Origin of the sequence: Microcystis sp. CS-574 (genome assembly GCF_028329095.1) — a bacterium.
Lineage (GTDB): Bacteria > Cyanobacteriota > Cyanobacteriia > Cyanobacteriales > Microcystaceae > Microcystis > Microcystis ichthyoblabe_A.
Map to the genome: position 1 here is coordinate 1 of NZ_JAQMSY010000210.1, position 51,052 is coordinate 51,052.

Genomic DNA, 51,052 nt, shown 5'->3' on the forward strand with positions numbered 1-51,052 from the left:
CAGCAACGGTTGAAACCCTTGCCACACCTAGAAGGTGATCCTAATTAAGACAGGTAAATGAGTCAATTTCACCCACAACGATGATCTTTTTTTTGTGTAGTTTTATTGCAAAAAAAAAGTTTTTTTGACAAAAAGCACAAATTATGCTGCGGTCTAGCGGATTTCTAGCTGCGAGTAATTATGGGAGAGAAGGGAGCAAGGAGAGAAAGTTCGAGCATTTGTACTAAAAATTCTCATAGGCAGTTTAAATTCAGTACAACAAACCCTAATTATCTAAGAGCAAAGGTCGCAGAAAACCGCCATAATTCTCGTCATCCGTACCGATAAAGACTTCTATTTTCCCTCTCGGAGATTCTCTGGTGGTCACCGCTTCCACTTTCGAGCCGTCGATTTCTGCAATTTTTTGGGAATTAGGGGCAAGAATTAGGCTATTATCGGCTGTAACTTGACCGATACGGTAAACAGCACTTCTAAACACTCCCGCACTATCTGGATCGTAAGCAGAAGCTATGTAGATATTACCTTGCTTATCTACGGCTAAATCGGAGATGAGGCGAATATTTTTACCACTACCAAAAGGACTCCGAAAAGTTACCGACCGAAATTCCCCGAATTTTAAGGGATTGAACGAGATATCCGTCCAGCGAATTTTTGTACTCTCTTGACTATCGGCCCGTTCTGCGTAGATAAATAGATAACGATCGCCTTGCCGACTAACAGCGATCGCCTCTACATTGTCCACCGCGATCGGCCAATTTATTTGCTCAACTATCTTGACTTTTTGCTGGCTGTATGCTGCTAAAAACAGTCTTTGAAAAGGTTTTTTCTCGCCACTTTCAGCCAACAAAAATAAGTTAGTTTGAGGAATATGAGTAATACTTTCGAGATCGTTACTCAATCCCTCTGGATTTGGCCAATCTACCCTTAAAACCTGCCATAATAGCGGTTTTTCCTGCGTAGGTAGCTGTAAAAGACTGAGTCTTGCTTGAGATGGATCACTTTTTTTGCCCTTATTTTTGGCATCGTGAACCCCTAGAAAAATATCCGCTTCCACCCAAGCTAAACCACTGAGATCTGGGAGATAAGTCTCCAGTCGTCTCGATTCTTGAGCAAAAGAGACTTGCGCGGCCGAAAAAAAGAAAACTAGGACTAAAATACCCGAAAAAACAGTTTTTAATCGGCTATTCTTGCTAAAAAATGCTCTATTCTCTAACACCTATTCCCTAACCCCCAATATCACTGATTAACTCCTCCACCACCCGATTTAAACCGACGGAATGGGAAGCCTTGCATAAAATGCGATCGCCTGAATCAATCACTTCCTTTAAACGATTAATTAAATCTGCGTGAGTTTGAAAACATTCGCAAGCGACCCCAGTAGCGGCCTCAGCAATAAACTTAGCTTCGGGGTCGTCCACCAAGACAAACAAGCGATCTATGCCTAGTTTTTGCACCCTCTCACCGACTTGGCGATGTAATTGCTCCGAAAAAGACCCTAACTCCTTCATCGTGCCTAAAACAGCAAGATGACGCTGACCGGGGGTAGCTTTCAGTAAATCCAAGGCCGCTAACATTGATTCTAGACCGGCGTTATAGGTTTCATCGAGGAGTAGGATATCGGTTGCTAATTGGTAACGTTTGGCCCGACCACTGGGTAAATTAACTTTAATTCCCTGTTGCAAAGAAGTCCAATCGATGCCTAAAATTTTCGCTACAGCCAAGGCTGCCATAAAATTTAAAGCGTGATGACGACCAGATAAAGGTAAGTTAAAATCTAGTCCATTGACTCGTAAAGTAGTTAAATCCAGTAATTCCCCGACTATATCGCCGCCAGAGAAGCCATAGGTAATTGTTTCCCCCTGCCATACCCGTTTAGCTGTTTCCGTAAGTAAAGGGTGATCGTAGTTAAGAACAGCTATACTACCAGAAGGAGACTCGGACAATAACTCGCATTTAGCCTCTGCGATCGCCGATTCCGACCCTAAACGACCGATGTGAGCGGTTCCCACATTAGTAATCACTGCGATGGTCGGTTGGGCGATTTGAGCGAGCAGGGCAATTTCTCCTCGTCCCCGCATTCCCATCTCGATTACGGCACTGTCGTGAGTTTCATCCAGTTCGAGGAGAGTTTTCGGCACTCCGATCTCATTGTTATAATTAGCCAGGGTTTTGTGTACCTTTCCCCGGGTTGCTAATAGGGAGGCGATTAATTCTTTAGTGGTGGTTTTCCCCACCGATCCCGTAATAGCAATCACGGGTATAGTAAATTGATTCCGCCACCAGTGGCCTAATTGCTGATAGGTTTCTAGGGTGTTCTGGACTAGGAATACAGGAATATTTTTAGAAGAATTTACCGAAACTGGCTGATCAACAATCAAGGCCGCTGCTCCTCTTTCGATAGCCATATCGATAAAATCATGACCATTAAAATTATCACCTTTTAAAGCTAAAAATGCTTGTCCTGACTCAATACTGCGGCTATCGGTATTAATGCCAGATACTAAACTATCGGGACTAAAACTTATGTCAGCTTTATCTTGTAAGGATAATAATTGAGCTAGTTGATTCAGGGATAAATGACAGGGCATAGACAATAAAAATACTTAGGAGTAAATTCCGAATAATCTAGAAGATAGATTGATTTTTAACGGGGACTTAGATCAGATAAAATCGATTTTTCTTGGCTCTCTCAATCGCACCGGGTGCAATGTAAGGAGGCAACGCTTGCGCCCATAATCTAATATTGTGAATATTTTTGACCCCATGTCCGAGAGAGCCAACTCGATGGCGTAGAATGACCCAAAATAGGGACAGCCTAAGAAGGGAGCATCTACTATCTAATCACAATTGACTCCTTTACAGCAGTTAAGTAGGTAGGCGTTAAAAGTTGTCAGACACCCCCCTTATCAAGGGGGGCAGGGGGGATCGAACCTAAAATCCATTTTTAATTTAATTATAACCAGCTACTTATCTGATCACCTCCGTAGGACTAGGACTAGGGTTATTGCTCAACAGGTGGGGAGCGAGGATTAAAAAGTTAAGTAATCTCAACTTCTAGCCAATGGCACCCCAGAGCTAGGGGATAATTAAACCATCGTCATTTAGGCTGCGTCTATCCGTGAAAATTATCGTTATCGGCAGTGGTGGTCGAGAACACGCTCTAGCTTGGAAACTCCTACAATCGCCTCAAGTAGAACAAGTGTTCTGTATTCCAGGTAATGGGGGAACGGCAATTTTACCTCAATGTGAAAATATCCCCCTAGCAATGGAGGATTTTGCTGAAATTAGCCGTTTTGCCCAGGAAAATAGCGTCGATCTGGTGGTTGTCGGTCCAGAATATCCCCTCTCCCTCGGCATTACCGATTATCTTCTCGCCCAGGAAATTGCCGTTTTTGGCCCCACACAAACCGGGGCCTTAATTGAATCGAGCAAATCCTGGGCCAAAGAATTAATGAGCGAAGCCGGAGTTATCACCGCCACTTCCGAAACCTTTACCGATGCAGAATTAGCAAAAACTTATATCCGAGAGCAAGGAGCGCCAATTGTGGTGAAAGCCGACGGATTAGCCGCAGGAAAAGGGGTAATTGTCGCCGAAACCGTAGATATGGCCCTAGAAGCGATCGATGATCTTTTTACCAGTGGCTTTACTAAAGTCGTGGTGGAAGAATTCCTAGAAGGGGAAGAAGTGTCCATCCTCACCCTCACCGATGGGATCAGTTTTCGTTCCCTGCTACCCGCCCAAGATCACAAGCGCATCGGTGAAGGCGATACCGGCAAAAATACCGGCGGGATGGGAGTTTATGCCCCCGCACCCATAGCCACCGCCGCCATTATCGAAGCGGTGGACCGAGACATCCTCGCCCCCATCGTCGCCACCCTGCAAAAACGCGGCATTGACTATCGGGGAGTCCTCTACGCCGGTTTAATGATTTCCCCCGCCGGAGAGCCAAAAGTTCTCGAATTTAACTGTCGTTTTGGCGATCCCGAAACTCAAGCGGTTTTACCCCTACTGGAAACTGCCCTGGCACCCCTACTGCTGGCTTGCGCTCAACAAAAATTAACTGATTTCCCCTCTTTACAATGGCGATCTGGTAGTGCCGTTTGTGTGGTGGCTGCCTCTGCCGGTTATCCCGACCACTACGAAAAAGGCCAGTTAATCACGGGAATTAAGGCAGCTGAAACCGCAGGGGCGATCGTTTTCCACGCTGGCACGGTTTTAAAACACGGCGATATCTTCACCGATGGCGGCCGGGTTTTGGGTGTCACTGCTATGGGAGCTAATTTTAATCAGGCGATCGAACTTGCCTATCAATCGGTGAACAGGATACACTTTCAGGGCATCTATTATCGTCGCGATATCGGCCACCGGGTAAGGGAAAAATAAGGGTCAGTATTGAGGCAGGGGTAAGGGGGTTTTGAGGATTAATTTATTAGCCAATTTCCCCTTTTTTCCGCCTCTCTGACCGAATGCTCACCTCTTTCTAGGGTAATCCCTAACAAAGGCGCATCTGATTTGTCAAAAAACCAGCAACTATTGATAAAATCATGAAACTGAATCGCCTAACCAAATTGCCATCCCTATGCGAATTTTGCTCTATTCTTATAACTATTATCCTGAACCGATCGGCATTGCTCCCCTAATGACAGAATTGGCGGAGGGATTGGTTAAAAGAGGTCATCAAGTTAGGGTTTTAACCGCCTTTCCTTGGTATCCTAATAGTGAAATCGATCCCGAATACCGAGGAAAAATCTATCTGGAAGAAGAACGAAATGGTGTTAGAATTCAACGTTCCTACGTTTGGTCTCGCCCCCAAAGAAGTCTAAAAAATCGTATTTTATTTGAATTGAGCTTTGTTTTTTTGAGTTTCTTTCAGGCTCTCAAGGGTGAAAAACCTGATCTAATTTTCTTAACTGTCCCCGGATTACCCGTTTGCGTTCCCGCAGCTTTATTGAGTAAATTATATGGGGTGCCGATTATTCTAAATTTACAGGATATTCTGCCCGATGCGGCAGTTCATGTGGGATTATTAACTAATCGGAAAATGATTAAGGTTTTTAGTGGTCTCGAAAAATTTGCCTACAAAACTGCCAGCAAAATCTCGGTTATTGCCGATGGTTTTACCAAAAACCTTCTAACTAAAAATGTGCCGAGTCAGAAAATTATTGAAATTCCTAATTGGGTGGATGTGAGCTTTATTAAACCTCTGCCAAAAAACAATAATTATTTCCGCCAAGAAAATCATCTTGAGGGCAAGTTTATTGTTTTATATTCTGGCAATATTGCCCTAACTCAACCCTTAGAAACTCTGATCGATGCCGCAGTTCACTTAGTTAATATTCCTGAGATTCAAGTGGTAATTGTTGGTAAAAAAGAAGCACTTGATCGCCTAGAAAAGTATCGCCAAGAACAGGGGACCAGTAATGTGCTTTTATTACCCTTTCAACCCCGGGAAAAATTACCAGAAATGTTAGCCGCCGCTGATGTGGGTATGGTGATGCAAAAACATAACGTGATTTCCTTTAATATGCCGTCCAAAATTCAGGTATTATTAGCTAGTGGCCGTGCTATTATTGCTTCTGTTCCCGCCGCTGGAACTGCTGCTAGGGCGATCGAGCGCAGTGGTGGTGGTTTGGTGATTAATCCTGAAGATCCGGAGGCATTAGCTACAGCTATTTTAAAGCTATACAAAAACCCAGATTTAGCAACTATACTAGGAGAAAAAGGACGACAATACGCGGAAGAAAATTATGCCTTTGAAAAGACTTTGGATCAATACGAAAAGCTTTTTTCTCAAGTAATTAGTTAATAATTAGGGTAAGTAGTTATAATTAAATTGAAGATAGCTCCCCCCTTAATCCCCCCTTGATAAGGGTGGTATCTGACAATTTTTAATACCTACCTATAGGGAATAGGGGAATTTCAACTAAAACCCTAAAACCCTAAAACCCCATCAGCTAACCTCTAACTCCCACTTAACTATTTTCATGTTTGATAATTTCTCAAAAAAACTCCCCTGGCAAAGTCTCAAACAAGCGATCGCTTTTGTCTTAACAATTATTGCTTTAACTCCAGTGGTTACGGCTTTAATTTCTAGCGTTAATCAGCCCCAAATCCAATCGAATATTCAACTATATCAAACCAATCTCAACCTACAAGTCACGACTCTCAGCAGCGATGCTGACCCTAATAGCGAGGAATTTGCTAATCTTAAATTAATGCAAACTTCCCTGATCGGTGAAGATCCCTACAGCACTGCCGAGGAACAGTATTTATCAGCCCAGAAAAGTGCCAAAAAAACAATCACCGAACTAAAAAAATCAGCAGTTAATCCCGAACAAAAAAAATCTCTTGAGCGCGAAATCAATTCCTTAAAAGATTTAGAACTGAAATTAAGTCTCATTCAAGCTAGTCAAGGTGACTTGGATTCGGCACGGAAAATCTGGCAAGACATCAAGGAAAAATCAGCATTTGAGAACTATAAACCTGCTGTTTTACAAAATGCGCTGCTGTTAGAGGGATTGTACAGTGAACCCCCCGAAATTGCTGCCGATGCTGAAGCGAGAATCGAGCGCAATTTTCAAGGATGGTTTCGTTATACCATTCTGGAAAAATTATATAGTCTCGAAAATCGTCAAGAGGATTTACTCGCTTTAGAGGAAGAACAGAGTGAAGTGGCGGCTAATGCCTTAATTAAACTAATTTTAGTGGCTTTGTTGCCTCTTATCGGCGGTTTAATCGGTTTTGTGCTGTTGATATTTTTATTAGTGCAGTGGCTGCTCCGTAAACAGCGATCGCTGCTCTTTCTAGATGATAGTCTCGCTTGGCAAACTAAGTGGGGAGGAGAAACCCTCTGGTGGGGAATAATTATCGGTTTCTTTTTCGTCGGACAAATTGTTTTACCAGTAATTTTCGGGATTTTATCGAGTTTCTTGAGTCTCAATCCCGAACAATTTAACCTAGAAGCTAAAGCAATATACGTTGTAGTTAGTTATTTAGCCTTAACAGTGAGCAGTTTATCGGTTTTATACCTAGCGATCAAGCCTTTTCGCCCTTTACCTCCCGATTGGTTTCGTTTTAAACTCTTTAGTCCTTGGTTTCTCTGGGGATTAGCCGGCTATTTTGTCGCTTTACCCCTGGTTATTATCGTTTCTTTGCTCAATCAACTAATTTGGCAAGGACAAGGGGGTAGTAACCCGCTGCTGACTTTAGCCCTAGAATCCCAGAATACCTTCGCTTTGCTCTGTTTTGGCTTTACTGCTTCCCTTGCCGCTCCTTTTTTCGAGGAAATTGTCTTTCGCGGCTTTTTACTAGCTTCTTTGACTCGTTATCTACCCGTCTGGGGTGCGATTACCCTTAGTAGTTTGATTTTCGCCCTTGCTCACCAAAATTTGTCAGAAGTGCTGCCTTTAACCGTCCTAGGTTGTGTTCTTGGCTTTGTTTACACCCGCTCGAAAAATTTATTATCCTCGATGTTGGTTCATAGTCTCTGGAATGGTGGCACCCTGTTAAGTTTATTTTTATTGGGCAGCGGTGCGGGTTAGGTGAGGTCAAAAGTCTCTGGTTTTCGGGGTAGTCTAGGGATAATATCCAATACACTTGTACTTTATCTTGATGAGAGAAGGCTGTAATTTATAATTAAATATCAACCTAAGTGGGTGGGTGGAATTAAATATAAGATGAACGTAGGTTGGGTTGAAGCATGAAACCCAACGCCTGCATGGGTTACGCTACCGCTAACCCATCCTACAAATAATTGTGCCTCCCTACTTATCTCTGTTGGAAAACCATGACTATCGCTCAAAGCTTACCCCTAGTGGAGTCTCATGTAAACCCCGAGATAATCTTCCCAGAAGGCGAATTTTGGAGTGATGAACCACCCTTGGAAAGTAACCTATATCTACAACAAATTATTTTATTAATTCAGTGTTTAGAATGGTGGTGGCGCGAGCGAGAAGATTATTTTGCCGCCGGCAATTTAACCATTTATTACAGTCCCAACCAGAAAAAGCCAGAATTCTGTCGTGGTCCCGATTTTTTCGTGGTTTTGGGGACAAATCCCAATCCTAACCGCAGAAGTTGGGTAGTTTGGCGAGAAGAGGGTAAATATCCCAATTTAATTGTGGAAATTCTCTCCGATAGTACCGCCAAAGTTGACCGAGAGGAGAAAAAACAAATTTATCAGGATATATTTCGCACTCCCGATTATTTTTGGTTTGACCCAGAAAGCCGAGAATTTCAAGGATTTACCCTAATTAGCGGTCAATATCAACCGATTACCCCCAATGCTCAGGGACGGCTCTGGAGTCAACAATTAGGCTTATATTTGGGTTTATCTGCCAATAAATTGCGCTATTTTACCCCCGAAGGTGAATTAGTACCCACTCCCGCAGAAGCGGCACAACAGGCAGAAAACCAAGTTGAACAGGAAAGGCAGAAATCCGCAAAATTAGCGGCTAAACTGCGGGAATTGGGCATAAATCCCGATGAAAATCTCTAATCTTTCTCTGTCATCCCTTGCACTTAATTAGATAACCACATCGTTGCTCACCTTGATTGATCCAGTGAGTCCGTTCGATCGTACAATCGGGAAGCAGCATGGCAAACATTTCTAATTCATGGCCACAGATACTGGGATAGGAACCGGCGACCTCAGCAATAGCGCAATGATGCTCGGCCAGGATATAACTATTTTCTGCTTCCAGTGCCACTAATTCTGCCATATAACCCTCCTCTTGGCGAATTTCCAGCAATTTTCTCATTCTTTCCCCTAAAGACCCCTTGCCGAGGCGCAATTGATATTCTGCCGCTTTGCGTTGCCACTGTTTTTTGAGAATTTCCCCCACCTGTTGCTCTCCCACCGTCTCCACGAGAGTATTGAGGAAAGAAACAGCGAAATTATCGTAATTATGGGGAAAACGGCCACGACCTTGACGACTGAGACGATAAATATGCTGGGGTCGTCCTATCTTATTTTGTACCGCAAAATATTCGATCAGTCCTTCCCCCTCCAAATCCTTAAGATGGCGTCGCGTCGCTTGCGGACTAATGCTTAACTCCTCGGCCAAGTCTTGGGCAGTAGATTGACCGTTTTTGAGCAAATATTGTAGAATATCGTCTTTCGTCGAGGCGGGTTGAGTCGTGGTCATGATACCAAAAACAGAGGCTTTAGCGTACAATTGCTGAGGGTCAAGGAGCGGCCAATTACCCCTACAGAGTAACTTGAATAACAGAGGTTTATCAGCATCCTCTCAAATTTTCCGTGACTTTGACAACAGCTTTGTTGTTAATCTATTATATAATCAAGTTAAACAACAGGAAAGTTGTTTAACTGCCTCCCCTGCCTACCGCGTAGAGAGAACACTAACCCCCATGAGTGCAACCACCGTTAAAAACCTCGTTAACCAACCCTACAAGTACGGTTTCATCACCGATATCGAATCGGAAACCATCCCTCGCGGTTTGAATGAGGAGATTATTCGCCTAATTTCGGCGAAAAAGAAGGAACCAGAATTCATGCTCGATTTTCGTCTCCGGGCCTACCATCAATGGCAAAAGATGACCGAACCCAGTTGGCCACACGTTTCCTATCCTGCCATTGATTATCAAAATATTATCTACTACTCTGCACCCAAACAGAAAAAAGCAAAACTCAACAGTCTTGAAGAAGTTGACCCCACTTTAATCGAAACCTTTGAAAAATTAGGCATTCCCCTTTCGGAACAAAAACGCCTTTCTAACGTCGCCGTCGATGCTATCTTTGACAGCGTTTCTATCGCCACAACTTTTAAAGAAAAACTAGCAGAACAGGGGGTTATTTTCTGTTCTATTTCGGAAGCTTTACAGGAACATCCCGAATTAGTACAAAAATATCTCGGCAGTGTAGTCCCCGTGGGTGATAATTATTTTGCCGCTCTTAATTCTGCTGTTTTTAGCGATGGTTCCTTTGTTTTTATTCCCAAAGGTGTTGCCTGTCCGATGGAATTGTCCACCTATTTTCGGATTAATAACGGTGAGACAGGACAATTTGAAAGAACTTTAATTGTCGCTGAAGAAGGGGCATCGGTAAGTTATTTAGAAGGTTGCACCGCTCCGATGTACGATAGTAATCAACTTCATGCCGCCGTCGTGGAATTAGTCGCCCTCGATAATGCGGATATTAAATATTCGACCGTACAAAATTGGTACGCTGGCGATGCCAATGGTAAGGGAGGTATATACAATTTCGTCACTAAACGGGGTCTGTGTAAAGGAGTTAATTCTAAGATTTCTTGGACGCAGGTGGAAACTGGTTCGGCAATTACTTGGAAGTATCCCAGTTGTGTCTTAGTCGGCGATAATTCCGTCGGGGAATTCTACTCAATTGCCCTAACTAATAACAAACAACAGGCCGATACAGGTACGAAAATGATTCACATTGGCCGCAACACCAAGAGTACCATTATTTCTAAGGGGATTTCTGCGGGTAACTCCCAAAATAGCTATCGCGGGTTAGTGAAAATGGGACCGAAAGCCAAGGGAGCAAGAAATTACTCCCAGTGTGATTCTATGCTGATTGGAGATAATGCCGAAGCTAACACTTTTCCCTATATTCAGGTGGATAACAACAGTGCTAAAGTAGAACACGAAGCTTCTACTTCTAAAATCGGTGAAGACCAATTATTCTACTTCGCACAACGGGGCATTTCCGAAGAAGATGCTGTCTCTATGTTAGTCAGTGGTTTCTGTAAGGATGTCCTCAGTAAATTACCGATGGAATTCGCCGCCGAAGCTGATAAACTCCTCAGTCTCAAGCTAGAAGGAACCGTCGGATAACAGTTATCAGTTATCAGTTATCAGTTATCAGTGTTCGCTGAAATATAATTAGTTTCTAGAAATATTTGCAGTTGCCAACAAAAAAACATGAGTGAAGTAATTTTATCGGTAAAAAATCTGACCGCTAGTATTGATGGAAATCAGATTCTTAAAGGAGTTAACCTCGAAATTAAAGCAGGGGAAACCCACGCAATTATGGGACGCAATGGCTCAGGAAAAAGTACCTTTTCCAAAGTAATTGCTGGACATCCCGATTATGAAGTAACTGGGGGAGAAATAATTTATAAAGGTGAAAATCTTTTAGACAAAGAACCCGATGAACGAGCGCTTATGGGTATCTTTCTCGCTTTCCAATATCCCTTAGAAATCCCCGGCGTTAGTAACCTCGATTTTCTTCGCGTTGCCTATAATGCCAGACAAAAATATTTAGGCTCGGAAGAATTAGATAGTTTTGACTTTGAGGAATTAGTCGAGAAAAAACTAGAAGTTGTCCAGATGAATCCTAGCTTTCTTGGCAGAAGTTTAAACGAAGGTTTCTCCGGTGGTGAGAAAAAACGTAATGAAATCCTCCAAATGGCTTTATTAGAACCCACTTTAGGAATTCTCGATGAAATTGACTCCGGTTTAGACATCGATGCTTTGCGAATTGTTGCCCAGGGAGTCAATCACTTAGCTACTCCCGATAACGCTTTTTTACTTATCACTCACTATCAGCGTCTGCTCAACTACATTGAACCCGATGTTATTCATGTTATGTACGATGGGCGCATTGTCACCAGTGGCGGTAAAGAATTAGCTCTTGAATTAGAAAGAACTGGCTACGATTTCCTCGACGAACAATTATTAGCCGTTAAATAATCTAGCTATCAGTTATCAGTTATCAGTTATCAGTAGTCAGTCCCGATGAAAAAATTTTCACCCCCACAGATGAAAGAGGTTTCCTTCCCTACACCCTACACCCCACACCCCGCACCCCACACCCTACACCCCAACCCCCAACCCTCCAACCCCTCCTACCAATGACAGCCATAATCACGAAACCTGAACAATCAGGAGAATTATTGTTAAAATTGTCGCGAGAAACGGTTCCCACTATCGATAACGGTAAAATTCTCGAATTAAGAGAATCGGGAGCCAGTAAAGCTCAAGAATTAGCCATCCCGGGCAGAAAAGATGAAGAATGGCAATTCACCGATTTAAGTCAACTCTGGGCGATCGATTTTCGCGCTCCCCAAACCGTTACAATCAATAAAAATGCCCTAGCTGTTTTTTTACTGCCCGAAGCCAAAAACAGCCACCTAGTCTTCGTTAACGGCATTTATCAGCCTGAATTGTCCGATATCTCCGCTTTACCCCCCGGTGTCAGCGTCAGCAATCTCGCCAATGCACAAAAAGATGTTCTTGTCAACTATCTAGGGAAAGAAAAAACCCCCGAATTTTTTACCGCACTCAACCAAGCTGGACTAAGCGATGGGGCAGTAATTCACGTCACCGCTAACACCGTCGTCACAACCCCGATACATCTCCTATTTATCACCGTTGTGGAGGAAATTCCCCGCTTTTATCAGCCCCATAGCCTCATCGTGGCGGAAACGGGAGCCAGTGTCAATATTATCGAGAATTACGGAGCTTTAGCCGAACATTGCTCCGATTTACCTGTAAATTACTCTTATTTCACCAACGCTGTCACGGAAATTTACCTCGAAGCCAACGCCGAGGTTATCCATACCAGAGTACAACGGGAATCGGGAGATGGTTTTCACATCGGACGCACGATAATTGAACAAGCGCACGATAGCCGTTACACTCTCAACGAGATAAATCTAGGAGCTAAACTCTGCCGTCATAACCTCGATGTCCTGCAAAAAGGAGCACAAACCGAGACAAATCTGTACGGATTAGCCATGATTACCGGACAACAAACCGCCGATACCCACAGCGCTATCTATCTCAACCATCCCCACGGCATCGCCAACCAACTGCATAAATGTATCGTTGATGGTAGCGCTCACGCCATCTTTAATGGTAAAGTGTTTGTTCCCAAACCCGCCCAATTAACCAACGCCTCCCAGTTAAATCGGAATTTGTTAATTTCTAACAAGGCACGAGTCAACACCAAACCGGAATTACAAATTACCGCCGATAACGTCAAATGTTCCCACGGGGCAACCATTAGCCAACTGGAAGCAGATGATTTATTCTATCTGCAAAGCCGGGGCTTAAGTGCCGACACCGCCCGCAGTTTGTTAATTGATGCTTTCTCGGCCGAGATTTTAGCTAAAATTCCTCTAGAATCCCTCCGCCAAAGATTGGGGCAATGTGTCGCCTGTCGCAGTGTGGAATAACTCTGCCGGGGTGGGTGTCAACCTGCCCAAAGTACCCCTCTGACTCCTGACTAAAATGACAATTATCCAAGAAAAAACCCTCGCCCAAAAAGTCCGCGCCGATTTCCCTATCCTCCATCAAACCGTACACGATAAACCCCTTATCTATCTCGATAGTGCCGCCACTTCCCAAAAACCCATTCAAGTCTTAGAAACCCTGCGAAACTATTACGAAAAAGATAACGCCAATGTGCATCGGGGGGCGCATACTTTAAGTGTCCGGGCAACGGAAGCCTACGAAGGGGCCAGAGATAAGGTGGCTAGGTTTATTAATGCCGCTTCTCGTCAGGAAATTGTCTATACTCGCAACGCCACGGAAGCGATTAATTTAGTCGCCTACAGTTGGGCATTAAATACCCTGAAAGCAGGGGATGAAATTATTCTCTCGGTGATGGAACACCACAGTAATTTAATCCCCTGGCAAATTGTCTGCCAAAAGACGGGGGCGGTGATTAAATATGTGCCATTAACCAGCGACGAAAGCTTTGATTTAGAACAATATAAATCCTTGTTATCTGAGAAAACTAAATTAGTGGCTGTCCTCCATGTTTCCAATACATTAGGCTGTATTAATCCCGTTGCCGAAATAGTCAGCCTTGCCCATCAAGTCGGGGCGAAAGTATTAATTGATGCCTGTCAAAGTGTCCCCCATTTAGCCATTGATGTGCAGTCCATAGATTGTGATTGGTTGGTGGCTAGTGGTCATAAAATGTGCGCCCCCACCGGTATTGGATTTTTGTACGGCAAAGAGGCGATTTTAGAGGCAATGCCGCCCTTTTTTGGTGGTGGCGAAATGATTGCAGAAGTCTATTTAGACCATTTTACCTGTGCGGAACTGCCCCACAAATTTGAAGCGGGAACCCCCGCTATCGGCGAAGCGATTGCTCTCGGTGCTGCGGTAGAATATTTAATGGGTTTAGGTATGGATAATATTCATGCCTACGAAGAAGAGTTAACCGCCTGTTTGTTCAAAAAATTAGGAGAAATTGAGGGTTTAAGAATTTACGGACCATCACCTAGTTTAACAGGCCAAGGTCGGGCTAGTTTAGCCGCCTTTAATGTGGAAGGGATTCATGCTAGTGATTTAGCTACTTTATTAGACCACGAAGGAATCGCTATTCGTTCCGGTCATCACTGTACCCAACCTCTACACCGCCTTTTTGATGCTTCCGGCAGCGCGCGGGCAAGTCTATATTTTTATAATACCCGCGAAGAAATCGATCGCTTTATTGTCGCTTTACAGGAAACTATCGATTTCTTTGCCAACTGTTTTTCTTAGGGGTATCTCTGGCCCCTTTTCCTGTTCTTAAAGAGTGAAGGAAGTTACTTATTATTATCAAGGAATTTGTCCCGAAACGGGCGAGTTATTGCGCTTGCCCCGCACTCTTTTGGCTGAAAAAATTGCCCGAGATTTGATGACAACTATCACCAATCCTGAAGGTAAAATGTATGGCATTTTGTTAGGAGAAAATGCCGATGGCGAAATAGAAATTTTAAAAGCTTTTTCTGGACAGGGAGAAGCCACCGGCTGGGTTCCATCTCTAGTGGGGAGAGAAAAAATTGTGCTGGAAGAAAAGCGAGTTTTGCAACTTTTAGAAACAATTAAACAGAAAATTATCACCCTACAATCAATCCCAGAACATAATTTATATCGACTCAATCAAGCAAGTTTTGAACGTAAAATCCAAGCTTTACAGCAACAACATCAAAACCATAAACAGGAACGAGATAGACTAAGAAACTTAGGAAATTTAAACTCAGAAGAATTAGAAAAGTTAAATAATCTCAGTCGTCAGGAAAAAAGAGAAAGAAAGCAATTAAAACAGGAACAAAAACAAGTTTTAAAACCCTTAATTGAGAAAATAAACTTAGCCAATCAGAGAATTATTGAACTTAAGCAACAGCGTAGGAACCTCTCCAAACAGTTACAGGAATTGCTGTATCAATCCTACTGTTTAAACAACTTTTCTGGACAATCTCTCTCCTTAGCTAAATTGATGGGCAGTAATTTGTTACCGACGGGAACAGGGGAATGTTGCGCCCCGAAATTATTAAATTATGCCGCCATGAAAGGATTAAAACCTGTCGCCATGGCCGAATTTTGGTGGGGAGAATCGAATCGAGATAGAAAACAGGGAGAATTTTATGGTGCTTGTCAAGAAAGATGTCAACCTCTCATGGGTTTTTTACTCTCTGGTTTACGTTCGTCCCTAGAAATTATCTACGAAGACGAGGGAATAATTGTTATTAATAAACCTGCGGGATTATTATCGGTAGCAGGACGTTATCAAGATAGTCAAGATGCTGTGGTTAATCGGTTTCGTAGTCAGGGAAAAAATGTCATTCCCGTTCATCGTTTAGACCGAGAAACTTCTGGTATATTATTACTAGCTAAAAGTTTAGATATTTATCGTTGTTTATCCCAACAATTTCAACGGCGAGAAGTGGAGAAAATCTACGAAGCTATATTATCAGAAATTATTGAGCGAGAATCGGGTATAATTGACCTACCTCTCTGGGGAAATCCGCAAAATCGACCCTATCAAACTGTGGATTGGCAAAGGGGAAAAGCTAGTCAAACCTATTTTAAAGTTATCGGTAAAGAAGGCAATTATTCTCGCCTCGAATTTATTCCCTACACGGGAAGAACCCATCAAATTCGTGTTCATAGTCAAGCGGGATTAGGGATAGGAATTTTAGGCGATCTTTTGTATAATGGTAAGCAGTCCGACCGTTTGTACCTACACGCTAAACAATTATCTTTTCGTCATCCTCAGACCGAAAATAAACTTGATCTGATCATTCCCACTCCCTTTTGAGAGCTATAAAATCTCAACTTCTTGCGGAGCCAAAAATTTGCTGGCTCTCTTCGGTTTGGTGGGTAAAATGTATTCTAAGATGCAGTTATCCTGGCGAGCGAGTCGAACAAACCACAAAGACACAAAGGACACAAAGATCGCTCTCTCCTATATAAGTTAAACTGATCACACAAAGAATAAGAGAGCCATTTGCTGGCATTGACAATTATGAACTTGCTTTAGGCTATCATCAGGTGGCTGAATAAGACTTTTGCAGGATATCTCTTAAGATGCCTTCGCCCTAATTAAAGGCGGCCTTGATCGCTTTTTACGCTAGATTGTGCTATAATGAGAAGTTGGCATTTTTTAGGCAGAGAGCAGTTACAGGAGGTGAATTAGGTTAATGACCCAAGTGGTAGTTGGTCAGAACGAGGCGATCGAATCAGCCCTACGTCGTTTTAAGCGACAGGTAGCGAAAGCGGGAATTTATGCGGATATCAAAAAGCATCAATTTTTTGAAACCCCTCAAGAAAAGAGAAAGCGTAAAGCAGTAGCCCGAAGACGACAAAGAACCCGTCGTCGTTAAAATTCCGCCAGTCAGAAGCTGAACAAAGGCTTCTGGCTGTCTTTTATTTTGATCGGGTTTTGGGGGTTGGGAAACAGATTAGGGAGTAGGAGAGTAGGGATAAAACAACTGATGGCTGTCTCTTGCCAGAGTGCCTATCTCTACTGGGAAATTAATTCTGCACGACTACTTAAAACTCAACCCTTTGACCATAACTTAGGAGACTTTGTAGGGTTGCGAGGCGATTTTCCCAGACTTGTATTTGATAGGCAGATAAATCTTTTTGTCTGGACATCACAGATTTAAATTGATAGCTAAATCGCTTTAGAGCATTTTGAGTTAAAGTCAAATTGCGAGGGCTGGGATTATTAGCTAATTGCTCTAATAGATTAGCCATTTCGTCCACTTCTTGCCCCCAAGTTTTTAAGGTTCGCTCCTCCATTGCCCATAAATTATTAACTATTAAAAAACTCCACTCTTGACGCAGAGAATTAAACCGCGCTGCTGCCGTTTTAAAGGGTTGACGGTGGGGTAAAGGTTCAGCTTTTTTCGTAATTATCGATCCCTGAATGCGATTAAGAATTGTTTGCAGGTTGGGATTGAGATTTTCTGTGGCAAAAAGAGCGAATCCCGAAGTGGGAAGATTGCGAATAAATTGTAGTTGATCGATGGTGACTTGATCGGGTACTTTTAACAGACGGATACCGGGTATAATCAGAGCATTTCCTGCAATTTGGCGATCAAATAAAGACTGGGTTTTATCTTCTAAAGTCCCTGTATCGAGAGCATAAGTCATTAAAAATATTATATCTATCCATTGATTTTGTCCCCATTCTTCCCAGTTTTGCTGAATACGATATAACCGTTCTTTTTGTTCTAGGGGAAACACCGCCGCCGACATTTTTAATTGGGGGCGAATCTGTTTTAAACGAGTAGAAACCTGGGAGACAAAAGTATCAACCTGACGGATTTTAAAGCTAGTCCATTGTTCCCATAAAGCACCCCGGGGATTTAAAGTAATGGGATCAACTCCTGTCATTTGTTTAAATAACCAACGGCTGGATTTACCATAACCATAGGTTTGATTAGAATTTTGATTCTGGAAAGGATAACGAATATAATCTAACTGCAAGCCATCCACATCATAATTATTGACAATTTCCTCGTAAAGAGATAAAAGATAGTTCTGTACTTCGGGATTAGCAGGATCAAAAAAGGCCTTTTTCGTGCCTTGACTGTAATCAAAAGAACCACCACTTTTATTAGTTGCACCCCAATCGGAATTACGCGATAAAACTGGACCGAGATAATTTAATGGTTGCTCTAATACTTTATTATGAGCTTGATTAGCTGCCGCAAAAACCCACACCCAGGCGTGGATTTCCATATTGCGTTCATGGGCTAATTTAACGGCAACTTTGAGGGGATCCCAACCTCTAGTTAAAGGGTTTTGTTCGGGGGCAACTTGACTGGGATAAATAGTATAACTAGCATTAACTGTCTCGAAAAAGACCACATTAATACCCGCTGCCGCCATGCGATCGAATACTTTAGCTAAATCCTCCTCGTTTTTAGCTTGTACGATCGTGCCTCGATCTAACCACATTGCTCGTATTTCTGGTTGGGCAAATTGTCGATTAGTGGGATAATTATCCCAAAGATTTCGCCGCGCTTGTAACCAATATTCCCGCGCTTGGGTATAGTCCCCCTGAGCGATTAAATTCTGAAAATTATTTAAGGTTCCTTGGGCATTTTCTAGGGCTAAACGGAATCGTCTCGCCCCATCCGAGGTGGGGGAATTTTTTGCCCGATTATGAAATGCTTGTGCTAGGGATTTATCGGTAGTTAAAGTGTTATTATTACTGGCTTCTAAAGCTAAGAGAGTCGCCCCATAACGCCCGATTAATCCCTGCAATTCTGCCGTCATCTGGCTAATTTGTTGAGAAGTTAGGCTCGCTCTGGGGGGAATTGCCTCGGTACTCGGACTTAATCTCGCCGTTTCCCTGGGGGGATTTTCTGCAATCTGGGGTAGAGGGCGACGGGGTGCGGTCGCCATTGGTGTATTATTAATATTATTAACTATTGTTGATTGCCCTTGACAATAGGGCGCAATTGTGCTATGAGAAGAACTGCGATTAATGCCGTAGCGTTGCAGAGCGGTTTCCAGCCAAGCGCTATCGAGGGCGAGATTAGCCACGGCATCGCTGCCCCAGCGCCAACCGAGAAAGATCGAGTTATTATTGAGGACAACGGCAGGGGGATTATTGCGCGCTCCCCAGACGGCTACGGTTTGGCTATTAATTCCCGTGGGGATAACCACACCACCGAGGAGACTGCTGGCTAAAGGTTTTTGGTTTTTCAGTTCACCTAAATTAGTCGGTCGCAGGGTGTAAGCTTGAGGGTGGGGATAGGCCCAGTAAGCCCCAAATAGCGATCGCAGTTGCTCGCGCACCGCAGGTTCCGAAAGATTTCCCGCCGGACCGGTGACGATAATTTTACCACCGCGATTCAGCCAACGACTCAAGACACTAGCTTGTAAACCGGAAATAGTCTCGACGTTGGGGATGATTAGAACCTTAATTTTATTCAAATCCGCGTCGCTTTGCCACTGATTACTCTGGAGAATGCAGTAATTAACCCCGACATTTTGCAAACGATTGGTTATATCTGTCCATTGATTGGCATTTTCCTGACTTTTTAACACTGCCACTGGTGTCGCTAAAACTGGGATCGGTAGTAAGACAGCAACACAGGACAAGAGGCAGGTAATCAGGGGCTTGTTAAAAAGATGATCACGACGGAAGGACGATCCCAGCACGTTTTTTTCTCTTAATTTTTTTGGTTAACTCCTCCTGATCTTACCCAACTTAGCCAAAAAATAGTATCTTTGGCAACAAAAATTACGTCTTAGCCGTCCGCAACGGGGTTTTAGGGTTTTAGTTGAGTTTCCCCACTTCCCCATTCCCCCATCTCCCTACAACTGTAAGGACAATTGCCGAAAGTGATCGCCGCGATGTTCAAAACTTTGGTATTGGTCAAAACTAGCGCAAGCTGGGGATAATAACACCACTTTAGCCTCTTTTGCCAGTCCTAATTCAGCCGCACGTTGAACTGCCCTGTCCATCGTCTCTACACATTCATAATCTTGATAACCTGCTGACTGTAAACGACGGGCAAAATCGGCGGCAGCGTCACCAATCAGCAGCACAGTGGCGACTTTTGCCTTAATTTCAGCGATCCAAGCCCGATCATCCCCTGCTTTCGCTTCTCCTCCCGCGATTAAAATCGCTGGACTAGGGACTGATTGTAAACCCACTGCGGCGGCATCGTAGTTAGTTGCTTTACTATCATTAATAAAGTCTAGTCCTTTATAAGTACAAATGTACTCTAAGCGATGGGCAACCCCGGGAAAAGTGGCGATCGCTTCGGTAATGGCTTTTTTCTCGATTCCTGCCAATCTAGCGGCGGCCACAGCCATAAGCAAATTCTGCTGATTGTGACTACCCACCATTTTCAGGAGATTAACCGGGGCAATTAACTCCCCAAAAGCCACGATCCAGTTATCTTGCAGATAAACACCACGACTAGGATCGCCCAAAAGCGCCTCTTTGCCTTTCACAGAAGTCCAGTAAGCTTGTTGCCATTGACTAACACCGATTTGACGCAGATAGGGATCATCACCGTTGAGGATTTGGCGATCGCTTCTTTGCAGTAAAGAGGCTTTAATCTGATAATAATTTTCCAGGGTTTGATGACGACTGAGGTGATCGGGGGTAAAAGTTGTCCAGATGCCGATTTTCGGCGCTAAATCCCGACTGGACTCGATCTGATAACTACTAATCTCCGCAATAATCCAATCGTATTTATCGGCTTTTAAAGCCAATTCACAGGCAGCATAGCCGATATTACCGCAGGAAGGGGCATTTAACCCCGCTTTTTGAAAAATAGCGGCACAGAGGGCGGTGGTGGTGGTTTTACCGTTAGTTCCCGTAATCCCCAACCAAGGGGAAGATTGCAGATAACGCCAAGCTAATTCTAATTCTCCGATCGTCTCGATGCCTTTTTCTCTGGCAGTAATTAAAATCGGGGCATCCCAAGGCACGCCGGGGCTAACCACGATAAGATTAGGCAAGTCTGAAGCCTCTAGACTGAGATTTTGACCAAGATTGACCATAATTCCTTCTCTTTCCAGATTGGTTTGCAGTGCTTGTAAACTGGGAGAATCAGAGCGATCGCTTAATGTCACCTGCCAACCATCCCGTTTTAAGCATCTTGCCGCTGCTATTCCCGATCTTCCCAATCCAATAATCGCCGCTTTCGCCATCTTGTTGCCACTCTACTCAAGAGTCAATTTTTAGCAATCTCTATCCTACTGTGGATTGTTACCTTATTTCTGCCCCTAGATCAGCGATAATCTTAGTCTATTCTGTCTGCTCCTTGCAGTATAATAAAATGGAATGCTTATAATTTAGTCCTTGAACTAACAAAAATTAGTATGAATATTCAACTAAAACCAAATCAAGAAAAATTTATCGAAGAACAGTTAAAAAGTGGCAGATTTGATAATGTAGAGCAGCTCATAGATACCGCTTTACACTTGCTGTCCAACATCAATGAAGATTATTTAGAATGGCGAGAAGAAACCGGTCATCAAATTGATATTGCTGTAGCTGAATTAGACAATGGGGAAGGATTAGAGGTCGAAACAGTTATCAACAATATTTTAAAAAAATTTCAGAAAGAGCGTCAATCCTAATCATGAATCGTTATATTATTGCCCCATCAGCCAGTCAAGATTTAAACAAGATTGCTGATTATTTTTTAGCGGTAAACGTGGAAGCTGGGGAAAAACTATTGATAAAATTTTCCCAAAAGTGTCAACAATTAGCACAATTTCCCAATTGAGGACGTAGTTACAGTCATATTAGATCGTCCTTGAGAGGGTTGCCTTTAGATGGATATATTATTTTCTATCGAGTTACTGATGACACAGTAGAGATTTTAAGAATAGTTAGCGGTCGTCAAGACTTAGAAGCTTTATTCTCCGAGATAAAATAAATCCCTAGCAAAAATCCAGCAGAATTGAGCAGACTCCAAGACCTTTCAATTGGCCTGATTGCCTTTCCTAGCTGATGGCTGACGGCTGACGGCCGACGGCTGAATTATAAAACTATTTCCCCTAGGAAAACAAAATTCTCTGACTTGCGTCTAAATCGATAAAATAAATGCAAGTACGATCCCCATAACAAGGCTCCCTATTTATGAATCTAAAATCATCCCTAAAATTTACCCTACTGTTTTCACTTCTGGGGGGTTGTCTCCTGACGACACCCAGTCAAGCAACTCTCTTTGAACAACGAGAAGTTAATCAAGAGGATTTTATCGCTATTGCCCGTCCCTACGGTAACGGTAAATACGATTTGCTGATTTTGCAACAAATTCCCAGAAAACGCCAATGTTGGGCGGTAAATGGCAGAGAACCGACCATTGTTCAGCCTCTCCTCCTCGATTTCGATTTTACCGGCAGTTGTGAACGAGCCACCGACAGTAACGGTTATTCCCTTCGCATTCAGGGCAAAGATTACGGTTTAGAATACCTGCTGCGTATCGTACAACGCAACGGGGAATTAGTCCTCGTGGGAACTCCCCGCAATCCCAGACAATCAGAGGTAATTATTGGACGGACAAAAGGTTTAGGGACCGGTTTAATCCAAATTTATCTCATCGATGGCTGGCGCTTTACTAAACGCAGTCTAGCCGGTCAAAATCTCAGTCATATCTATCTAACTGCCGATAGTCCCAGTTTCAATCCTCCCCCGGAATTACTCGCGGGTAATAGTTATTCCCCCCCCAGAGAATCCGTCAAAGCAGAAACACCGGTTAATCCTTCCCCTAATCCCGAAGTGCGAGAATATACCTTTACCGCTGCAGAAACAGCAGTAGAGAGCAATCCTCAGCCAGTGGCCACTAATCCAGTACTAAAGCCAAATTTAACCCCACCGTCCCCAGTTACCCCTAATTTACCCCCCCTAACTCCTCCCAATTCCCAGAATACTAATGCAATTGTACCACCACCGCCGCCGCGCAACCTAGGCAATCAGAGAAGTTTATCGGATGTGATTACTTTTAATCGACCGGCTGCTAATCCCAGTAGTGGTAATATGAGCAATAGTGGCCGCCAAGGTTTTAAAGTAGTAATTGAAGCCAAAACCGAGAGCGATCGCAGCAAAGTTCGTTCTCTCTATCCCGACGCTTTCCCCACTTCCTACAAAGGTCGTTCCCTCTGGCAAATAGGCGCTTTTAGCAGTCGTGATAAGGCTGAAAACGCTTTACAAAGTCTTGCTCCCCTGCGCGGATCGATCGTACCATTTTAGCCGTTAAAAATTGTTAGATGCCCCCCTTATTAAGGGGGGATTAAGGGGGGATCGGCCCCCCGTTTATCAAGGGGGACGGGGGAGATCAAAGGCAAAATCTATCGTCTATTTAATTATAACCACTTACTTAACTGATAACATGGAAATATCGGAACTAAAAAAAGGTATCGAGATAGTAGGATCGCGCCTGGGTAAAACCCAGGACTATCTTTGACTTACCCACTTTAAAGGCCAAAATTAAAGACTTAGAACAGGTGGCAGCCGTCCCCACTTTTTGGGATAATCCCGATACTGCTCAAAAAACCCTGCAAGAACTAAATGAATGTAAATCTTCTTTAGAAACCTATCAGGGTTGGTGTGAACAATTAGAAGATACTAAGGCAATTATCGAGTTATTAGAATTAGAATCCGATCGAGCTTTACTAGAAGAAGCAACGGACAATTTAACTCATTTACAGCATGACCTCGATCGCTGGGAATTGCAACAGCTTTTAAATGGTCCCTACGACGCAAAAGGAGCGGTTTTAACGATTAATGCGGGGGCCGGGGGAACCGATGCCCAAGATTGGACAGAAATGCTCCTGAGAATGTATTCTCGCTGGGCCGAGAAACAGGGTTATAAAGTCACTTTAGCAGAAATATCAGAAGGAGATGAAGCGGGAATTAAATCGGTGACAATTGAAATTGCCGGAACTTATGCTTACGGTTATCTAAAAGGAGAAAAAGGCACCCATCGGTTAGTCAGAATTTCCCCTTTTAATGCTAATGGTAAACGTCAAACCAGTTTCGCTGGGGTGGAAGTGATGCCAATTTTGGGCGATGATGCGGTGAGGGTAGAAATTCCCGATAAAGATTTAGAAATTACTACCACTAGATCGGGGGGAAAAGGTGGACAAAATGTTAATAAAGTGGAAACTGCCGTGCGTGTAGTTCATCTTCCCACAGGTATCGCTGTACGTTGTACCCAAGAGCGATCGCAATTACAAAATAAAGAAAAAGCCCTAGCTTTATTAAAGGCGAAATTGTTAATTATCGCTCGGGAACAACAGGCTCAAGCGATCGCTGAAATTCGCGGCGATATGGTGGAGGCCGCTTGGGGCAATCAAATCCGTAACTATGTTTTTCATCCCTATCAATTGGTTAAGGATCTCCGTAGTAATGTGGAAACCACCGATGTTACTGGGGTAATGAATGGGGATTTAGATAGCTTTATTGAAGCCTATTTACGTTTGGGGGGTGCAGTTTAAAGAAATGTATCGCCGTTGTCGTCCACAAGTCCCACTCCCGTGTGGACGCGATGATAAAATCTCCTCTTGGAAAAATGTCGATTTGCGTTGAAGCACTTTTTTGCTCGCTGTATAAGGGTTTCGCCGATTTGACATCCCTAAAATGGATTTGCGTTGAAGCACTTTTTAGCATTTCCACACTTCGACTAAGCTCAGTGTACACTTCGCTCAAGGCTAGTCTAGGCCCAAAAGGGGAGATAACGAGCATAACGAGTTGATTTAGATTCAGATTCGTCAAGTTTAATCAGTCCTGCTTCTTTAGTTGCCCCAATCACTTGAGAAACAGTATTGTTTTTTGATTCATTTAAACAAAAGCGATTTCGTAAGGTTTGGTTAGACATCCGTTGATTATCGACATAGAGGAGACAACAGTGCTGATAACAAGCGCGAATACGGTCAGATTGACTCATTTTGCCAAAATCCTGATGAGCGAATAGGATAGAAGTTGTTCGGATCTCACCTACTCTAAAATCTGGTGCGGGAAGTTGAAATTTCTCGGCAGCGGAAATAACTTTATCAATACCACTGCCCTTTTCTTCACAAATGCCAAAACGACGCATTATGTCAGCTAATTGCTCATTACGGGAGCGATATTCGTCTATAAAGCGTTCTACTTTGATAAAAGGAATACCAGGGTTAGAGATTTCTACTCGATCATCATACATTTCAATCATCACCGAAGCGCCTGTAGCGAGAAAGTCCTGATGAATCAAAGCATTGGCGATCAGTTCTCGCAAAGCTTGTGGAGGAAACATTTTCACTTCTTCCCTAAGAACCTCCTCGATGACGCGATTTTGAGGGGCTAAATCGTGGACAAAATTAACTAAACCATCAAAACCCACAGCATATCCCTTAGTTCCTGTCTGTTCCAGTCGAGTTTTAATTTTACCTGTTCCCTCATAGATAATCACTCGTGGTGCTTTACGCGCTAAGGTAGGGGAAAAGCTCTCAAGTTGTCTGGCCAGAAGGATGGCAGATAAATTAGGAATTGTCCAACCTTTTGATGTTTTGTCAAGGAGTTGATCGCTTTGTAATCTTTCTAAAACAGCATCACGATGGCTAGGATAGGGAAGCTTGAGCAATTTAAAGTAGGTTTGGGTGTCGAGTAGGTCAATAACCTCATCTGGACTGGCATGAGAGCGAGCGGATTGACAAAACCAATCTTGTTGATCTTCAGCAAAGATGAGCTTAAGCCGATCAGGTGTCATGAATACTAAGTCTTCCCCTGCTCGCATTAGATAAGCACCTTCAAAGGCGATAGGTTGTCCTGTGGGACGGGTTGGCACTTCAAAAACCAAGACACGACCATCAGGGTGGGCCAATTCGGTGATTTCCACGCGCAAGCGAAGTTTTTGAACGATTAGCGATTTAATGCTGTTAATTTCTTCGGGTGTAGGAAAGGCTTGTGAACCAACAATTTTACGGGGACGTTTATCGGTAACACCTAAGATAAAATGGCCACCTCCTTCATTAGCAAGGGCGACGCAATATTTTAACAGTTTGATTGTATCAAATTGATTTTTAGCCTGTTTAAATTCTAGTCGCTCATTTTCCACTGGAGCATTTAACCAACCTTCTAGGGTCTCTAGGTTTATCATGCAGTAATCTCCTTCTGGGTGGGAATTTACGTTTGGGGGGGAACAGTGCAGGTTATACTGATTCCTAAGATGAGAGCAGCTCTATTTTCTCGCAAATTCTGTTCTTATGCTATTTGTCCTCTACTAAGAAGAAAAATCAATGGTTATTATCGAGATTACCAATGTGGAAGAAATATTGAGCGCAAAAATTGGCTCTTTCGCTGCTAAAATCGTCCAAGCTCTAGCAGATGATGAGGGGAAAGTGGAAGAGGTTCTCATCAAAGAATTACAGGCTAATTTTCAGGAAAGGGGGATTAAAGCTAATCTGTTTAGCGTCACTGGGTTAGATATGCTCGGCAATGGCAGGCTAGAAGTTAACGTTAATGTTCGTTCTGCGAATATGATGTCCTAAGAGATGAAATCGCCAATGGTTGGGTTAAATATAGTTAAACCCAACCTTATTTTGGTAGTTACCATCAAAAGCAATGGCAACGAAGCTTGAGGTTATAATAAACCAACAAAATGTAACGGTCCTTGACCGGTAATTAATTCGATAATAATTGCCAGAAAACCGATCATCGCTAATCGACCATTCCACACCTCGGCTGCCGTTGTCATCCCCCATTCCCAACGTTCCTGGGGATACATTTTCATATTCGCTTTCGGATGGGTAATTTGCTCGAAAGTGGTGGGTTTCTCGTCTAGGGATTTTACCACTAACTGGGAGAGAGATTCGATAAACATCGGGTGAGTGTTAAGAGCCGGTACTCGCTGAAAATGTTCAATTCCCGCTTCTTCCGCCACTTCTCGGTACTCTATATCGATTTCTTGCAGGGTTTCGATGTGTTCCGAGACAAAGCTAATCGGCACGACCAATAAATTCTTAATTCCCTGCTCTCCCAACCCTTTTAAAGCATCTTCAGTATAGGGTTTTAGCCATTCCACCGGACCGACGCGACTTTGATAGGCTAAAGTGTACTGATTGGGTCGGTTTAGAGTACGCATGATCGCCCTAGTACATTCTTCAATTTCCCTTTGATAGGGATCTCCCGCTTCCTCCACATAACTTTGGGGGACACCATGGGCGCTAAAAAAGATATGTACTTGGTCAGGATTAGCACACTGTTCTAACTCTCGCGCAATCAGATCGGCCATAGCACTCAGATAAGTGGGATGATCGTACCAAGAGGGGATGAGAGTATATTCCGTCAAACGCAGATAGGGATCCTGCTGCCACATTTCCTCCAGCACACGAAAACTGGAACCACTGGTGCTGATGGAAAATTGGGGATAAAGGGGAAGAATAACCAATTTTTTGATATGATCCCGTTTAATCCGCTCGATCGCTTCTTCGGTGAAGGGATTCCAGTAACGCATCCCGATATAAACGCTCACCTCGCGGCCCATTTCCGCGAGACGTTGTTGCAGTGCCGTGGCCTGTGCTTCCGTAATCTTGAGTAAAGGGGAGCCACCGCCGATCTGACGGTAATTTTCTTGGGATTTACTCGCTCTTAACGTCGATATTAACCAAGCTAACGGTTTTTGTAATCCTTTGATCGGTAAACGGATGATCTCTGGGTCAGAAAAAAGGTTAAATAGAAAAGGACGCACATCCTCTAACCGCTCCGGCCCACCCAAATTTAATAATAAAACGCCAACGCGACCCATAGTGTTAACAGATAATTTTTAAATTTTCAGATTCTTTACCAAGTTTAACAATATATCGGTGGAACCGTTAAAACAAATTACAGGCTACAGAGAACTTAATCAAATCTTGGAGGTTGATCTTGGCTACAATTTTACGTCCCCTCAGTTATCAATATCAATGGCTTTACGATGGTATCTCCCGTCTGGCTGCCCTAGCGGTGGGTGGGGAGTCTCGTTTTCGGCAATTGGCCCTAGAAGGTTTAAAAATCGCTAAAAATGACCCTATCCTCGATCTCTGTTGTGGTGCAGGTCAAACCACCCGTTATTTAGTCCCCCTATCCGATCACTGTACCGGTTTAGATGTCTCTCCTGTGGCTCTGGAGCGAGCTAGTTTAGCGGTGCCGCAAGCGCATTATGTGGAGGGATTAGCCGAAAAAATGCCCTTTAATGCCGGAGAATTCGCCTTTGTGCATACTAGCGCCGCTCTCCACGAAATGGAACCAGAGCAGTTAGAGGAAATTCTTAAAGAAGTGTATCGAGTTCTCAGACCGGGGGGAATTTTTGCCCTCGTGGATTTTCATCGACCCACTAACCCGCTTTTTTGGCCTTCTTTAGCCCTATTTTTGCAATTATTTGAAACCCATACCGCTTGGCAATTTATCGATAGGGATCTGATCCAATCTTTACAGGCGATCGGTTTTCGTGATTGTCAACAAAAATTATACGCTGGTGGCAGTTTACAGGTGATTCAAGCGGCCAAGTGAAGAGATAGGCCAGGCAAGATTTTCAGGGGCAGTCGGTCATTTATACTAAATAAGGCAACGGTTTTTTAATCAAGCTGAGTTCGATCGACTCGCTGCCAGTTATTTTTGAGAAGTTAATGACTAGAGCAAAAATTCTACAACCCGATTTAATTTTAGGGGATACGATTCTCGGTCTCACTCTGGAGATTTTGAGTCAGCATCAGATTAAGGGATTGATTCTCGATGTGGACGATACCCTTGTTCCCCTTCAGGAAACGACGGTTTCTGACGATTTACAGCGTTGGGTCGATTCCTTGCGTCTTTATCTACCGATTTGGTTGGTAAGCAATAATCTCAGTGAAAATCGCATCGGTGCGATCGCTGATAATTTACAACTTCCCTACCTTCTCGGTGCGGTGAAACCCTCTCGACGCAAACTCCGGCAAGCGATGGCAGCCATGGGACTCCCCCCCCAACAAATTGCTATGGTTGGCGATCGCTTGTTTACCGATGTTTTAGCGGGAAATCGTCTGGGAATGTTTACCATTCTGGTGAAACCAATGGTAAATCCCTTGACGGGGGGGGCAGCTTATCCAATCCACGATTTTGAGTTGTGGGTATCACAAATTCTCGGCGTTTCCCTGCATCCGCAGCATTACTTAATAAAACCTGACCAATCCTCACAAAAGTAAATATTAAAAAATACTTAACTATAGAGGTAAATGGCGAAAAGTAGGAAATACTATAGAGAATTTGAAATGAGGTCAGCCGAGATAAAGACCTTAACGAAAATATGGCACGGGAATTCCTCACCCTGAGCAAGCGCACTGGTGGGGATTCCCCGACCGCCTTGTTTACCTCCGATCAAAGCCTGTACTATAATAGACCTCTTGTAAAAATCAAAAATCTTCCCTTAGGTGAGGAGCCAGTAGTCAGTATTCAGGAGAATTAAGAATGAGAATTAATCAATTAAATGCTCTGTTTAGGGATTTTATGCAATTTTATGCCTATTTTTCTCATTTTTGAACTCTCAAAAATTAATTAGGCAAGAACTCTCATCTCAAAAGATTAGTCAAGTGATGGGAGCAGTCTGGTGGTGGGATTATCTCAGGTAGCTCTCAACCAGGTTTGACCAAAGCTCAAAAACGAAGAAAAAACAGCTTGGTTAGGAGAATGTTACTCGCAGGTTTTGCAGCCAACGACTATTTAGACATTGAGAATAAATAAACTTTACAGATAAAACTCCTTCTACCCTTTTGAGAAAAGGTGAAACAGGATTAAGTGTAAAACTTATTTATGCTTACTGCCTAACGATTAAGTAGTATGTAAAAGTCAACCCGATAATTGCTGAGGCAGCCTTTTTCAGTTATCAGTTCACTGATAACTCGCATCTGATAACTGGTAACTGATTACTGATTCAGGGCTGAGGACTAAAATAAGCGATCATCGAACTAGCTGAAGTATTGATCCCCGTGGTGTGGTACTGTCAATTCAGTGTATTTATCTGCACTGACTTAAGATTTGTCGCTGTTGTCATCCCCTTCTCCTGTCGATGTTTTTGAGGCTTTCTATGACCGACATTCCTTTCACCCTAGACCAACTGAGAATTCTCAAAGCGATCGCTGCTGAGGGAAGCTTTAAACGGGCGGCAGATACCCTGTATGTATCCCAGCCGGCGGTCAGTCTTCAGGTACAAAACCTCGAAAAACAGCTAAATGTGCCGTTATTTGACCGAGGCGGTCGGAAAGCTCAATTAACAGAAGCGGGACACCTACTCTTAAACTACGGCGAAAAAATTATCACTCTCTGTCAAGAAACCTGTCGGGCGATCGAAGATCTACAAAATCTGCAAGGGGGAACCCTAATCATCGGTGCTTCCCAAACCACGGGGACTTATCTTCTTCCCCGCATGATCGGACTGTTTCGGCAAAAATACCCAGAAGTATCCGTACAGCTACAAGTTCATTCCACCCGTCGCACCTCTTGGGGTGTTTTTAACGGTCAAGTGGATTTAGCCATTATCGGGGGAGAAGTTCCCGCCGAATTACAAGAAACCCTGCGGATTATCCCCTACGCAGACGATGAACTGGCTTTAGTCCTGCCTATTTTTCATCCTCTGTCTAAGGTAGAAATGATTCAAAAAGAGGATTTATATCGACTAAAATTCATCACCCTCGATTCCCAATCGACGATTCGCAAAGTCATTGATAAGGTTTTAACTCGTTGCGAGATCGATACCAAACGCTTAAAAGTGGAGATGGAACTGAACTCGATCGAGGCGATTAAAAATGCCGTACAATCCGGTTTAGGGGCGGCTTTTGTCTCGGTGACAGCGATCGAAAAAGAACTACAAATAGGCGTGATCCACGCTACCAGAATTAAAGATGTGGAGGTACGTCGCACTTTGTCGGTAATTATTAACCCGAATCGTTATCGCTCAAAAGCGGCCGAAGCTTTTACCCTAGAAATACTACCCCAATTCTCCACCTATCCAGAATATCTGGCTGACGACCACAACTTTGAACCGATTCCTAACTCACAAACCGCCGAAATTATTAGTAAATAAGTCGATCGAGATGGGCAAAATCTTCCTCGGAACATTGAAGCTATTTCTTGGGAAAATTACTGCCGGGATAAATTACTTTTTTATCGACTTTGATCCAATGGAGACTTTCTAAACGACTTCTAAGATTAGTAATAGTTACTCCCAACTCGTCGGCGATCGCATACAGATGTCCCCATTTAGTCAAGTCACGGCCCTTGATGGCTTTCTCTAACTCACTCATCGCCATTAGTAAACAACTGGCAAAATATTGGGCTTGCCATTCAATTCTTTGGCTAGAATCAACTGTCCGACATAGAAAAGGTTGAATTGTCTCTAGGGAATCTCCCTGATTGATTCGATCCAAAAAGTTAGAGACGGCTGTTTGATTAATATGAAGGACAAAATGACCAATTTCATGGGCTAAACTCGAATTTTTAAAACCTTCTTTTGCTAGGGATGAATTTTGAGAATCTCTTAAGAATTTTACATCTTCATTGAGAATAATTTTCTTTTCTGTGGGAATAATCATCGCGGCGATTTCTCCCTCTTGATCTGGCGTTATGTCCGTCCATTCAATAGCCAAATCAAAATAATCAGCCACTGCTTCCGCAATATCGCAATTGTTTAAGGGACGACGACGATTAGCTTTTACTTTCTTGAGAATATTGTCTGCCTGAGCTTCAATCACTGTTTTGGGAATAAAACTATAGGGTTTAATAATATCCAAGATATTTACTCCTCTGGTTCTAATTTTGTCGCCTCAGAAATAATTTTTTGGGCAAAATTGGGATTGTCTTTCATGCGACGCAATAAAATTGGCATTTGCTGGTATTTTTGAACTAACTCTTTGAAGACTTTTTGATCATCTGAACTCAGTCGTCCTGCTAATTCTCCTAGAGTTTGAGCATTTAATTTTAAATGAGTCGCTAAGGACTCAATAACCTGCTGACTAGGAGGATAACCCGCATGATCATTTTCTAGCTTCGATAGATAGGTATAGTCCACCCCAATCAACTTAGCTAGTTCTCTCTGACTATATTCCTCCTCTCGACGAGCTTTGCGGATAACCTGTCCAAATGTTTCTGACACTGCTTTTCTCCCAACCGCTCAAAAAAATTATATCAAGGGTTGACTATTTCAGTCAACATAGGCTAAAGTTAGTTCATTGGCGTTGATTATTTTAGTCAATGTCATCCTAGCATTATCCTGACCGAGGGAAAAAATCTTGTCCTGCCAGTCCCCCAAAAAGCCTTGGTATCCTCCGATGAGCTATAGTCTTTGGCGATCACTAAAACCAGCGATTGGCTATGAGAATTGGCATTGTCAGACAAAACGGGGGTTTGAAAAAGCGCGAAACAAAGAACCAGAAGTCCAAAGATTATTATCAGAAGATAATCAACCGCAAAAAATTGGTAAGTTGGCACAAAGGGGAGTTTTTGAGTTTCATCAAGAGCCAGTGAGATTATCAGGTTCCCATGGGGTGGAACAAGTGGCAGAAATCCTGCAATTAAATCAAGAATCGCCAGAAATTCAAGCTAGGGTTTTAGTAATTTTAAACAATTACTATCAACAACCAATTTTATTGAATCAAGAGATTATTAATTTATCTAGAGGCGATGAAGGTTATCCAGAACCTATTGTTATCGAGCAAGGCAAATATCGGTTTAATTTGTCCGCTGCCTTTGATTGTATTTTCAGAGAAGCTGATGACACTATACATATTTTAGATTTGAAAACTGGTCAATCTAATTTTGATCGTCGTCAGGCTCATGTTTATTTACTGGCGGCTAGTTACCGTTATCCTCAGAAAAAAATTGTCGCTTCTTTTTACAATTTAGAAACCCAAACAAGCTCAGAAAAAATATCCCTGTCTTCTGAGGCAATAGAAGCAGTTAAAATCGAACTAGCTTCCCTGGCCAAAAAACATCAGCAACAACTACAAAAATATAAAGATCACCCCAAAGATTTTTATCATATTTTTCCGCCTCAAAGTGGCTATGTCTGTCGTTATTGTCCGTTTACATCGATTTGTGATTATGCAAATAAGGAGGTTTAGATCATGAATTACACAGAAACTAAAACAGCCAACTCTCCAATATTTTTGAGTGAAATTAGTTCCTTAACTCTCAAGAATAATTGTTTAAATTGTTTTAAGCTTAATCATCAAGTTACTAGAAAAATAGGTAATCGTTTTGGTTGGCAATTCAGTCGGAAGTTTCCTGCTGTGGTGGTTATTTTTGAAGATAATTGTTTTTGGGTATTAGCTAAAGATGAAAAATCTCTTCCCTCTCCACAACAGTGGAAAGAAGCTTTATCAGATATTCAAGAGGTTTTACGAGAAGATATTGGCGATCACTATTATTCTATTCATTGGCTAAAAGACTTTCAGATAACAGCTTTAGTTACAGCACAATTAGCAGTTAGAATTCTGAAAATATTTGGTAAATTTTCCTATCCAATAGTTTTTCCCAAAGATAGTCAGATAAGTGAAAACCAAGTACAGGTAAGGAGAGAAGTTAACTTTTGGGCAGAAATCATCAATGACACCGATCCAGCTATTTGTTTAACTCTTGAAAGTAGTATTGTCTATAGTGGAGATTTAGAACAGTTTTATGAAAATCATCCCTATAGACAAGATGCGGCTAAATTATTAGTAGGTTTAAAGGTTAAAACTATAGAAACTAATGGGACAGCTAAAATTATTAGAATAGCGGGTACAATTGGGGAAAAAAGAGAGGAACTATTAACAAGAGCTACGGGTTCAATTAGTCGAAGAAAATTAGAAGAAGCTCATCTGGGGCAGCCAGTGGTGGCGGTACAATTTGGCAAAAATACCAAGGAGTATATTTATCCATTGGCAGCTTTAAAACCCTGTATGACAGATAAAGATGAGAGTTTATTTCAAGTCAATTACGGAGAGTTATTAAAGGAAACAAAAATCTTCTATGCTGAACGACAAGAACGATTAAAATTGTATAAGCAGGAGGCACAAAAGACTTTAAATAACTTTGGGTTTCAGTTAAAAGAAAAAAGTATTAACAGCCAAGAATACCCCGCATTATTTTGGACTCCTCCCATTTCTCTTGAGCAAACTCCTATCTTATTTGGTAAGGGAGAAAGGGGAGAAAAAAGAAAAACTCTCAAAGGATTATCGGAGGGTGGTGTATATAAACGTCATCGAGAATATGAAGATCCTGCTCGTAAAATTCGTTTAGCTATTCTGAAACCAGCTAATTTGAAAGTGGGAGATTTTAGAGAACAATTAGAAAAGCGATTAGAACTTTATAAATTTGAGACCATTTTGCCAGCAGAGAATCAAATAAATTTCTCTGTTGAAGGTGTAGGATTTGAAAAAAGAGCTAGACTGGAAGAAGCAGTTGATCAATTAATTGGAGGAGAAATTCCTGTAGATATTGCTTTAGTATTTCTTCCTCAAGAGGATCGCAATGCTGATAATACTGAAGAAGGAAGTTTATATTCGTGGATTAAAAAAAAGTTTTTGGAGCGTGGAGTTATAACTCAAATGATTTATGAGAAAACTTTAAATGATAAGAGCAACTATAAGAATATTCTCAATCAAGTTGTCCCCGGAATCCTAGCCAAATTAGGAAATTTACCCTATGTCCTTGCTGAACCTCTAGAAATTGCCGATTATTTTATTGGTTTAGATGTGGGAAGGATGCCTAAAAAAAATCTTCCGGGGAGTCTCAATGTTTGTGCAAGTGTGCGACTATATGGAAAACAGGGAGAATTTGTTCGCTGTCGGGTAGAAGATAGTTTAACCGAGGGAGAAGAAATTCCTCAACGTATTCTGGAAAATTGTTTACCGCAAGCTGAACTAAAAAATCAGACAGTTCTCATTTACAGAGATGGTAAATTTCAAGGAAAGGAGATTGAGAATTTACTAGCAAGAGCTAGAGCGATTAATGCTAAATTTATTCTCGTAGAATGTTATAAAACTGGCATTCCTAGACTTTATAATTTTGAGCAAAAACAGATAAATGCTCCCTCCAAAGGATTAGCTTTAGCTTTATCAAAGCGGGAAGTTATCCTGATAACGTCCCAAGTTTCTGAACAAATAGGTGTTCCTCGTCCCTTGCGCTTAAAAGTTAATGAATTAGGAGAACAAGTAAATTTAAAACAGTTAGTTGACACCACCTTAAAATTAACTTTGCTTCACTATGGTTCTCTCAAAGAACCCCGTTTACCTATCCCTTTGTATGGAGCGGATGCTATTGCTTATCGACGCTTACAAGGAATTTGTCCTAGTTTATTAGAAGATGATTGTCAATTCTGGCTTTAGAGAGGAAAATTATGTAAATTCTCCTAAGTACAGGACAAAAAGCTGGAAAAGTAGGCGGGAGTAGGGTTTTATCAAAAATAGCACTAATCTTGAAACCCCTAGGAACCAATATAACGCATTGAAACAAGCTCTCAAGCCTCCTCAAGGGATGGCACGGAGCAAGACTCTCTTTCCGCGCTCTATTCTTACTGGCTCTGTTGAAAGTAAAAACCGTCAACCTCAAGGAATTAGCCCTAGGTTTTGAAGGTCGGGTATTGGTAGAGTCCCATTACAAACGATGACAACGCTTGTTTGGGGACTTCCAGAGAGATTACTCTCAAATAGCTCCCATTGTAGTCCAGTGGCTCCATATCTCTCAACCCTGGGTATTGAGTATTGACCGCACCAATTGGTCATTTGGTAGTCATCACTACAACATCCTCACAGTCGGCATTGTCCATGAAGGGGTAGCTATACCCATTCTCTGGTGGATGCTCAAGAAGAAAAAAGGCAACTCAAACAGCGATGAACGGATGCGAACGGTTACTTTCTTGATCTCCGCAATTATTTTGCCCACTGCTGTTATTGTATGTCTTGAATCCGCAAAAGTCCGTATAATTTAGCCAATAAAATTATTTTTCTTTTTCAATTAATCCAGATTCAGTTTTTTTAACTAAATCTGAGGCAAATCTTTCACTAAATCCCACTAAAAAAGCACAGGAAAAGATAAATAAATCCTGACGGGCTTTGTTTGTTATTAAACTAGAAGAATTTTGATCCTGGGTAATCATAAAATCAATTTTAATCAACGTATCTGAGCTAATTAAACTAAAGATAAAAATACCGAAAATTAGACCAATTAAGGGTCTAAACAAACCAATAAAAAAAGGAATGAGGGGGTCGTCATATTCTTGGTCTGTAAAGTCGATAATTCTGAGTAAAATACTGGCAACACTTCCCAACACTCCTGCTGTTGCCGCATAAACTAAAGCATAAATTATATGCCTATCAGGATTTATCGTATCACTCGATGATTTTAAATTTTCTGAATAACTACCAGAAGGAATGGGGGCTGGCGAGTTTGCTTGAGATAATGGTTTTGAAATAATTGCCTCCTTTTGAGAGGATTTCTGGTGTAAATTATCATCAAATCTGTAAATTTCTTGAGCAGAAAATTTGAGAGCAATAATAGATAAAAAAGTTGTCATAGATAAACCTAAAAATATTTTGAATGGGACTGATCTTACAGAATAGATAGAACTAAATCCATTTAAAATATGTCCCCATAAAAAATAGCGACTATTATTAATTTCCTTTTCTAGATTAATTCTGAATACTCGAATAGCATCAACCCCGACTTTATTGGTTTTTGCCATGAGCAATATATATTTAATTTCCTCTAATAACAAAATAAATTTAGTTGGATCATTGTTAAAAATAAACCAACCAATTTTCCAGCTATTACTTTTTTTATAAATCAAATAATTCAGATGATGAATCTGTTGAACTAAGTTAGCAATTTCTAGTTGTAATTCAGGAGAAATTATCGGCAAAACCTCTAATAAAACTTCCCGAATATCCGCATTTAAGGCGTTAATATCGTCATTTTTTTTGACTGGAGTGGAAGTTATCATATTTTTTGGGGACTTTTTAGATTGATTAATAGAATGAAAAGGGGCGTTGCTGAATCAAGGTATGAATGACAACTTTGCACCCATCCAAAAGTTAGTTTGGATCTAGGGTTTAAAAATCCCACAAGAGAAGATTCATATCTCAAATTAGCAACGCCTGAAAAGGCTATCTCTCCTCCGTATGCCTTCTGGCGACTAATTCAATTTTGTTGATACATTTTGATTATCTCAGATTTTGGATCATTTTTTCTGGGGAGTACTCTAACACTTTAAGAGGAGGAAACAGGAACAGACGAACTGTTTTCTTCGTGCTGTTGATTACGAGCAACGGCTGTATAGCCATTACCTGAGATCATCACATCACTACAGGCGATCGCTGTATTAACGAATAGCGAAAAACTGATGAGTACAGTAATAAAAAGATCGAGAATTTTGGTAATGTTCTTGCTCATTATGTTGTAGATGCCATTTTTAAAAAGATAAACTTAAAAAATAAACTTGGTTGCTATGAAGGCGATCGCATTTTCAATTAGGAGATAAATAAGAGCGATCGCCTGATCGAAAACAGTAAAGATTACGGCCTTGTTTAGGGAATTATTTGAGATTTTGGTAGCCTACAGAAATAAAAGCCACAAACAATCGAGGGCAACATCAGCACCGGCATCGAGGGCAACATCAGCACCAACATCAACGGCAGCATCAGCGTCCACAGCTAATCCGGCAGCATCGGCGTCAACATCGGCGGCATCGGCAGCAGCATCGGCAGCATCACCAGCATCACCGGCGTTTGTTGTTCCAGGGTCGGAGGGTTCAATCAGTTCTGGCGGTTTAGAGAAATTAATGGGAGTGCCAACATTAGTAAAAATCCCAGTCGCATAATCGGTTATATCCGCCACTTCAATTCCTTCTGAGGCTAATGCGGTTACTGCGGTTTCCTCTGAGGAGAAAATCTCCGAAATGACCTCAAATACCCATTCGGTAAAGGCTTCACCTACTTCCATTGCTTTATTTTGAAGATACATTCGGATAATTAATACAGTAACTTTCTTAATATCTCCGAGAATAACTTGCCAAGTTGTGGGAATAGTTGAATTAGCATAATAAAATTCTCCCATTTGTCCAGAGAAGGAATAAGTTCCTGCTTGAAAAAATGTTACCTTTTCGTTTAAGGTGAGAGTTCCATCAAAATAATTCCCGATGTAGCTACTGCTAGAAGTTGGGGCGGTTTGAGTTCCAAATTGAACAGTTCCGGATGTATTAATCGGCATAGAACCGGTCCAAGTTAGGGTATTTGTCGCCTGATTAAAATTACTTGTGGGAATAGTGGTGGTTGTATTATTATTACCAAAATTGAGAGAGACTTGAGGGGTATTACCGCTCATAGAAACGTCTAACTCTGGTCCCATAATCGGATTAGAGTTAGAACTAGAAGATGAAGGGGTTAAAACCGTCACCCCATAAGAACCAGTCCACTCATATAGATCCTGTGGTTGAGATAATTCTCCGGCAAAAGTTCCCGACTGAGTGAAGCTACCACTACTATTGAGATTGGTTTGTAATTTCCCGGTAAAAGTCGGTCCTGAGTAGCTATTTTGACTATTTGCCGTAGCTTGATCAAAGGTTAAAGTAGCAGCAGAATTATTACCACCGTTAGAAGTCCAAGTCAGTTGATTATAGACACCATTGTAAGACCAATTATTAATAACTACGCCATCGAGAAGAACCTGTAATGTGCCGGATGGATCACATTGAATGGTTAAAGATGGGGGTTGTGCCCAAGGAAAATAAGAAGTAACACCATAGAAACCTGTCCAATTTTTGAGGGGGAAACTAACAGGATTGCCAATTTCTCCATAATAGGTTAACGTTTGGGTTTCTCCTTGATAGGAAACGGTTATTGTACCTTGAAACCAAGGACCTGTATAGCCGGTGGGTTGGGTAGAACTCAGAGAAATCGGAGAAGTATAATAGAATTGAACTTGTCCGGCGGTGGTATTTCCTCCGGTCATTGGCCAACTTAAAACACCATTATTAAAGGTGTAGTTTTCTAGCGTGACACCACATAATTGAGGAATAGCTTGATTATTGGAATCAAGAACAATAGCCAGTACAGGGGCAGTATTTTGAGTAATATTTCCTTGGGGAACAACTTCAGTTAATCCATAAACTCCTAACCAGAAAAGCAGATCGGTATAGCCAAATTGGAGTAAGGCTTGATAAAGGGCTTGGGGAGTGGTATCATAGCCCTGTTGTTGAAACCAACTGGTTAAATTTTGGTTAGCGGTGTTAATAATTTCGGTGCTAGTTGCGCCGTTTTGTTGTTGGGTTTGAGCATTGGTGGCAAGGGTTTCTAATTCAGTGTTAAACTGTTGAGCAATGGATGAATTTTCTAAGAGAAATTGTAGAAAACTTTGGGCTGATTGATCCGTAGAAGTTTCGGCAATTTGCCCGGAAAATGTGCCAGATTGACTAAAGCCACCGCTTCCATTAGGATCGGTTTGTAAAGTCCCTGTAAAACTTAGACCAGAATAGGCATTAGGACTATTAGCAGTGACTACGGAAAAAGTTAGAGAAGCGGCGGATCCATTACCACCGGACGTTGTCCAAGTGAGTTGATTATTTGAGGCATCAAAAGACCAATTATTAATAACAATATTCTCAAAAATAACCTCTAATGAACCGGTATTATTGCCTTGAATTGTGAGAACGGGGGGTTGGCTCCATTCGGAGTAAGTTGTGGTTCCATAATAGCCGATCCAATTCCATAAAGGATCCGGATTTAAACTGATAAAAATATTGTTAGTTGTTGGACTATTCTCACCGCCGTTAAGGCTAACTGTATAGGCACTACAGGCAATCACATTATCAGTTGAACTATTAGTCGGTTCGGTAAATCCTGAAGGAGTGAGTAGATTAATATAGGGAGTAGAACCCCCCGACCAAAACCAAAAATCTATTGTTGTTCCGGCAATGGTTATTAAAGGAATACTGCCCTTTTGTATGGTTTGATTGCCAGATCCATTGGTTAAATAAAAGCTGGCTACATTATATAACCCCGGTGTAACGACTCCCGATTGTGCCCCTTGAATCCATTGATAATCTTTGCCAATGGCTTCTAGAACACCACTAAAGTCATAGGACATATTATAACCATTGTTACTGGGGAAATAATTGACGAGATAAAAGGTGTAAACAATTTCACCGGTATCTGGTGGTACTGGTGCATAACCATAAACTTGTTTAGGGGGATCATAACTATTTTTAAAAGTAACCATTTGACCTTTTTAGTGATTCAATTTCGTTAATTTTGCCAATGGGCGAAAAAACTTTCTTTCGCCCATCTATTGCGATTAGTGAAAGGGTTTAGCCCTTAGAAATCCTCCCCCCCGCCATAAAATGGAAGTTCTTTCAGATCACTGTCCCCATCGTCATCATCATCGTCATCACCGTCGCCATCACCGTCGCCATCACCACCACTGTCTTTCCCTGCTTGGTTAATCTGTTGAGTTGGAGGGGGACCAGCATTTGAGCTTCCCCCCCCTGTATTTGTAGGTTCTTCGAATTGTGTACCACTTCCACTCTGAGAAGTGTTAGGGGATTGCTCGTTGATTACGAGGGGCTTCGGTGAACCTTCTGTGGTAGTGCTAGTGGTAGTGGTAGTGTTAGTGGTTGTGTCAGTGGTAGGAGTAGTGGTTGTGTCAGTGGTAGGAGTAGTGTCGCCGCCCTCATCGTTTCCTGAACCTGATTCTGTTCCCCCTTGTTCGGATTCACCTCCACCTGAGCTACTTTTTTGTTCAATTTCCGGTTGTTCCTCAGCATTCAAACTATCCTCCCCAGAGGGAGCATTTTCCTCATTCATTGACTTTTTAGTGACTAAAGAACTGATTTTGCTATAAAGCCATTTAGCCGGTAGCTCTATGAAAAGAGTAAAAAGACCCTCAAAAACCTTCATACCCATTCCATTGAAAAATCCCATTACAATGCCCTGCTCAATTTGTTTCCATGTGATAAAAGGTTGTTTAGCAGGGGAAGTGGAGGAGGGAGGCGGCTCGCCAATTTGACCACTATAGGAGTAACCTCCGGCGTTCAAGCTACCGACTGAGGTAGATAAGGTTAAAGTTCCACTAAAATAATTACCGATATAACTACTACTGGACGTTGCGGCAGTTTGTTGGCCAAATTGAATCTGTCCAGATGTGTTAATTCCACTGGAACTTGTCCAACTTAAGGTATTGGTTGCTTGATCGAAAGAATCGATCGCCGATGGAGGAATCGTAGCGATCTGATTATTGCCAAAGTTGATCTGAACTTGGGGAGAATTGTTACTGAGGTAGAGATTTAATTCTGGACCCAAAACATCATCACTATCGTCATTACTAGAACTTGGAGAGAGAACCGTTACCCCATAACTTCCTACCCATTGGTTCAAAGATTTAGGAGTGGAAAGAATTCCATTGTAGGTGTAGGTTGTCCCCCCATCGGTATAAGTTCCGGTAAAACCGGGTCCGTTATAGGTTGATGAACCACTAGGTTGTACTTGAAGAAAAGTCAGATTTCCTGCCGTTGAATTATTAGTAGTGGTCCATGCTAATTGATTGAGAGCGCAGTTATAAGTCCAATTCTGAATCGTTTCTCCGCCTACGGTTACGGTAAATCCTCCAGAACCATCGGGTTGAAGAATCAAAGCTTGTCCTTGAGAGGATTGACTACTGCCGGAGGGGGTGAAAGTAGTCGTGCCGTAGTATCCTGTCCAAAAGCTGAGGGGAAAACTCACAGGTTGACCGAGTTCTCCGATATAGTTCCATTGAGTTCCATTGATGGTTATAGTACCTTGAAACCAAGTCCCCCCTCCGGAAACGCTCTCGACAGTGTAATTACCTCCTGAAAAATTGCTAGGAATGGGGTTAGGAAGGGGGGGGGAAATCGTAAAAGGAAGATAGTAGCAAAACGTGATGTTAACACCATAAGTATAACCATACTGAGAAACCGTAAAGCTCAGACTAGGATAAGGACTGGTATTCGTTCCGGGGGTAAAGGTAAAGTCAGAAGTAGGAATAATGGATCCACCCAAGATAGGGTAAGCATTCCCCGTATTAGAATCGATAGCGATGGTTAAAACCGGTCCGTTTTGGGTGTTGTTAGAATTGCTAGGATCGCTGAGTTGACTCAAACCATAGACTCCCTGCCAAAAACCTAACTCATTTTGAAGACCAAATAGGAGAGCTTGATAGACTTGTAGGGAAGTGGTTTGATAACCATTCTGTGTTAACCAAGTTGTTCCGGCTTGAGGATTGCCATTGCCATTTTTAATTGCCGTTACATACCCGTTTATTAGGCTAGGATTGTTAATCGCTGCTGCGAGAAAACTTTGTCCTTCGGTATAGGGATTGGTTGTCGGTTGATTAGCTGTCATTTGTGTACCTCGTGTTAGAAAAATTTACTAATTTGCCCTCTATCTTGGGGGCAGGGCTGTTAGATTCGAGTTGTTAACTCGCCTCGCAATAAATTGACGAGGCTAATAGAAAACATTCGCTGAATTGAACTATAAAATCCAAGTTTTAACCAAGAAGGAAACAGCCTTGGGGGGGATCTTGGGGGTTGAAAGGGTAGTCCTTTTCCTCGCAACAGATTATTTTCCCTCCTCACCTTCAATCTCATCACCACCATCATTAGAATCTTGATCACTAGATTGGTTTTTCGACTCAACCTGCTGGATTTTTTGATCAGATAAGGGTCCTTGCTGTGATTGTTGGGAGGATGATCCTTGTTTATTCACATCTACCTTTTGGCTGGTTTGTTGTTGGGTAATGGTAGGTCGACTAAGCATAGTTGATTGATCTATACCAGAATTTCCATCATCAAGATTTTGAGAAGCATTTGGAGCATTCCCAGAAATGTCTTGGGAGGAATTCCCGTCATTAAGATTTTGAGAAGCATTTAGGTCATTATCATCAAGATTATTAGGCTGAAACTGAGAGGGAGGCTGGGGGTTTTCCCCGAAAGAAACCAGCCTATTTAACCTTTTACCTAAGTTTTCTTGTAATTGTTGTTGATAGTGAGGACTTAATAGATGCCATTGCTCTGCTTTAGGTAAATCTAGCACTCTCTGAGGATATGAGGGAGGGTATTCTATCTTTTGTTCTAGATGATCTATATTTTGATTTTCAGCATCCTCACTCAAGATGAGAGATTGTAAAAGAGGTTCTTCTTGATTAAGATAACTAGGAAATTTAGCACTATCTTGAATCCCCTGTAAATCCGATTCTCCCTGATGGATATAAGCATCAGGATTCTGAAGATTGCTTACTGAATCTAAGTTTTTAAGTTCTGGTTTTTGCAGTTGGTTTTGTGCCTGTTGAAAAATACGGGTCTTTTCAACGTCCTTAAGTGTCATTCGTGGGTTGTCAAAAACATTTGGATACCTTTCGGCTGGTTGTTCTTCTAACTGTCTTTGTTCATTCTGAACTTCTTGCCTAATCCCCTGCTCTAGAGATTCAATTTCTGCATCGGATTCTTCTTCTTCTTCTTCGTGGATAATTTGTTGTTGGCGCTGTCTTGGTTGATTCTCAACCCTTACCCTAATCCCCTGCTCTAGAGGGTCAATTTCTTCCTGTGAGTCGTTTTGAAAGTCGTTGTTAATCTCCTGCCGCGCTTGCTCACGCTCCTGTTGGCATTGTTGTATAGACTGGTAAGCCCATCGCGCCAGCTTGTAACCCCCATAGATCAAGCCAACGGCAACAACTAAACCACCTATCCCGACTCCAACCCATGCCGCAGGATGAGCGTTGAGCCATGCTATTGTCTGTTTCAGCCAGCTTTCTGATTGCTGTTGATGCGGGTCTTCTCCGGATAAGCTGACAGTGGGTAAAGCCTCCGCATTCGCTGAACCGAGCGCCCCGAAGAAACTCTCTTGAGGAGCATTTGCACCAGTTTGTAAAGTGCCTTGAAACCAGTTTCCTGTATATCCTGTGGGGGGATTAGGGTCTGTATTCACTTCGGGAGTATAGTAAAAGGTAATCTCTCCGGCGGTGCTATTACTCTCCAAGCCCCAAGATAGGATAGGATTAAGACTCCCATCGGATTCCACGCTCTTAAAGGTATAGTTCACTAGAGCTACCCCGTTTAGATAGGGGGTGATATTCCCGTTAATATCCGGCAAAATGCAGAGGACGGGGGCATCAGTGCTGATAGTTCCGGTTTGCTGATAACTCTGTCCATAAATCCCTAGCCAATAGCCTAGAGTGGTATTTTGCACGGCGACTAAAGCGCCATAGATTAAGGCTGGAGTGGTATCATAACCTTGCCCCTGTAACCAATCGGTGAGCCTAGTGGGGGCGTTGTCTTGTCCGTTAGCTTGTTGGGCTATATTGAGATAGCCTTGGGCAAGATTGTTATTAATGAGGAGTTCTTGTAAAAATTGGTTAGCGGCATCCCATTGAGCTTGGGTGGGAAGGTTTGGGGTTGAGGTAGTGCTAGTCATGTTTATTATCTCAATTGTACAAAAGTGAACTGAAAAACTTTAAATCCTGTAGATTACTCTGTTGGGTAGTTATTTTTAGGCAGCAGCAAATTCCCACAAAGCTTAAGCTTTTTCTCCTGTTGCCTGGGATAACTCCAATAGTGGATAATAACAACATACATACACAATCCCCCCCTGTCAAGTGCTATCCCTTATAGGGATCTTTCTTAACAATTTTGTCAGTAAGAACTCCAACCCTTATCCTGATTTGATTGCAGTTTTTTCTTTGTCATTAAGGGTGTCAACAAGGAATATTACAGATTGTTAAACGAGTCTTTAAAGTCCTGGGCTACAAAGGTTTGAAATGTTAAGAAAGATGTGACTAATGGACAGAAGTGGCCGAGACCAAAAATCAACTACCAAATCCGCTTGATAAAATCTAGTTTCGTAAGGGGGTGAGGAGTGAAGAGTGAGGAGTTATACCCCCACATTCTTCACTCTTAACTATTAACTTCTAACTCCTAACAATACCCTCTTTTTAAAGCCAGATTTGCTATAAGCTAGGTAGTTAAGGAAGTAAATCCTCAAGGTTGTAGGGACAAGTAGTTGGCAGATTTAGGTCATATTTAGCTAGGACAATTTCCACAGCATCCTGATAGATTTCAGAAAAATCTTTTTGGAGTTTGGGTTTCATTGAAGGACTTAACCGTCGTTTAATATTCTTCCTAAAAGCTACCATTTCTGAGCGCCAGTGGCGATCACACTCAGGTCGGTTAGCATAGTCTATTTTTAAACGATGTTCAATCTCTCTCATCAACAGACTAGCAACCGCACTGTAATCACTGCGTCCCAAGGCTTCGATCTCCTCAATGATGTTTTCCCAGTCCAATTCCTGGAAATTTTGCTCTCTTAAAGCTTGAGCTTGTTCGATTGTCCATTGATAGAAATCTGTCTCGTAAATCCGATCATTTGTTATCTGACTCATGGATTAAATAAACCCCAATAATCATTCTTTAATTGTTGCCAAAATCTCAACCCTTTTCCCCGTCCCCTTTTTCAAGCATCAGTTTAACATACTAGGTTCGGTAGAGCTATTTTGGTTCTTCGTTACTTGGTCTGGTTTGATCGGGTGACATAAATCGACTAAATCCTTTAAATCCTTATCTAGCAAGAGTTCTATTGATTAGTTTGTTCTAGAGCAAAAACAATTGATAAAAATCGCAGCAATGTCTTTCTCTATAAGGATTTCATCTCTTATAACCCCGTCCATTGCATAGCACAAACCGAAGAGCCAAAATTAGCACCAGAAAGGTATTTATAGTTAAACAGGAAAAACTTTGATCGCTTTTTCGTAGTAAGCTTGACGATCAGCTAGTCCGTTAAGACCACCATTGACTCGTCGGGTGATTTCTTCCACTGTTGCACCGCGATCACAAAGAGCATTCATGTTATTGTTATGCCACCAAAAACCGCCACTGGTAAAAGGATAGGTGGTACTAACATAGTCAACTCCATCCATCACTTTCGGATCATGAATATAATTCGCAAAAGCTTGATAGTTACTGCGTCCCGTTAGTTGAATAACGCCTGCTCCCTTATATTTGGGACCATCTCCCGGATAAATATTTCCCAGGTCTTTCCGACCGTTATACTCCTCACCGCTACCGAGTTCTTTCATCCATTTCAAGCCACCACTTTCATGGGCAGTTTGGCTTAAAAAATGACACATTCGCGGGTGAGTGTTAATTTCAAAGCGATTTAAGCAAGAATTGAGATCTGCTAATTGTCCATCGCTAATGACATTACCATAGATAGATTCGGCTTGAGCTTTGGAGATTAAATTATTACCCCCTGGTAATTCTTTAAGTTCTAGTAAAAATTTCGCCGAAGATGCTCCCAAGGTATCCAATTCGCCTTCTTTGATTTTTTGTTTGAATTGTTCAAAGGCTTGTTTTGTTTGGGGTCCATAAATGCCATCAACACCATGAGCAGGAAGTAATCCGAAAACTTGCAAACGGGTCTGAACTTCTCGGCAAAGTTCCGAGTCTCCAGCTAAGGAATCAATGGGTTTAACGAGGTTTTGTTGAATGATGTCTTCTAATTTCATGGTATTTATTTCCCGGTTCAGATTTTCCGATGGTGATCGCTGAGTTAATCAAGACTAAAAAACTAAGATAGTTGAGCATCCATTGTATCTAAATCCTGATCAGATAGGGTTAGAGTATCAGATAAATTGTTAGTCAGTGACCCCTCAATATTGGGGAACAATGTCTAAACTATTCTATAATTGGCTGGAAAGATTGAGTCCTGGCTCTGTCGTTTCATAGTAATTAGCCAAGTCTTGATCGCCAAGGGTTGCACCGGCAGAAAATTGCGTATAAACCTTGACTTGTTTGCCTTTTGGATTCCAGCTTGTCTGATTCTCATAATTAGATAGAGGATTGTCGGGAGGAGCAACTTTATGAGATGCTTAAGTTCTGCAGCTAAAAGTTATGCCTATGTCAGCCCCCCCCATCCTCAACCATTTGAGTAACTAAGTCAATGGATTAAGCCCAGAAACGTTGAATTTCGTCATAAAAATTTACATTCAAGAGCATACTAAATCTATACTTTAGACAGTCATAATCTGAGATTTATTAAACTTATGAAATCGGAGAGTGAGATCGGTCAAAATCATCCCCAATCTGGTAATTATGCCCCCCTAGATAGCCATCTTTGGGCCGATGCCACCTATCCCCTCGGAGCGCATTATCGGGGCGATAGCGTCACCTTTGCCGTCTATTCTAAAAATGCCAGTCAGATTCTTCTGGAAATCTACGATCGCCCGACGGGAGAAAACGCTAAGTATGATTACTGGTTGACAAAAAACCCCAATGATGATATATGGCGGGCAAAAATCGCCGGTATTGGCCACGGCAGTTACTATGCTTTTCGCTGTTGGGGTTCCAATTGGCAATTTGATCAAAAATGGCAAAGAGGTCACAGTAACGCCGGTTTTCAGGCAGATGTGGACGATTTCGGCCATCGTTTTAACCCCAATAAAGTCCTCTTCGATCCCTACGCGCGAGAACTTTCCCACGACCTTGAAACCCCGGCCATGATCGCGGCCGGAGAAAATGCTGGAATCTATGCCACGGGAGAAGGGGACTACAAAGGAGTGATCCGGCGGCAATACGATACGGGTAAATGGTCGCCCAAAGGCATTGTGATCGCGCCGGATGGGACTTCTACCGGTACTCGTCCCCGTCTGGGGTCCGAAAAAGCGATCATTTACGAGGCCCATGTGCGCGGTTTAAGTCATCACCCCTCCGCTAGTCGTTTGGAAGATATTCTCAAGGGAATTACGGGTTTTGAGGAAGTGGCCAACGTTCCCGACCAGTACAGAGGAACTTATGCGGGGGCCGGCTATATGGCCAAATATCTGAAAGCGCTGGGATTTACCACGATCGAACTCTTACCGGTCCAAGAAACCGCTAACGATAATAACCCCGACGATCGCCCCGGCGGTAACTATTGGGGTTACATGACCTTTGGTTATTTCGCTCCCGATCGCCGTTATGCTTATGATCGCTCCCCCGGGGGACCCACCAGAGAGTTTAAGGCCATGGTCAAAGCTTTCCACGACCAAGGTATGGAAGTTTATCTCGATGTGGTCTATAATCACACCGGAGAAGGGGGCAATTGGGGCAGCAACGATGTCACCGGATTTGTTAGTTTTGGTGGTTTTGATGTGGTGGAATACTATCAACTCACCGACGAACATTATCTAGTCGATAGGGCCACTGGCTGCGGAAATCAATTAAACTTTTCCCATATTGTCACCTGTAATCTGGTTCTTGATTCCCTCACCTATTGGTTAGAAACCATGGGAGTTGATGGTTTTCGTTTTGATCTGGCCCCCGTCCTCGGTCGAACTCCTTCTAGTCATGAACGAGAAGATTGGGGCAAGCAAAAACAATTCTTTCCTAAACATCCTTTGCTAGAAAAGATCGAGCAATTAGGCAAGAAATACGATGCCGAAATGATCGCCGAAGCTTGGGATATCTGGGGTTACGAAGTAGGTAATTTCCCAACGGGTTGGGGCGAGTGGAATGGCCGTTATCGCGATGCAATCCGGCGTTTTTGCAAGGGAGATGGTAATACTTTTAAATTCATCGAACAGGTGAACGGAGATTATCACAATTTTCATGACCAAGGCGGACCACACAAATCGATCAGTTTTATTGTTGCCCACGATGGTTTTACCCTGATGGATTTGGTCAGTTATAACAATAAAAATAACCTCAATCCCTGGCCTTTTGGTCCTTCCGATGGCGGCAATAATAATAACGATTCTTGGGATTCTGGGGGTGATCAGGCCTTACGTCGCCAAAGATTACGCAACTTTTGGACGATTCAATTTTTATCTCGCGGTGTTCCCATGACTGTCTGGGGTGATGAATTTGGCCGCACTCAAAATGGTAATAATAATCCCTACAATATTGATAGTCTGGCCACTTGGAATAATTATGATATGATTGCCACCCGTTCACCCCATCTACTGCCCACCGGTTATCGGGAAGCTTATCACAATAATTTTGGCAGGGGAACTAATCAAGAAGAACGCAATCCTTTATTTATTTTTGCCGCTTATATTGCTCACTTAAGAAACAATCATATAGCACTCAAACAGCGCCGCTATGGCGATATGGTTCTCAATGCGGGCAATAGTGTCACCTATTTATTTAAAAAACCCGATGGGGTTAGCGATTTAACTGCCCATGCTCGCTCTATTTGGTTTTTAATTGATGGTAGTGCCGTCGGTGATCACGATTTTTTGGTGTTAATTAATATGTATCATCTGCCGGTGGATTTTCGTCTTCCCTCCCCAGGCAATAATTATCGTTGGGTAAGACTTATTGACACGGCAGCTTGGGCAGAAACCAATTATAATTGTTGGTCTGTGGAGCAAGGAGCAGTAATTGCCGATAACTACAAAGTCAATGGTTTTTCGATCGTGGTTCTCGAGGAGATTAACTGAATTTTTGGCAATAGGGAAATATAAACCCCTATTGCATCTTATGTTTTATAACCCGCACTTAGCCCAAAATTGCCGTTAAATGTCTAAAACTAAAAGTAGTGTTATTATCCTAACCATAATTTGTATTATCGCCACAGCGATGGGAGTTTATCTAATCGGTGGTATCGACTCCCAACAATTACAGATATGGTTAAAACAAATGGGAATTATGGCCCCCATTTTGTATATTATTGTCTATACGATCGGGACAATTTTAATCCTACCTTCTACCCCCTTAAACCTCAGTGGTGGCGCGATCTTTGGGGTAGTTATGGGAACAGTTTGGACAATGATCGCCGCTTTGGTGGCCGCTATAGTTGCCTTTGCTTTTACCCGTACTATTGGCCGGGAATATACCGCCAAAAAATTTCAGGGAAAATGGCAAGCGATCGATGCAGAAATGCAGCAAGGCGGCCTATTTTATATGTTTGCTATCCGTCTATTACCGATTATTCCCTACGGTATCGTTAACTTTGTTGCGGGATTAACTTCTATCCGTTTTCGCGATTATTTCATCGGTACTTTATTAGGCACTGTCCCCGGAATTTTACCCTTTGTCATGATGGGTGCGGGTTTAAAATCTTTGGGAAAAGGCGATATATTGCCCCTGATGGTGGCTTTTACCCTTATTGCTCTGTTAGTAGGTGTGGGAACTTGGTATCGTCGTCGTCGGCAATTTCCCTTTCAGTGATCAACGATAAAATTAAGTTAGATTAGGAATATCCCGACTGAATCCCCATTGCTAAGGAGATAGCGTATCGATGCCTGCCGCAGATTATAAAGATTATTATGCCGTTCTGGGAGTAGGTAAAACTGCCAGCGCTGAAGAAATTAAAAAAGCTTTTCGCAAATTAGCTGTCAAATATCACCCCGATCGCAATCCTAACAATAAAAGCGCCGAAGAACGTTTTAAAGAAATTAGCGAAGCTTACGAAGTCCTCTCCGATAGCGAAAAACGCCAAAAATACGATCAATTTGGACAATATTGGCAACAGGCCGAGCGATCGAATTGGCCAGGTGGTAATGGGGGGGTTGACTTTGGTTCCGACGGTTTTGACTTTAGCCAGTACAGCACCTTTGATGATTTTATCAATGAACTGCTCGGTCGCATGGGGCGCTCCGGCGGTACTCGCCCCAGTTCCCATTCCTACGGGACTCCGGGGAGAGGATTTGGCGATTTTAGCAATTTTAACGACTTTGCCGGCGCTCGTACTCCACCGCAATCCGTCACTTCTGGTGTCTCCACCGCTAAACTGCGTCTGAGTTTTGGGGAAGCTTTACGAGGAGTACAAAAACGGGTTAATTTAGCCGGAGAAATGATCGATATCAAAATCCCCCCAGGAACTAAAACCGGTAATCGTCTCCGGGTACGGGGTAAAGGACTAATCGATCCCTTGAGTAAACAACGGGGAGATCTATTTCTCGATGTGGAATTAGAACCCCATCCTTTCTTTACTTTTGAAGGCGATAATTTAACCTGTGAAGTGCCGATTACTCCCGATGAGGCAGTTTTAGGCACAGCGATCGAAGTTCCTACCCCCGATGGCCTGGTGACGGTAAAAGTTCCCGCCGGTATTCGTTCCAGTCAATCCCTGCGCTTACGCGGCAAAGGTTGGATCGATAATAAAGGACAACGCGGCGATCAATTAGTCAAAATTGTCATCGATACTCCCAAAGAATTAACGGCGATCGAACGGGAATTATACGAGAAAATTAAATCTCAGCGTACCACCGATCCCCGTCGTCATCTCAGACAGGTGCAAATTTAAGTCCCTAGCTAGGGTTTGCCAAAACAGTTTTTCTTGGTCCTGATTACTGTCTCTGGGGTTTATAAGTGGTTAGGTGTTAATTCGTCAGTTCCCCCCCTTATCAAGGGGGGATTAAGGGGG

The 51,052-nt window shown here is 42.4% G+C and carries 38 protein-coding genes and 2 pseudogenes; 24 read left to right on the plus strand and 16 right to left on the minus strand.

Annotated features, from left to right (window positions below; all coding sequences use genetic code 11):
* Nucleotides 1-265: 265 nt before the first annotated feature.
* The gene (locus PN470_RS16835) at nucleotides 266-1,216 is read right to left on the minus strand and encodes a hypothetical protein (RefSeq protein WP_103113116.1); all 951 of its coding nucleotides are present in this window, start codon (nucleotides 1,214-1,216) and stop codon (nucleotides 266-268) included.
* A 7-nt stretch (nucleotides 1,217-1,223) separates the two neighbouring features.
* Complete coding sequence (locus PN470_RS16840; protein WP_271939485.1) at nucleotides 1,224-2,588, minus strand: UDP-N-acetylmuramoyl-tripeptide--D-alanyl-D-alanine ligase; 1,365 nt, start codon at nucleotides 2,586-2,588, stop codon at nucleotides 1,224-1,226.
* Nucleotides 2,589-3,118: 530 nt separating this feature from the next.
* Here PN470_RS16840 and purD point away from each other — a divergent pair.
* From purD to PN470_RS16860, 4 genes are all read left to right on the plus strand, one after another.
* Nucleotides 3,119-4,384: a phosphoribosylamine--glycine ligase gene (gene purD, locus PN470_RS16845; protein WP_002738651.1), complete on the plus strand. Its 1,266-nt coding sequence runs from the start codon at nucleotides 3,119-3,121 to the stop codon at nucleotides 4,382-4,384.
* Nucleotides 4,385-4,580: 196 nt separating this feature from the next.
* Entirely contained in the window at nucleotides 4,581-5,807 is a 1,227-nt protein-coding gene (locus tag PN470_RS16850) for a glycosyltransferase family 4 protein (RefSeq protein ID WP_271939482.1), read from the plus strand.
* A gap of 178 nt (nucleotides 5,808-5,985) precedes the next feature.
* A complete protein-coding gene (locus PN470_RS16855; RefSeq protein WP_272104837.1) occupies nucleotides 5,986-7,542 on the plus strand; it encodes a CPBP family intramembrane glutamic endopeptidase in 1,557 nt (518 codons plus the stop codon).
* A 245-nt stretch (nucleotides 7,543-7,787) separates the two neighbouring features.
* Nucleotides 7,788-8,498: a Uma2 family endonuclease gene (locus tag PN470_RS16860; RefSeq protein WP_272104838.1), complete on the plus strand. Its 711-nt coding sequence runs from the start codon at nucleotides 7,788-7,790 to the stop codon at nucleotides 8,496-8,498.
* Between the two features lie 10 nt (nucleotides 8,499-8,508).
* On the opposite strand, the gene sufR is transcribed toward PN470_RS16860, so the two are convergent.
* The gene (sufR, locus tag PN470_RS16865) at nucleotides 8,509-9,147 is read right to left on the minus strand and encodes an iron-sulfur cluster biosynthesis transcriptional regulator SufR (RefSeq protein WP_016514657.1); all 639 of its coding nucleotides are present in this window, start codon (nucleotides 9,145-9,147) and stop codon (nucleotides 8,509-8,511) included.
* Nucleotides 9,148-9,370: 223 nt separating this feature from the next.
* Between sufR and sufB the strand changes: the two genes are divergently transcribed.
* The 6 genes from sufB to rpsU all read left to right on the plus strand — a co-directional run bounded on the left by sufB (nucleotide 9,371) and on the right by rpsU (nucleotide 16,581).
* Nucleotides 9,371-10,813: a Fe-S cluster assembly protein SufB gene (gene sufB / locus PN470_RS16870; protein WP_159250578.1), complete on the plus strand. Its 1,443-nt coding sequence runs from the start codon at nucleotides 9,371-9,373 to the stop codon at nucleotides 10,811-10,813.
* 87 nt (nucleotides 10,814-10,900) lie between these two features.
* Nucleotides 10,901-11,671: a Fe-S cluster assembly ATPase SufC gene (sufC, locus tag PN470_RS16875; RefSeq protein WP_002778368.1), complete on the plus strand. Its 771-nt coding sequence runs from the start codon at nucleotides 10,901-10,903 to the stop codon at nucleotides 11,669-11,671.
* A 161-nt stretch (nucleotides 11,672-11,832) separates the two neighbouring features.
* The gene (gene sufD / locus PN470_RS16880) at nucleotides 11,833-13,158 is read left to right on the plus strand and encodes a Fe-S cluster assembly protein SufD (RefSeq protein WP_272104839.1); all 1,326 of its coding nucleotides are present in this window, start codon (nucleotides 11,833-11,835) and stop codon (nucleotides 13,156-13,158) included.
* Between the two features lie 55 nt (nucleotides 13,159-13,213).
* Nucleotides 13,214-14,476, plus strand: a complete 1,263-nt coding sequence (locus PN470_RS16885; protein WP_272104840.1) for a SufS family cysteine desulfurase — start codon at nucleotides 13,214-13,216, stop codon at nucleotides 14,474-14,476.
* Between the two features lie 34 nt (nucleotides 14,477-14,510).
* Entirely contained in the window at nucleotides 14,511-16,016 is a 1,506-nt protein-coding gene (locus tag PN470_RS16890; protein WP_272104841.1) for an RluA family pseudouridine synthase, read from the plus strand.
* Between the two features lie 382 nt (nucleotides 16,017-16,398).
* Nucleotides 16,399-16,581 (plus strand): 30S ribosomal protein S21, encoded by a 183-nt coding sequence (rpsU, locus tag PN470_RS16895; protein WP_002738938.1) that lies wholly within the window; start codon nucleotides 16,399-16,401, stop codon nucleotides 16,579-16,581.
* Between the two features lie 169 nt (nucleotides 16,582-16,750).
* Here the strand turns inward: rpsU and PN470_RS16900 are convergent, their stop codons facing one another.
* Together PN470_RS16900 and murD are read right to left on the minus strand one after the other, a co-directional pair.
* Nucleotides 16,751-19,378, minus strand: coding sequence for a glycoside hydrolase family 10 protein (locus PN470_RS16900; RefSeq protein ID WP_271939465.1), 2,628 nt, complete (start codon nucleotides 19,376-19,378; stop codon nucleotides 16,751-16,753).
* A 156-nt stretch (nucleotides 19,379-19,534) separates the two neighbouring features.
* Nucleotides 19,535-20,884: a UDP-N-acetylmuramoyl-L-alanine--D-glutamate ligase gene (gene murD, locus PN470_RS16905; protein ID WP_002739189.1), complete on the minus strand. Its 1,350-nt coding sequence runs from the start codon at nucleotides 20,882-20,884 to the stop codon at nucleotides 19,535-19,537.
* Between the two features lie 171 nt (nucleotides 20,885-21,055).
* On the opposite strand from murD, the gene PN470_RS16910 reads away from it, so the two are divergent.
* The 4 genes and pseudogenes from PN470_RS16910 (at nucleotide 21,056) to prfB (ending at nucleotide 24,181) form a co-directional block, all read left to right on the plus strand.
* Entirely contained in the window at nucleotides 21,056-21,316 is a 261-nt protein-coding gene (locus PN470_RS16910) for a ribbon-helix-helix domain-containing protein (RefSeq protein ID WP_002739380.1), read from the plus strand.
* A gap of 2 nt (nucleotides 21,317-21,318) precedes the next feature.
* Nucleotides 21,319-21,618 (plus strand): annotated as a pseudogene (locus PN470_RS16915) (type II toxin-antitoxin system RelE/ParE family toxin).
* A 203-nt stretch (nucleotides 21,619-21,821) separates the two neighbouring features.
* The gene (locus PN470_RS16920) at nucleotides 21,822-22,934 is read left to right on the plus strand and encodes a DUF3747 domain-containing protein (RefSeq protein ID WP_271939461.1); all 1,113 of its coding nucleotides are present in this window, start codon (nucleotides 21,822-21,824) and stop codon (nucleotides 22,932-22,934) included.
* Between the two features lie 139 nt (nucleotides 22,935-23,073).
* Nucleotides 23,074-24,181 (plus strand): peptide chain release factor 2 gene (gene prfB, locus PN470_RS16925; RefSeq protein ID WP_271939459.1). Its coding sequence is split into 2 segments (ribosomal slippage): nucleotides 23,074-23,145 and nucleotides 23,147-24,181, totalling 1,107 coding nucleotides; the frame shifts between segments, so codons are not numbered across the junction.
* A gap of 218 nt (nucleotides 24,182-24,399) precedes the next feature.
* Here prfB and PN470_RS16930 read toward each other — a convergent pair.
* Nucleotides 24,400-25,818 carry an ATP-binding protein gene (locus tag PN470_RS16930; protein WP_046660935.1) on the minus strand — a complete coding sequence of 473 codons (1,419 nt, stop codon included), beginning with the start codon at nucleotides 25,816-25,818 and terminating at the stop codon, nucleotides 24,400-24,402.
* 139 nt (nucleotides 25,819-25,957) lie between these two features.
* On the opposite strand from PN470_RS16930, the gene PN470_RS16935 reads away from it, so the two are divergent.
* The gene (locus tag PN470_RS16935) at nucleotides 25,958-26,209 is read left to right on the plus strand and encodes a hypothetical protein (RefSeq protein WP_002739055.1); all 252 of its coding nucleotides are present in this window, start codon (nucleotides 25,958-25,960) and stop codon (nucleotides 26,207-26,209) included.
* A gap of 92 nt (nucleotides 26,210-26,301) precedes the next feature.
* On the opposite strand, the gene hemH is transcribed toward PN470_RS16935, so the two are convergent.
* Entirely contained in the window at nucleotides 26,302-27,465 is a 1,164-nt protein-coding gene (hemH, locus tag PN470_RS16940; protein ID WP_004163720.1) for a ferrochelatase, read from the minus strand.
* A gap of 119 nt (nucleotides 27,466-27,584) precedes the next feature.
* On the opposite strand from hemH, the gene PN470_RS16945 reads away from it, so the two are divergent.
* The 3 genes from PN470_RS16945 to PN470_RS16955 all read left to right on the plus strand — a co-directional run bounded on the left by PN470_RS16945 (nucleotide 27,585) and on the right by PN470_RS16955 (nucleotide 30,753).
* On the plus strand, nucleotides 27,585-28,208 hold the full coding sequence (locus PN470_RS16945; RefSeq protein WP_272104842.1) for a class I SAM-dependent methyltransferase: 624 nt from the start codon (nucleotides 27,585-27,587) through the stop codon (nucleotides 28,206-28,208).
* 116 nt (nucleotides 28,209-28,324) lie between these two features.
* Complete coding sequence (locus PN470_RS16950; RefSeq protein ID WP_272104843.1) at nucleotides 28,325-28,879, plus strand: YqeG family HAD IIIA-type phosphatase; 555 nt, start codon at nucleotides 28,325-28,327, stop codon at nucleotides 28,877-28,879.
* 878 nt (nucleotides 28,880-29,757) lie between these two features.
* On the plus strand, nucleotides 29,758-30,753 hold the full coding sequence (locus PN470_RS16955; protein ID WP_002795108.1) for a LysR family transcriptional regulator: 996 nt from the start codon (nucleotides 29,758-29,760) through the stop codon (nucleotides 30,751-30,753).
* A 40-nt stretch (nucleotides 30,754-30,793) separates the two neighbouring features.
* Here the strand turns inward: PN470_RS16955 and PN470_RS16960 are convergent, their stop codons facing one another.
* Together PN470_RS16960 and PN470_RS16965 are read right to left on the minus strand one after the other, a co-directional pair.
* A complete protein-coding gene (locus PN470_RS16960) occupies nucleotides 30,794-31,459 on the minus strand; it encodes an ImmA/IrrE family metallo-endopeptidase (RefSeq protein WP_271939449.1) in 666 nt (221 codons plus the stop codon).
* Nucleotides 31,460-31,464: 5 nt separating this feature from the next.
* Nucleotides 31,465-31,821, minus strand: a complete 357-nt coding sequence (locus PN470_RS16965) for a helix-turn-helix domain-containing protein (RefSeq protein ID WP_002738811.1) — start codon at nucleotides 31,819-31,821, stop codon at nucleotides 31,465-31,467.
* Between the two features lie 175 nt (nucleotides 31,822-31,996).
* Here PN470_RS16965 and PN470_RS16970 point away from each other — a divergent pair, with 175 nt between their 5' ends.
* The 3 genes and pseudogenes from PN470_RS16970 to PN470_RS16980 all read left to right on the plus strand — a co-directional run.
* Nucleotides 31,997-32,788 carry a PD-(D/E)XK nuclease family protein gene (locus PN470_RS16970; protein ID WP_130756330.1) on the plus strand — a complete coding sequence of 264 codons (792 nt, stop codon included), beginning with the start codon at nucleotides 31,997-31,999 and terminating at the stop codon, nucleotides 32,786-32,788.
* 3 nt (nucleotides 32,789-32,791) lie between these two features.
* On the plus strand, nucleotides 32,792-35,035 hold the full coding sequence (locus tag PN470_RS16975; RefSeq protein WP_272104844.1) for a Piwi domain-containing protein: 2,244 nt from the start codon (nucleotides 32,792-32,794) through the stop codon (nucleotides 35,033-35,035).
* Between the two features lie 70 nt (nucleotides 35,036-35,105).
* A pseudogene (locus PN470_RS16980) lies at nucleotides 35,106-35,610 on the plus strand (IS4 family transposase); the annotation flags it as partial.
* A 36-nt stretch (nucleotides 35,611-35,646) separates the two neighbouring features.
* On the opposite strand, the gene PN470_RS16985 reads toward PN470_RS16980, so the two are convergent.
* The 7 genes from PN470_RS16985 to PN470_RS17015 all read right to left on the minus strand — a co-directional run bounded on the left by PN470_RS16985 (nucleotide 35,647) and on the right by PN470_RS17015 (nucleotide 46,211).
* Nucleotides 35,647-36,648, minus strand: coding sequence for a hypothetical protein (locus PN470_RS16985; RefSeq protein WP_272104845.1), 1,002 nt, complete (start codon nucleotides 36,646-36,648; stop codon nucleotides 35,647-35,649).
* Between the two features lie 266 nt (nucleotides 36,649-36,914).
* Nucleotides 36,915-37,097: a hypothetical protein gene (locus tag PN470_RS16990; RefSeq protein WP_002747805.1), complete on the minus strand. Its 183-nt coding sequence runs from the start codon at nucleotides 37,095-37,097 to the stop codon at nucleotides 36,915-36,917.
* A 162-nt stretch (nucleotides 37,098-37,259) separates the two neighbouring features.
* On the minus strand, nucleotides 37,260-39,920 hold the full coding sequence (locus PN470_RS16995; protein WP_271939441.1) for a hypothetical protein: 2,661 nt from the start codon (nucleotides 39,918-39,920) through the stop codon (nucleotides 37,260-37,262).
* A gap of 95 nt (nucleotides 39,921-40,015) precedes the next feature.
* The gene (locus PN470_RS17000; RefSeq protein ID WP_272104846.1) at nucleotides 40,016-42,058 is read right to left on the minus strand and encodes a hypothetical protein; all 2,043 of its coding nucleotides are present in this window, start codon (nucleotides 42,056-42,058) and stop codon (nucleotides 40,016-40,018) included.
* 216 nt (nucleotides 42,059-42,274) lie between these two features.
* A complete protein-coding gene (locus PN470_RS17005; RefSeq protein WP_271939436.1) occupies nucleotides 42,275-44,125 on the minus strand; it encodes a hypothetical protein in 1,851 nt (616 codons plus the stop codon).
* 547 nt (nucleotides 44,126-44,672) lie between these two features.
* Complete coding sequence (locus PN470_RS17010; RefSeq protein WP_002756089.1) at nucleotides 44,673-45,089, minus strand: DUF29 domain-containing protein; 417 nt, start codon at nucleotides 45,087-45,089, stop codon at nucleotides 44,673-44,675.
* Nucleotides 45,090-45,425: 336 nt separating this feature from the next.
* Nucleotides 45,426-46,211: a hypothetical protein gene (locus PN470_RS17015; protein WP_002738520.1), complete on the minus strand. Its 786-nt coding sequence runs from the start codon at nucleotides 46,209-46,211 to the stop codon at nucleotides 45,426-45,428.
* A gap of 537 nt (nucleotides 46,212-46,748) precedes the next feature.
* Here PN470_RS17015 and PN470_RS17020 point away from each other — a divergent pair.
* From PN470_RS17020 to PN470_RS17030, 3 genes are all read left to right on the plus strand, one after another.
* On the plus strand, nucleotides 46,749-49,124 hold the full coding sequence (locus PN470_RS17020) for a glycogen debranching protein (protein WP_272104847.1): 2,376 nt from the start codon (nucleotides 46,749-46,751) through the stop codon (nucleotides 49,122-49,124).
* 79 nt (nucleotides 49,125-49,203) lie between these two features.
* Nucleotides 49,204-49,854: a TVP38/TMEM64 family protein gene (locus PN470_RS17025; RefSeq protein ID WP_272104848.1), complete on the plus strand. Its 651-nt coding sequence runs from the start codon at nucleotides 49,204-49,206 to the stop codon at nucleotides 49,852-49,854.
* A 70-nt stretch (nucleotides 49,855-49,924) separates the two neighbouring features.
* Nucleotides 49,925-50,932 carry a DnaJ C-terminal domain-containing protein gene (locus PN470_RS17030; protein WP_130756323.1) on the plus strand — a complete coding sequence of 336 codons (1,008 nt, stop codon included), beginning with the start codon at nucleotides 49,925-49,927 and terminating at the stop codon, nucleotides 50,930-50,932.
* Nucleotides 50,933-51,052: the final 120 nt, after the last annotated feature.

Excerpts from the sequence above, each read along its gene's own strand:
- murD (WP_002739189.1), bottom strand. The coding sequence starts at position 20,884 with ATGGCGAAAGCGGCGATTATTGGATTGGGAAGATCGGGAATAGCAGCG.
- PN470_RS17025 (WP_272104848.1), top strand. The coding sequence starts at position 49,204 with ATGTCTAAAACTAAAAGTAGTGTTATTATCCTAACCATAATTTGTATT.
- PN470_RS16840 (WP_271939485.1), bottom strand. The coding sequence starts at position 2,588 with ATGCCCTGTCATTTATCCCTGAATCAACTAGCTCAATTATTATCCTTA.
- PN470_RS17015 (WP_002738520.1), bottom strand. The coding sequence starts at position 46,211 with ATGAAATTAGAAGACATCATTCAACAAAACCTCGTTAAACCCATTGAT.
- rpsU (WP_002738938.1), top strand. The coding sequence starts at position 16,399 with ATGACCCAAGTGGTAGTTGGTCAGAACGAGGCGATCGAATCAGCCCTA.
- PN470_RS16885 (WP_272104840.1), top strand. The coding sequence starts at position 13,214 with ATGACAATTATCCAAGAAAAAACCCTCGCCCAAAAAGTCCGCGCCGAT.
- PN470_RS17005 (WP_271939436.1), bottom strand. The coding sequence starts at position 44,125 with ATGACTAGCACTACCTCAACCCCAAACCTTCCCACCCAAGCTCAATGG.
- PN470_RS16910 (WP_002739380.1), top strand. The coding sequence starts at position 21,056 with ATGAATATTCAACTAAAACCAAATCAAGAAAAATTTATCGAAGAACAG.
- PN470_RS16935 (WP_002739055.1), top strand. The coding sequence starts at position 25,958 with ATGGTTATTATCGAGATTACCAATGTGGAAGAAATATTGAGCGCAAAA.
- PN470_RS17010 (WP_002756089.1), bottom strand. The coding sequence starts at position 45,089 with ATGAGTCAGATAACAAATGATCGGATTTACGAGACAGATTTCTATCAA.
- PN470_RS16990 (WP_002747805.1), bottom strand. The coding sequence starts at position 37,097 with ATGAGCAAGAACATTACCAAAATTCTCGATCTTTTTATTACTGTACTC.
- hemH (WP_004163720.1), bottom strand. The coding sequence starts at position 27,465 with ATGGGTCGCGTTGGCGTTTTATTATTAAATTTGGGTGGGCCGGAGCGG.
- PN470_RS16855 (WP_272104837.1), top strand. The coding sequence starts at position 5,986 with ATGTTTGATAATTTCTCAAAAAAACTCCCCTGGCAAAGTCTCAAACAA.
- PN470_RS16920 (WP_271939461.1), top strand. The coding sequence starts at position 21,822 with ATGAATCTAAAATCATCCCTAAAATTTACCCTACTGTTTTCACTTCTG.
- sufR (WP_016514657.1), bottom strand. The coding sequence starts at position 9,147 with ATGACCACGACTCAACCCGCCTCGACGAAAGACGATATTCTACAATAT.
- PN470_RS16930 (WP_046660935.1), bottom strand. The coding sequence starts at position 25,818 with ATGATAAACCTAGAGACCCTAGAAGGTTGGTTAAATGCTCCAGTGGAA.
- PN470_RS17000 (WP_272104846.1), bottom strand. The coding sequence starts at position 42,058 with ATGACAGCTAATCAACCGACAACCAATCCCTATACCGAAGGACAAAGT.
- PN470_RS16985 (WP_272104845.1), bottom strand. The coding sequence starts at position 36,648 with ATGATAACTTCCACTCCAGTCAAAAAAAATGACGATATTAACGCCTTA.
- PN470_RS16850 (WP_271939482.1), top strand. The coding sequence starts at position 4,581 with ATGCGAATTTTGCTCTATTCTTATAACTATTATCCTGAACCGATCGGC.
- PN470_RS16955 (WP_002795108.1), top strand. The coding sequence starts at position 29,758 with ATGACCGACATTCCTTTCACCCTAGACCAACTGAGAATTCTCAAAGCG.
- PN470_RS16860 (WP_272104838.1), top strand. The coding sequence starts at position 7,788 with ATGACTATCGCTCAAAGCTTACCCCTAGTGGAGTCTCATGTAAACCCC.
- PN470_RS16975 (WP_272104844.1), top strand. The coding sequence starts at position 32,792 with ATGAATTACACAGAAACTAAAACAGCCAACTCTCCAATATTTTTGAGT.
- PN470_RS17020 (WP_272104847.1), top strand. The coding sequence starts at position 46,749 with ATGAAATCGGAGAGTGAGATCGGTCAAAATCATCCCCAATCTGGTAAT.
- PN470_RS16970 (WP_130756330.1), top strand. The coding sequence starts at position 31,997 with ATGAGCTATAGTCTTTGGCGATCACTAAAACCAGCGATTGGCTATGAG.
- PN470_RS17030 (WP_130756323.1), top strand. The coding sequence starts at position 49,925 with ATGCCTGCCGCAGATTATAAAGATTATTATGCCGTTCTGGGAGTAGGT.
- sufD (WP_272104839.1), top strand. The coding sequence starts at position 11,833 with ATGACAGCCATAATCACGAAACCTGAACAATCAGGAGAATTATTGTTA.
- PN470_RS16950 (WP_272104843.1), top strand. The coding sequence starts at position 28,325 with ATGACTAGAGCAAAAATTCTACAACCCGATTTAATTTTAGGGGATACG.
- PN470_RS16995 (WP_271939441.1), bottom strand. The coding sequence starts at position 39,920 with ATGGTTACTTTTAAAAATAGTTATGATCCCCCTAAACAAGTTTATGGT.
- sufB (WP_159250578.1), top strand. The coding sequence starts at position 9,371 with ATGAGTGCAACCACCGTTAAAAACCTCGTTAACCAACCCTACAAGTAC.
- sufC (WP_002778368.1), top strand. The coding sequence starts at position 10,901 with ATGAGTGAAGTAATTTTATCGGTAAAAAATCTGACCGCTAGTATTGAT.